Genomic DNA, 57671 nt, shown 5'->3' on the forward strand with positions numbered 1-57671 from the left:
CGATCCACCATGGTGGTGGTGTGGGGATGGGTCGTTCGATCCATGCGGGTCAGGTGTCGGTCGCGGACGGGACGAAGTTGGCGGGGGAGAAGATCTGTCGGGTGCTGACCAACGACCCGGGCATGGGCGTCATCCGCCACGTCGACGCCGGCTACGACCTCGCCGCCGACGTCGCCGACGAACGCCAGGTCCGCATCCCGATGCGCGAAGGCGACGCCTGATGGCGAACAGCCTTGCTGTGGCCGTCGACGTGGCCCCGACCCTGTGGTCGGGCCGCGACGACGGCACCGGCGCCGAACACCTTCGGTGGCACCACGTGGTCTCCCTCGACCACGCCGAGGCTGCTCCCGGTGATGCGGCCTTTGTCGGCTTCCGCAGCGACGAGGGCGTGCGGCGCAACAAGGGGCGGCAGGGCGCGGCCGACGGTCCCCGCACGCTGCGGGCTGCGCTCGCGTCGATGGCGCTGCCGTCGCGTCAGCAGGCCGTGGACGTCGGTGACGTGGAGGTCGCCGACGACGATCTGGAGGCCGGCCACCGGCGCCTCGGCAGCGCGGTCGCCGAGCTGCTCGACCAGGGCCTGCGGGTCACCGTCCTCGGCGGCGGCCACGAGGTCGCCTACGGCAGCTACCTCGGGATCACCGGCAGTGGGCTGCTCCGCGACGGCGCCCGGCTGGGCGTGTTCAACCTCGACGCGCACTTCGACCTGCGCGACGAGCCCCGGCCCAGCTCCGGGACGCCGTTCCTGCAGATGGCGCAGGACGAGGAGGCAGCGGGCCGTCGGCTCAACTACTGGGTGCTCGGCATCAGTCAGCCCAGCAACACGGAGACGCTGTTCCGCACCGCGGAACGGCTCGGCGTCCGCTACCTCACCGACACCGAGTGCGGCGCGCTGGACCGGGAGCGGGTCGACGCCTTCGTCGAGGAGTTCCTGGACAGCTGCGACGTGGTGCACCTGACGATCGACCTCGACGTCCTCCCGGCCGGTGCGGCCCCGGGCGTCAGCGCACCGGCCGCCTACGGCGTGCCGATCGAGATCGTCGAGCACGTCTGCACCAAGGTCGTGGCGAGCGGCAAGCCGGTCCTCGTCGACGTCGCGGAGCTCAACCCGGACCTCGACGTCGACACCCGCACCGCCCGCGCCGCCGCGCGCCTGGTCCACCGGATCCTGGTGACCTCGGCGCCGGACGCCTCGGTGCAGGACAGGGGCTGAGGCCCCTTCCCCCGGACCGGTCGCCAGGCTGCGTGACCATGGGACAGCCGTAGCCTGGCGGCCACCAACCTCCCCGGGACCGACCGGCGTCCCGTCCGTGCCTGCTGGCAGGATGGGGCGCCGATCGGTCCTGTACGGGGGTCGGGCCGGTGAGGAGGCCGAGGTGGGTCAGGGCAGCGCCCGCAGGGCCGTGTACGGGCACGGGCAGCGCATGGCGGAGGCGGCGCGGCAGGTGCTCGCCGAGCACCGCGGTGCCGTGGACCGCGTACGCGGATGCGCTCTGCAGCTGCGGGAGCGGCAGACGGCGGACGCGCTCGCGGAGATCCCCGTCACCCGGCTGAACGACGTCACCGAAGGTCGGCTCCGGGTCGGGATCCTGGAGTCCGCCGGCTTCCGGACCGTGGGCGAGGTCCACCGCGCGGAGACCTACGACCTGGTCCGCGTGCCCGGCATCGGACGCGCCACCGCCGCGCAGGCCAAGGCCGCCGCCGACGCGCTGGCGCGCGCCGCGCTCGACGCCACCGCCGTGCGGCTCGATCCCGACGACCGGACCGAGATCGCGACCGAACTGGTCACTGCCCTGTACCCGTTCGTCCAGGCCGGCCCCGGACTGCCCGTCGCCTGCGAGCGGGCCGAGTCACTGGCGGCCCGACTGGAGCCGCTGCTCACCGCCGCCGCTCCCGCACGCGGCCGGACGTCCTGGTGGTTCACCGGCTCCGGGCGTCGGGACGCGGCACGCGAAGCACTCACCTCGCTGGAGTCGGCCCTCGCCACGGCGCATACCGACGGCGTGCACGCCGACGACGCCGCGGCGACGCTGGCGCAGGCCGTCACCGACCTGCTGCGCCGCCCTGGATCGGTGGACGAGGCATGGTGGGAGTTCGAGACCAGGCCGGTCGAGTTCTACACCGTGCTTGGGCAGTTGGCGGAGTCCGGTCCCGTCGACGCGGCTGCGGTCGAGGGACACCTGCCGGACGAGCTGGCCGCGCAGGTCCGTGAACAGCCGCTGGACGTCACCGGGTTGACGGTTTCGCTGCGTGGTTACCAGGCATTCGGGGCCCGTTACGCGCTGGCGCGGCGCAAGGTGGTGCTCGGCGACGAGATGGGTCTGGGCAAGACGGTCCAGGCGATCGCGACGCTGGCGCATCTCTCCGCCGCCGGGGAGCGGCACTTCCTGGTGGTCTGCCCGGCCGGGGTGCTGGTCAACTGGCTGCGCGAGATCGAGGCGCGCTCCACGCTCACCGCCTTCCGGCTGTACGGCCCGGAACGTGAACTCGCCCACCAGTCCTGGCGGGAGCGCGGCGGCGTCGCGGTGACCACCTTCGAGACCCTGAAGCACTTCGGGAGCCTGGAGCACTTCGGGATTCCGGCTGCTGCCGAAGCGAGATTGACGGACCGTCAGATGTCGATGGTCGTCGTCGACGAGGCGCACTACGTGAAGAACCCGACCGCCCAACGCGCCCGCCACGTCGCGACATTGGTCGACCGCAGCGCGCGGGCGCTGTTCCTGACCGGCACGCCGATGGAGAACCGCGTCGGGGAGTTCCGCAACCTGCTCGCTTACCTCCAGCCGGAGTTGGCCGCAGAGCTCCACGACGGCGACCACCTCGCCGGCGCGGCGGCGTTCCGACGCGCGGTCGCCCCGGCGTACCTGCGCCGCAACCAGCAGGACGTGCTCACTGAGCTGCCGGAGACCGTGCACACCGACGAGTGGGCCGAGTTCAGCGCGGCGGACACCGACGCCTACCGCGACGCCGTGCTGGCCGGGAACTTCCAGGCGATGCGGCGTGCCGCCTACGCCGTGCCCGACACCTCCGCCAAGCTCGCCCGCCTCGCCGAGATCGTGCGGGAGGCGGTGGGGGCGGGGGAGAAGGTTCTGGTCTTCTCCTACTACCGGGACGTCCTCGCCGCAGTCCACGGCAGGTTGGCCACGGAGGAGGACCGCGCCGATGGTCCGACGCTGTTCGGTCCGCTGTCCGGCGGCAGTGGCGCCGCCGCCCGCCAGGACCTGGTGGACGCCTTCACTGCGCATCGCGGAGCGGCCGTGCTGCTCTCGCAGATCCAGGCGGGCGGGGTGGGGTTGAACCTCCAGGCGGCCAGCGTGGTGGTGCTCTGCGAGCCGCAGATCAAGCCCGCGCTGGAGCAGCAGGCGGTGGCCCGAGCCCACCGGATGGGCCAGACCCGCCGCGTGCGTGTGCACCGCCTGCTGACGCCGGACAGTGTCGACCAGCGCATGCTGAAGCTGCTCGGGCGCAAGCAGCGCCTCTTCGACGCCTACGCCCGCCGCAGCGAGGCCGCCGACGCCAACCTGGAAGCGCTCGACGTCGCCGACGCGGGGTTGGCCCGGCAGATCATCGAGGAGGAGCAGCAGCGGCTCGCGTCGGTCGCGGCAGCTACGACGGTCACGCCGCCGGAATGACGAGCCCGGCGTCGACGCCCGGGGCGAGGGGGAAGAACCCGAAGAAGACCACGTCGCTCTCGCCGACCGGCTCGAAGGTCGCGATGCGGACGTCCTGCGGTTCGTAGAAGACGTCGCCGGGGCCGAGCGTGACCGGGGCCTCGCCCTCGATCTGGTAGAGCGCGCAGCCGGACTCGATGGTGCCGAAGACCGGTCCGTTGTGGATGTGCAGGCCGGTCGTGTGCCCGGCGGCGATGGTGATGCGGCGGATCTCGACGCGCTCGACGGTCAGCGGCTCCGGCAGTTTCTGGTTCATGACGATCACTCGGCTGAGCGGCGGCGCGGACTGGTCGGCATCGGTGGCCATGCTGGCGATGTCCTTCCTGGACGCGGTCAGTGCGGTGCGGAGGCGCGGAGCAGGGCGAGGATGCCCGCGACGGCCTGGTCGAAGGGCTGGGCGCTGTCGGCCGCGCGGGCGAGGACGTAGCCGCCCTGGAGCGTGGCGACGACGGACGACGCCGTGGCCGCCGGATCGAGCGCGGGGCTCAACTCCCCAGTGGCGATGCCTCCGGCGACGACCTGTGCCAGGCGCGCGCGCAGCCAGGAGAGGGTCCGGTCGACCGGCTCCCGGAGGGCGGGCGAGGCCATGACCTCCGCGTCCTGGGTGAGCCCGCCGATCGGGCACCCGCGCAGGACCTCGCGTTCGCGGAGCAGGTAGGCGGAGATACGCTCCAGCGCCGTGCCCGGACCGGAGAGCTGGGCGTCGACGGCCGCGCGCATCTCCTCGGCGGTGCGGTCGATGGCGGCGCGCGCCAGCTCCTCCTTGCCAGAGAAGTGGTGGTACATGCTGCCCTGCCCGGCCCTGGCCGCGTGCTGGATTGCCTTGGGGCTCGTGCCGACGTAGCCGCGCTCCCACAGCAGTTCGCGCGTGCTCTCGATGAGGCGGTCCTTCGTGCTCATGGAGCCATCTTACATACTAGTAGGTACAGACTGCGCGCGAACGAGCGAAGAAGTCCCGGAGCGGGACGACACCGCAACCGGACTTCACCGCAACGGGACGTCAATGCATCTGGCGGCGGGCCAGCTGGTGGAACAAGCCCTCGGTGTCGGCGAGGAGTTCGGCGGGTGCGCCCTGCTGGACGATGCGGCCGTCCGCCATGACCACCACGCGGTCCGCGTCCAGCACGGTGGAGAGGCGGTGGGCGATCACGACGCGGGTGGCCCGCAGTTCGCGGGTGCTCTCGATGACGATGCGCTGGGTCTCGTTGTCCAGGGCGCTGGTGGCCTCGTCGAGGAAGAGGAGGCGCGGGCGGCGGATCAACGCCTGGGCCAGCATCAGGCGTTGGCGCTGGCCGCCGGAGACGGTGCCGCCGCCGTCGGTCAGCACGGTGTGCATGCCCATGGGCAGCCGCTTGATGTCCTCGGCCAGGCCGGCCATCGCCGCCGCCTCCCACGCCTCCTCGACGGTGAAGGACTCGGTGCCGCGGATGCAGTCGAGGATGGAGCCGGTCAGCGGCTGCGCGTTCTGCAGCACCACGCCGCACTGGCGGCGCACCGCCGTCCGGTCCAGGGCGGTCAGATCCTGGCCGTCGTAGCGGACGCTGCCGGACACCGGCTTCTCGAAGCCGATCAACAGCCGCAGCAGGGTCGACTTGCCGCTGCCGCTCGCGCCCACCACGGCGACGAACTCGCCCGGCAGCACCCGGAGCGACACGTCGTCCAGCACCGACGGCCCGTCGCCGTACCGGAAGCTGAGGTGCTCCACCTCGATCGCGCCGGTCAGCCGTCCAGGGTCGGCGTCGCCGTCGGCGACCTCGGGGAGTTCGTCGAGCACCGGCTTGATCTGCTCGAAGAGCGGCAGCACCGCCACCGCCGAGACCAGCGCGCCGGTCAGCTGGGTGATCGACGCGAGCAGTGTGGTGACTGCCGAGGTGAAGGTCAGGAAGCTGCTCGCGTCCAGTGCGCCCTTTGCGGGACCGGCGAGCAGGGCGAACATCACCAGCGTCGTCAGCGGCAGGCAGACCGCGTTGAGCACGGTGGTCAGGTTCTTGATCCGGCCCACCTTGCGCTGCAGCTCCCGGCTGCGGGCGAACTCGTCCGCCCAGGCGGCGTACGCGAAGCTCTCGGCCGCCGCCACGCGCAGCTTGGGCAGCCCGCGCAGGGTCTGGAAGGAGCGGTTGCTGAGCTTGTTGGTGAGCTCCACCAGCCGCCGCTGCCACCGGACCTGCCACAGGCCCAGCCCGAGGAACGCGGCTCCGACCAGGATCAGCAGCCCGAGGGTCGCCAGCGCCAGCGGGACGCTGTAGCAGAGCAGCAGCACCAGGTTGACGGTGGCGGCAGCGCCCGCCTGCACGGCCACCGAGCTGATCCCGGACAGCACCTTGCGGACCGCGCTGATGCCCATCGCCGCGCTGGCCAGCTCACCGGTGGAGCGGTCCGCGAAGAAGGATGTCGGCAGCCGCAACAGCCGGTCCCAGACCGCCGGTTGGAGGGAGCCCTCGATACGCCCCTCCAGGCGCAGCAGGGAGACGTTCTGCAGCATCATGAACGCCGCGGACACGACCGAGGCCACCACCAGCGCCGACGAGACCTGCACGATCAGGTCGTTGCGCGCGTCGGGCACCAGGACGCCCAGCACCTGACCGGTCGCGATCGGGACCAGCGCGCCGAGCAGGACGGCGACCAGGCCGCCGATCGTCAGGTCGCGCAGGTCCGCCCGGCTGCCGCGGACGCCGAAGGCGAGCAACCGCCAGGCGGTGAGCGGGCGTTCCGGGAGCGGCCGGTAGAGCATGACGGCGCGCGGGGCGAACGACTCGGCGTTGCCCGCGTTCACCGTGGTGCGGCGACCCGAGCTGGGGCTGACCGTCCGGTACGCGCCACGCTGCCAGAGCAGCGCCACTGGCGTGCCGCTGGCCGCGCGGTAGCCCACCAGCGGGCCTGCGTTCTCCTTCCACCACGCGCCGCTGAGCCGGATCGTGCGGATCCGGACGCGTGAGCTGTCGGCGATCCGCTCGATCGGATCCGCACGGTCGTCCGCTCCGGTAGCGACCCCGGCACCGACCCCGGCACCGGCGTGCGGCGCGACGACGGTGATCCCGGCGACGGCGGCGACCTGGCGGAAGGCGGTCAGCGCGGCGTCGTAGGACTCTGCGGCGGAGAGCGGGTCGGACTTCTGGTGGGCGGCGTCGGCGGTCCTTCTGCGGCCCTCGATGGAGGTCAGCAGGGTCCGGTCGGCCTCCGCTCGGATCGCCTCGCCGGCCCGGAGACCGGCCGACGCGCGGTCCTCGTGGGCGCGTTCGGTCTCCTCGATCCAGCGGTCCATCGCGTGGAGCAGCCTGGTCTGCTGGTTCACCAGGTCCTGCCAGAGCGAGGGGTCGATCAGCAGGTCGATGGGCAGTCCGGGCACTGGCACGGTGCCGTACTGGAGTTGGCCCGCCGCGACCGGGACGTCCAGCACCTCGTCCAGACCGTGACCCGACGTCATGTCACGGGTGCCGAAGAGGATGCTCAGCCCGCGACCGAAGCCGAGCGAGAAGGCCTGCTCCAGCGGGCCGGGTGCGGCGTCCGTGGGCCACTGCTGGTACCCCTGGCCTGCCTGGCCGTAGTCCTGCGGGTACCCCTGCTGGTACCCCTGTGCATAGCCCTGCGGGTAGGTCTGCGGGTGCGTCTGCTGGTAGCCCATGGTGTTGAGCTGCCGCAGCGGGACGCGGTGCAGCACGCAGCCGGGGACGGGCCTGCCGACGAGGGTGTGCTGCGGGCCGGGGACCGCGCCCAGCAGCAGCGTTCCGGTCTCGAGGCGGCCGAGGAAGTGCCAGCGGCCCTCGTGGGCGGCGTCGACGGCGAAGAGGTCCATGGCGCCGTCCATGACCAGCCAGAGCGCCTCCGGCCCGGCCAGCGGGAGGGCGCGCACTCCCGTGCAGTCCACGACGTTGCCGAGGGCGCCGAAGGCGTGGACGACGGGATCGAGCGGCGTCTGCGGTGCGATCGGTGCGGCCGTCGGTGCCGTGGCGGCCTGTGCGGTGGCCTGTGCGGCGGCCCCGGGCTGGGCCCATATCTGGCCCGTTGCCAGCTGACCCGTCGTCGCAGGGTCGGTCCAGATCTCACCGGTGGACGCAGGGTCGGTCCAGATCTCGCCCGTGGACGACGGATCGCCCCAGGTCCCGTCCGCAGCCGTGTGGTCCGTGGAGGACATCTCAGCGCTCCCTGACCAGTTGTGCGTACGGGCCGCCGACGGCGACCAGCTGTTCGTGACGGCCGCGCTCGACCACGCGGCCGTGGTCGAGGACCAGGATCTCGTCGCTGTCGCGGACGGTGCTGAGGCGGTGCGCGATGACCACGCAGGCGCAGCCGCGTCGCCGCAGGTTGTCGATGATCTGCTGCTCGGTCTCCGCGTCCAGGGCGCTGGTCACCTCGTCGAGGACCAGGATGCTGGGGTCGCGGACCAGGGCCCGCGCCAGCTCCAGCCGTTGCCGCTGGCCGCCGGAGAAGTTGCGCCCGTCCTGCTCCACCCGGCTGCGGATGCCGCCGGGACGGCGGGAGACCACGTCCAGCACGGCGGCGTCGCGCAGTGCGGCGGTGACCGCCTCGTCGGAGATCGACGGGTCCCACAGCGCGACGTTGTCGCGGACGGTGCCCTCGAAGAGGAAGACGTCCTGGTCGACGAAGGAGACCGAGGCCGACAGCGAACCGCGCGGGATCTCGGTGAGGCGGCGGCCGTCGATGCGGATCTCGCCCTCCCACGGCTCGTAGAGCCCGGCGATCAGCCGCGACACGGTCGACTTGCCGCTGCCCGACCCGCCGACCAGGGCGACCTGGCGGCCCGGCCCGACGGTCAGCGAGAAGTCGGTGAGCAGCGCGTCGTCCAGCGGGCTGTAGCCGAAGGTGACGTCGGAGAGGGTGAGGTGGCCGCTGAGGCGGCGGCTGTCCGGCGCCGCCTCCCGGCGCGAGAAGACCGGGTCGACCGGGTAGTTCTCGACGTCCTTGAGCCGGGCGACGTCGGCCGCGAAGTCCTGGACGCGTCCGGCCACACCGTTGAGCCGGGTGACGGGCGCGGTGAAGCTGGTGATCAGCGCCTGGAAGGCGACCAGCAGACCGATGGAGATCTGCCCGTCCACCGCGCGCAGCCCGCCGAGCAGCAGGATCAGCGCGCTGTTGACCGCCGCGAGGGTCGGCGCGACGACGGCCAGCACCGCGCTCGGCATGCCGAGCCGCTGCTGCCCGTCCAGGGTGGTCGCGTGCTGCCCGGCCCAGCGCCGGAACCAGCCGTTCTCGCCGCCGGTGGCCTTCATCGTCTCGATCAGCTGGATACCGCTGAACGAGGTGGTGGTCAGCCGCGCGCTGTCGACCCGCAGCTTCTGCACGCCGCTGGCCCTGACCCGGACCACCACGCGCAGCGCCACCACGTTGAGCAGCGCGATCAGCACGCCCAGCAGGGTGAGTTGGGGATCGTAGCTCCACAGCAGGATCGCGTAGACCACGACCACGACCGCGTCCACGCCAGCTCCGGCGAGGTCCCGGGCGAGGGTCTCGGCGACGCTGTCGTTGGACTGCAGGCGTTGCACCAGGTCGGCCGGGCTGCGCTGGGCGAAGAAGCCGACCGGTAGTCGGAGCAGATGGCGTAGGAACCGGGCGCTGCTCAGCGTGGAGGAGATCATGCGGGCGCGCAGCAGGTTGGCCTGTTGCAGCGAGGTCAGCACGAGCGTCAGCACCAGCGCCGCGCCCATCGAGGCGAGCAGGATCGGCAGCAACGAGTCCTGACGGCCGATCAGGAACGCGTCGATGAACGTCCGGCTGAGCGCGGGCGTCACCACGCCGACGACGACCAGCAGGAAGCTGGTCAGCAGCGCCGCGAACATCGGCCCGGACAGCCCGCGCAGGCGCAGCGGCACCGCACTGCCGAACCCCGGCTTCCGACCGCCGCGCCGGAAGTCGGGTCCGGGCTCCATGGTCAGCACCACGCCGGTGAAGCTGGTGTCGAAGTCCTCCATGGAGACGAACCGTCGGCCCCGGGCGGGGTCGTTGATACGCACCCCGGGACGGCCGAAGTGCCGTCCCATGCCGTCGTAGACGACGAAGTGGTTGAACTCCCAGAAGAGCACGGCCGGGGCCGGCAGCAGTGCCAGCGCGGCCGGCTCCATCTGCATGCCCTTGGCGGTCAGGCCGTAACCACGGGCCGCCTTCAGCACGTTGCTCGCACGCGAACCGTCGCGGGAGACGCCGCAGGCGACCCGCAGTTCCTCGAGCGGCACATGGCGGCCGAAATGACCGAGCACCATGGCGAGCGAGGCCGCCCCGCACTCCACGGCCTCCATCTGCAGCACGCTGGGGCTGCGGACGGGCCGGGGCTTGCGCTGGCGCGGCTGCTTGGGAGCCTTCCGCGAGGGGCGGGCGGTGGGCTGCTGCGCGGCGCGTCGTGCCCCGCTCATGACGGGACCTCCGCGCTCCGCTCGCCGCTCACGGCAGGATCCAGCTGATCGGATGCTGAGCTGTCAGGTGCACGGTCCCGCTCACGATGGTGGTGTCGGTGATGGCGTAGGGCGGGCCCGGCGGGCGGGACCAGGTGTAGCCGGAGGAGGTTCCCGGCGAGCGTTCGAGCTTGATCACCACGGCCAGCGGTTGGCCCTGCGCCGTGAACTGGGAGGCGAGTTGGGCGTCGCCGAGGAAGTCCGCGATCTGCTGCTGGGTCTGCGGGACCGTGCCGGCGGCGAGGACCTGGCCCTCCAGCACGCCGTACCGGTCCGAGGGGACCGACTGCACCGTCAGATCGACCGTGGCTCCCACCGGGATCGTCGGAGCGCTGCCGCTTTGCGGGTAGAGGACCGCCACCAGTGGGTCGTTGGGGCTGTTCACCTTTTCCAGGGTGGCCAGATTCGCGCCGACGGTGACCACCGCGCCGATGTTGGCGCCCAGTTCGGTCACCCGGCCGGCGGCGACGGCCCGCACGGTCTCGTCGGTGCCGCGGTCGGTGCGGACCGTCAGCAGCGGGGCGTTCGCGGCCACCAGGTCGCCGGGGTTGACCAGGAGCGTGGTGACCTGACCGGCCACCGGGCTTTGCAGCGTGTAGCTGCCCTCGCCGTAGGTGAGGATTCCCGAGGCGGTGAGAACCGGGGAGACGGAACCCTGGAATGCCCAGAAAATGGCAGCGGCCATCACCACCACGGTGACGGCGAGAACCATTCGTCCCTGCGGTCGCGCCAAATGCACCGGAAGATCGAGATCATCCGGTGACTGCAGCTTGGAAAGCGCCTTCTGTCGAAACTGCACTTCCCTGTTCCTTCAACCGCATTACATGTTCGTGAATTCTTGCAGAACCGCCGGCGCAGGCGCGGACGGACACGACTCCGCCGCCCCGGAGCACGAGTGCGTCCGGGGCAGCGGAGTGAGGTATCACAGACCGGCGAGACCGGTGACCTGCGACGGGATCAGCGCGCCGGCGCCGGCGACGAGGCCGCCGACCGGGAGGACCGACTCGACAGCGCCGAGGACGGGGGTGACAACACCAGTGGCGTCCAGGCCCAGCAGGCCGATACCACCGGAGACGTTGTCCAGCTCGTTGTCGGAGATCTCACGGGTCTCGACCTGGGGGGTGACGTTGCGCACGTGCGTTTCCCTTCGTTGCTTTGGTGCACTGCACTTGGTTTCGCCGAATCGCTTCGGCGGTAATCGACGGAGTAGCAGGGCGCGGGCGGTCAGGCTCGGCCGGATTCCTGAGAATTCCGATCGCTCCCTTGCGGTTCCGTGATTGGAATGATCCAAGCACGGCAGCCCGAACCGCGTCGAGTTGGGGTGCCGGATATTCCGTGAAAGTTTTCGACCGAAAAGTGGGGGTGGCGGCCACGGCTTGTGTGTGGCGTCGACACGTTCTTCACACTTCGGTGCGGATGCCCGGCAGGTGCGGATAAATCGTGCATGTCGTACGCAGTGGATCTGTACTAAATCGAACGGCCTTGTCCGATTTGGGTGGTGCGGCGGGTGAGGAGAGATGTTTGTTCAACTGTCCGCACAGGTAAGAGGTCAGATGGGCAGTCATGCCAGCCGGTCGAGGTGGGCCAGGACGCCGATCGTGCCGTCCTCGGCGCGGATGAGGGCGCCCAACTGGCGTGCCCGGTCCCGGTGAAGGCCTGTGCGCGTGGCCCGGCGCAGGGCGACGGCCAGTGCGTCCACGGTGAGGCGGCGCAGCGGGACGGCGTCCGGGGCGACGCCGAGCGTGGTCAGACGACGTGCCCAGAACGCCGCGTCGAACTGGACCGGTAGCGGTACGGAGGGAACGCCGGCACGGAGCACCGCGGCCGTGGTGCCCGCACCGGCGTGGTGGACCACGGCCGCGGTGTGCGGGAAGACGCGGGAATGCGGCAGTTCGTCGACGGTGAGCATGTCGTCGCCCTCGGCGTGCAGCCCGGCCCAGCCGCGTTGGACCAGCCCGCGCAGGCCCGCCGCGCGCAGTGCGGCGACGATCAGGGCGCTGGTGCGGTCGGGGTCGGGGACGGTGGCGCTGCCCAGGCCGACGAAGACGGGCGGAGGCCCGGAGGCGAGGAAGTCCCGTAGCTCGGTGGGGAGTTCGACATCAGGCCGGTCACCTGGCCGGTCGTGCGGCTGGTCATCCGCCGGGTCGTACGGCCACCAGTAGCCGCAGATCTCCAGGCCGGGCCGCCAGTCCCGGGGGCGGGGGACCACCAGCGGGCTGAAGCCGTGCAGGACCGGCCATCCCTGCTGCTCGCGCGCGCGGCGAGTCGCCCGCACGCCCGCGCGCGGCAGGCCCAGGCGGGTGCGCAGCATCCGGGCGGCCTCGACGAAGATCGCGTCGACGCCCGCGTTGACCAGCCGTCCGCTGACCCGGTTGCCGACCGGCCCCCAGGAGTGCGTGCCCGTCACGGGTGCGACGAACTCGCCTGTGGGAGCCAGTGGTTGGAGATAGACGCCGAGAGTGTGCAGGCCGATCCCCTCGGCCAGGACATGGCCCAGGGGTGCGAGCACGGCGGAGAGCAGCAGCACGTCCGCGTGCTGTGCGGGCTCGACGAGCGCCTCGGCGAGGTCCATCACGCTGCTCCGGGCGAGCGCGACCAGTCGGGCCAGTTTGCCCGCGCCGGTCGCACTGCGGTGCAGTCCGCGTCCGGCCGAGGACTCCAGCACCGCGCGCGGGTCCACGGGGAGGGGGTGGAAACCCAGTCCGGCGGCGCTCGCCAGCGGTGCGAACCGCGCGTGCGTCACCAGGGTCACCTCGTGACCGGCCCGGAGCAGGGCGTGGCCAAGTCCGGTGTAGGGGGCGACATCGCCCCGCGATCCTGCCGTCAGCACTGCCACGCGCATGACGCCACTATCCCGCGTCGGTCGGCCTTCCGGCAGACGGCGCGCCCCGGCCGTGGTGCGGACGTGGTCCGGAAGGGGCGCGTCGACCGGGCCGGCCCGGGTCAGGACGCCGGGCGGCAGTTGCTCAACTGCATGGGCAGGAAGGCGGGCAGCGAGTCGGAGGCGCCGGCGATGTCGTTCGTCTGGACGACCGCGGTCGTGTCCGAGTCGTTGACGTTGCACACGTACTTCTGCGTCTGCGGGTACGACGAGCCCGAGTCGGCCGAGTCGGCCGACGCTGTCGTCGGCGCGGCCGCCAGGCCCGCGAGGGACAGCATCCCGCCTACCAGAAGTGCGGCGATCCGCCGGTTCATGACGTCTCCTCATACTCACGGAACGATGGTGAGAAACCGGTTAAAGTTACCGCTTTTCGCCCATACTGTGGTGAGTACGACACGCCGACGGAGGGTGACCGTTCCGGACAGCATGCCCGGACGCTGGTGCCACGGCGGCGTCCGGTCAGCGGGCCACGATGCGCAGCGTCAGATCGGAGTGCATCGCCTCCGCAAGGCGCGCCAGCATGTCCACGATCGGGTTCAGGCGTCCGGACTCGATCCTCGACACGACGGACTGCGCGGTCCCTGCGGCCTCGGCCAACTGTGCCTGGGACCAGCTGAGTTCCTCACGCCGTCTGCGGATCAGGGCCCCGGGGGTCACGGCCGGTCCGCGTCGTCGTACAGGGGAAGGACGGAGGTGTCGATCCGCAGGTCACCGATCGGAATGACGTCACCGAAGCTGTAGGAGACCTGGTTGTCGTACACCGGGCGGCCGTCCTTGACGACGATGTGCCACAGGTGACGGGCCGTGCCGTTGCGGGGGTCGACGATGAGGTAGTCGGGGATTTCCATCGCCGCGTAGTCGGCGACCTTCCTCACGTAGTCGTTGTCGGGGTTCGACCGCGAGACGATCTCCACCGCGAGGGCGATCTCGCGCGGATCCAGAGGGTTGGCCGTGTTCATGACTTCCTCTGCCACCACCACGATGTCCGGGATCCGCAGCTTGCCCAGATGCTCGTCGTCGGTATCGGTGTTCCTGAACGCCGCCAGCGGCACCGGCAGCTGGGCGTCGAGCTGGCGGACGATGCGCTTGGCCGCCAGGCCGTGCTGCGGCACCGGGCTCATCATCATGACGACCTCGCCGTCGCTGATCTCGCCGAAGCGGCCCGTCTCGGCGGCAAGGTGATCGCGAAGCTCACGCAGATGCCGGTAGATCTGCTCCCTCGTCTCCATCACCCCACTATGTATGACCTATCAGTCATGGAACGGCCGCCGGCACGCCGGAAGCACGCCGAAGATGAACCCGACCAGGTGACGGACACGCGCTGACCTCAGATGGTGACCGGTCCGTGCGCGGTGTCGAACTCGACGGCGACCAGGCCCGGATCCTCGTCCTCGACCCAGGTGACGTCGACCTGGTCGAGCGGATGGTCGGCGGGCTCGCCGAGGAACTCCGCGATCGCGGCCGCGTCCCCGGCGATGGAGAGGCCCTTGATGGTCGACGCGGTCCGCGGGTCGGCCGAGGGACGCTCCGCCGGGTCCACCAACCACTGCAGGAAGTAGGGGAGTTGCGGGTCATCCAGCAGCTCCAGCAGGCCGATCTGCTTCCAGCGCAGGTCGAAGCCGTCCGGTCGGACCCGGTGGCCCTCGGCCGCCTGGCGGCCCAGGCGGGCCTCGACCGGAGCGATGTCGTCGACCGAGACCACCCAGCCGAGCCAGCCGCCGCCCTCCTCCGCGCGCCGGGCCACCGCGCGTCCGAACGGCGCGCGGTCGGCGGCCGGGTGGTCGAGCGTGGTCACCACCTCGACGTAGGTGCCGGAGGCGAGGGGGAGCACGAAGTTCCGGGTGCCGAAGCGCGGATGCACACCCCCGTCGACGAAGCCCGCGCCGAGCGCCGAGCCGAGTCGCTGGACGGTCGAGACGAAGCTGTCGCGGGCCACTGCGTAGGACACATGATCAAGTCGCACCCGGCCATCATCAGCCACGCGTTCGCCCGAGCGGCCCCGCCGCGCCCACGGTTAGCGCGTCTGGCGGAGCCGACGGTCTACTGACCGCCGGGCGTTCAGTGCCCGGGGCGGACCAGGCCGGACTCGTAGGCGAAGACGGCGGCCTGGGTGCGGTCGCGCAGACCGAGCTTGACCAGGATCCGGCTGACATGGGTCTTCACCGTCTGCTCGGCGACGACCAGGTTGGCGGCGATCTCCGCGTTGGAGAGGCCCTGCGCGATCAGCGACAGCACCTCGGTCTCACGCTCCGTCAGCTCGCCGATCCGCTCGCGTGTCGGCTGACGCGGAGTGCCGGGCATCCGGGTGAACTCGGAGATCAGCCGCTTGGTGATGTTCGGCGCCAGCAGCGCGTCGCCTGCGGCCACGACCCGGACCGCCTGGGCGAGTTCGCTCGCCGAGGCCTCCTTGAGCAGGAAGCCGGACGCGCCCGCGCGCAGCGCCTCGTAGACGTACTCGTCCAGGTCGAAGGTGGTCAGGATCAGCACCTTGACGGTGTTGTCCGTCGCGGGTCCGACGATGCGCCGGGTGGCCTCGATCCCGCCGAGGCCGGGCATCCGGATGTCCATCAGCACCACGTCCGGTCTGAGCTCGGCGACCTTGGCGATGGCCTCGTTGCCGTCCACGGCCTGGCCGACGACCTCGATGTCCGGCTCCAGGTTGAGCAGCACGGTGAATCCCTGGCGGACCATCATCTGGTCGTCGGCGATCATCACGCGGATCGTCATGAGCGGTCCTCCGAGAGTGGACGCAACGCTGTGGCGGCCGGTGCGGCCGGTGCAGCCAGGGGAAGCAGGGCCGTGACCTGGTAGCCGCCCTGCGGGGTGGGTCCGGCCGTGAGCTCGCCGCCGAGCATCGCCGCGCGTTCGCGCATCCCGAGCAGCCCGTGCCTCGCGCCGGGCGAGGGCGGCGCGGGGCTCCGCGGCGGCTCGTTGGCGACGGTGACGCCGAGCGCGGCGGGTCGGTAGTCGAGGGTGATCGCGACGGCCGCGTCCGGCGCATGCCGCATCGCGTTGCTCACCGCCTCCTGGATGATCCGGTACGCGGAGAGTTCGACGCCCGGTGCGAGCGGACGCTCTTCGCCGGTCACCGTGACGTCGACGGTCAGTCCGGCGCCGCGCACGTTCTCCAGCAGGTCGGGCAGCCGGGCCAGGGTGGGCTGCGGGGCCTCGTCCACGCCGTCGGCGAGCGGGTCCTCGGCGCGCAGCACGCCCAGGACGCGGCGTAGTTCGGTCAGTGCCTCGACGGCGTTCTGCCGGATGCCGTCGAGCGTCTCGCGCAGCTCCTGCGGCGGGTCCTCGACCAGGTGCGGGGCGACCTGCGCCTGGATGGAGATCACCGACATGTGGTGGGCGACCACATCGTGCAGCTCCCGGGCGATCCGGCTGCGCTCCTCCAGCACGGTGCGCCGCGCGCGCTCCTCGGCGGTCAGCTCCTCCTGGGCCACCAGCTCGGTGCGGGCGGCCCGCAACCCGCGCAGGGAGGAGCCGACCAGCACGGCGACGGAGAAGGTCAGCACGGCTGCCCCGATCGACGAGCTCTCGTCGGGCGAGCGGTAGAGCCCGGCCAGCAGCCCGGCGAAGAGCGAGAGGCCGAGCGCCTCCATCGCGACGCGCGGGCGCAACCGCAGGGCCAGGAGCAGCAGGACGCCGGACTGGAGCAGGATGGTGACGGCAGTCCAGCCGGGCTCCCCGAGGCTCACGAGGCCGGCGGTCACATCGCCGTGGAGGGCCGTTGCGGTCAACGCCCCGGCGAGCATGGTGGCCGTCGACAGCCACCAGGCCGGGACCGGCTCCCACAACGCCCAGACCAGGGCGAAGGACTGACCGGCGGCCAGCACGATGCCGACCGGCAGCCCGAGGTGGAAGGCGAAGGCGTACTGGTTGCCGTTGAGGATCAGCGCGGCGGCGCCGAGCAGGACGAGCAGGGTGACGACCGACTTCCGGACCCGCCACGGCGGTTCCCGCATGTCCGCGGTCGGTGCGGAGCGGTTGAGGACGGGCCGCACCAGGTCCTGCCGGACATTCCGGCCGAGCAGCCGGGCCAGCCCCCTGAGTTGTTCCGCGCGTTCCGCCCACGCCGTCCCGTTCGGCCCGTTCGGCCCGTTCACGCCACCCTCCTGGTGCCCGTTCACGTCGCCACCTTATGGCCATCGGTCGAACGGGCGTCGGAGTTCGCGTGTCGCGAGGACCGGACGATGTGGCTGCGCCTGCGGGCGCTGCGCGGCCTGCGCGGCTGCTCGTAGTGCCGGAAGGCGGCCCAGCATCCGGCCAGCACGGTCGCGAAGGCGGGCAGCCAGAGCAACCGGGCCAGCACCCAGGCGCCGGTGTCGGGCGCGGTGTGCAGACCGACGACCGGGCCGCCGGCGACGAGCAGGCCGAGCGCGGTGGTCGCGATCATCGCCGTCTGGTGCCACAGGAAGATCGTCATCGCGGACAGGTTGACCAGCGCCACCAGCGCCCACGCGCCCGGCCGCGCGAGCCACCGGCGCAGCGGGCCGAGCAGCAGCAGAGCCGCGCCGCACTGGGCCAGGCCGAAGGTGACCGAGGCCAGCGTCGGCGGGTTGAGGTTGGAGATCCGCCCGCCGGGCACGCCCACCATCGAGGCGGGGTAGCCGGCGTAACGCACCAGCAGGACCGTGGCCGCCGCGCCGCCGAGCAGCAGCACCCAGCCGGTGCGGCGGCTCGACATCCCCTCCCTGGCCCAGGCCGCGCCCAGGCAGTACGGGACCAGCCATCCGGCGGGCAGGTTGAACCAGCCCAGCCAGCCCGGCTGGTGGAAGCCGAACCGTGCGAGGTCGACATAGAGGACGACGGCCAGCGGCCAGAGCGGGTGCAGCCTGCGGACCAGCGGGGTGGCCGCCGTCAGCGCGGCGAAGACGAGCAGGAACCAGAGCGGGGAGAGGACCAGCTTCACCAGCATCACCACGGTCCCGGTGTTGACGCCGCTGACCAGCAGCGCTCCCGCGACCACGGCCCAGACCACCAGCACGGCCGCGACCGGCCTGGTCAGCCGGGCGAACCGCGCGGCCAGCCAGCTCCCGTACCCGGTGCCGCGGGCCTGCGCGGCGGCGTAGCTGCGCGCCGCGACATGGCCGCCGACCAGGAAGAAGACCGCGAGGGTCTGGAACAGCCAGGAGACCCAGTCGAGTTGCGGCAGGTGCTGGAGCGGGCTGCTGTCCTTGAGCGTGCCGGAGTCGAGGACGAGCGCGGTGACCAGCCAGTGGCCGAGCACCACCCCGAGGATGGCGAAGGCGCGCAGCGCGTCGATGGCCCGGTCGCGCTGCGGCGGCGTGGCAGCGTCGATCCGCGCGGCGACGGAGCGGTAGGTGGCGCGGTAGGGGGAGAGCGGACTGGTCACAACGCACCCCCCTTGCCCTTCGCCGAGCCGTCCGCCGTGCCGTTCGCCGTGCCGTCAGCCGTGCCGGAGACGATGGCGGCGATGCTGCGCAGAGCGGGCGAGCCGGGGCTGAGGTACTGGCTGTGCGTGCCGCTCCCGGCGGCGAAGATCCGTGCGCCGAAGCCGGGCGCGACCGGGTCGGTGCCGAGACCGAGCGTGGTGAAGCCGAGCGGGACGCGGACGTGCGGCACGTCGGCGATCCAGTCACCGCTGCTGCGCCCGGCCCAGACCGTGGCGGTGGTGTGCAGACCGGCCACGGTCGAGGCGTCGCTGCCGACGCCGGGGCTGCCGTAAAGGACCAGGTCCGCGACGTGGAGCCCGCTCGCCGCGCGGGCACAGACGACGGAGCCGTAGGAGTGGCACGCGAGCGTGGTCCGGGCGTCCGGTTCGAGCCGTTGCAACTGCCGTACGAAGGACACCAGTTGCGGGGCGGCCTGGTTCGCGCGGCCCACGGTGAGGACCGCCGGCGAGACGGTCTCGGGCGTCTGGTAGCCGAGCCAGGCGACCACGGCGGTGTGCGTCGCGTCGCCGCCCGCGGCCTGTTCCAGTGCGGCGGCGTCGGCGTGGAAGCGCTCGTAGGTGTCGAGGTTGGTGTCGGAGCCCGGCACCAGCACGGCGATGCGCCGGGCGTGGGGGAGGTCGCCGAGCACCTCGACGGTGCGACCGCCGTCGCGTCCGTCGAAGGAGAGGAAGTGGCGCGACGGCCCGGCGAGGACGCGGAGTTCGGCCGCGCGGGTGGGATCGCCCGCGGCGTCGGCGAAGCGCTCGGCGGCCTGGATGTCGGTGCGGGACGCGGCGTAGCGGGCGCCGAGGGCGGCCACGCCGCCGTTGGCGAGCGGCGGTTGGACGCCGGGCGCGGGCGCGGGGACGTCCGACGCCTGCGCTGCGCCCGACAGCGGTACCACGACCGCCGCCGCGAGGAGCGCGCCGGCCAGCGTCCGGCGCGCTCGTGGGCCGAGGAAATGCTGTGCCATGACCGGTCCCCCTTGTTCCTGCTTCGGTTCTTGCTGCGGACGCGTTGGTGCGTCGCTCTCGAAGCTAGGAATCGGGGCCCCTGGTCGGCGTCACGCTGCGGAGCGCTCCTGCGGCGTAGTCCGGAAGTACTACGGGGATGCAGGGCAGGGGAGTTCGGGGTTCGCGGTTCGCGGTCTGCTGTCGGACGGTCAGATCAACGCTGCTGGCGGCCCGCCGCTGCCATCGTCGGCCGGTGGGGTCGTCCCGTGGTCAGCCGAGCGACTCCTGCAGCGCTCCGGCGAGGATCGCGCTGCCGGTCATGTCGAGCGCGGGCTCGCTGGACTGCCAGGAGCGGACGTCGTCGACGTACTCGCCGCCATGGCCGGTGAAGGCGGTGAAGCCGTCCCGCTCACAGGACTTCATGCCGGATTGGAGCGATCCGAGGCCGCCGCTGAAGTTGTCCGTCCCGTTGGGGCCGTTGACGACGGCGCCGCTGTCGATCGGGTTGCGGCCGTCGGCGGAGCCGGACAGGTTGGGTATCTGTGAGCCCATGCAGTCGGGGAAGGTCGTGCCCTCGCCGACCATGAAGCTGGTGCCCCAGGCGTTGCCGCCGAGCAGCCAGTCGCGCTGCTCGCCCGCGAAGGCGGCGAACTCGGTGTCCCCGCTGGCGTGCTGGTAGAGCGCCTCGCTGGAGATGAAGCCGAAGGTGTGCGAGTCGACGTCGAAGTTGGTGTAGTCGCCGCCCTCGCGGAAGATGTCGGCCGCGGAGGTCTTGGCCGCCGAGGCGACCTGGGACTTCAGATTGGCGATCAGCGCCGCCTTGGTGACGGCCAGTCCGGACGGACTCCCGGTGCTGGTGATCGCCGCGGCGAGGTCGGCATGGGCGAGGGCGCTGACGTCGTAGAGGTTGAGTGTGTCCTTGCCCGAGTCGTGGGCGATGTAGTCGGATGCCCAGGTCGCCGCCTGCTTCAGATAGGGCAGCGAGGTGGAGCCCGGGTCGCCGAGGGCCTGCTGGGCACGGGCGATCTCCGTTGCGCCCAGCTCCATGGCGTCGTGCCAGATCGTCTCGGGGTAGTAGGCCGAGGGCAGCGCGGACTCCAGAGTGCCCGAGGGGCTGGTGTTCGCCATCGCGTAGAGCGAGGTGGCGTCGGCCAGTTCGGTCCTGGCGCCCGAGGTGTTCCCGGCAGCGGCGTCGGACCGGGCGGCCAGGGCGAACGCGGCGGCGACGCGGCCGACCACGTCCGGGTCGATCCTCCCGCCCGGAGCGGCGGCCTCGAAGACCGGGCGGTGCGCGGCGGCGTAGTAGTCCGTCTTGGCCGTGTCCGAGTCGTCCGCCTGCGGCAGTCGCCACAGGTCGTGGTCGCCGTAGTACGTCGTCTCGTTGCCCGCGCCGATGCCGACCTGGAGGTAGAGCGTCTTCGTCGACGGGTTCCACATGCGATTCAGCCACGACGAGCCGTACGCGGCCTCGGCGGTGAGCGAGGCGGGAGCGGTGTGGCCGAGCGCGAGGGCGGAGGAGTAGAGCAGGTCGTCGGCGTAGGCGGCGGTGAAGGTGAACTTGAGGTAGTCGCCCGCGTCGAACCAGCCGCCCTCGACGTCGATCCTGGGTGCGCCCGCGATCGGCACCAGGTTGCCGCTGATCTGGTCCCCGGTGCCGCCGTCGCTGTTGGGGATGAAGGCCGGGGTCCGGTAGACCGTCGCACTCGCGTCGTTCAGGTGCGACGGCTTCCGGTTGAGGGCGCCGGAGATCACGTCCTTGCCGTCGCGGTGGTTCTGATAGAACGTCACCCCGTCGGTCACCAGGGAGCCGTAGAGCGCGGCGGCGCTCTCCACCCGGAAGGTGTCGGACGAGGCGCCCACCGCGCCGCTGACGACCACGCGGTAGCTGCCGTCCGCGGTCACCTTGGAGAAGTCGATCGGATAGACGTCCCGGTAGGCCGAGTTCCACGAACCGCGGCTGGTGGTGGTCACCGTGCCGCCGGCCACCGTCGAGCCCGCGGCATCGACCACCTTCCAGTGCTCGCCGGAGACCGTGGCGCCCGTCATCAGGTACGCGATCTTCGTGTCCGTCGGCAGATAGCCGACCTGGTCGATGCGCAGTTGCGCGGCGGTGCTGGCGTGGGCGGCCGTGGTGGGCGCGACCAGTGCCAGGAGGAGGCCGGCGCCGGCGGTTGAAGCGGTCAGGGGACCGCGTCCCGGTCGAATTCCCATGGGGGCTCCTGAGGACGGTCAGTTAAGTAGTAAAGGTTCCTAACTGAATCGCGGGAACCGTATCGACCACCTCACTGACCGTCAAGAGCCGTGGCGGCTCACTGAGTCAGGGCGTAGGCCCCGGCAGCGATGTCCTCGAAGAGCGTCGGGCCGGTGGGCGTCCAGTCGAGCAACTCCCGGGTGTGGGCGCTGGATGCGACGATGTCCATCCCGAAGAACCGCCCGATCCAGCCGAAGTGGGCGTCTGCCTCCTCCGGGGCGACCGAGACCGTGGGCACGCCGAGCTGGTCGCCGATCGCGGCGGCGATCTCGCGGGAGGGCAGGCCGCTCTCCGCCACGGCGTGCAGTCGCGCCCCGGCCGGGGCCTTCTCCAGCCCGAGCCGGACCATGCGGGCCGCGTCCGAGCGGTGGACCGCCGCCCAGTGCGTCGAGCCGTCGCCTATGTAGCCGGCGGCCCCGCGCTCCCTGGCGATCTTCGTCAGCTGCGCGGTGAAGCCGTGGTCGCGCATGCCGTGGACGGTCGGCGCGAAGCGCAGCGCCACCGGGCGGACGCCGCGCTCGGCGTAGGAGAGCGCGAGGTTCTCGCTGCCGCCGCGCATGGAGTCGGCGCCGTGGAACGGCGATGCGTCCTCCTCCGTCACGGCACGCCCGGTGACGCCGGTGGCGAGGCCGGAGGCCACCAGGAACGGCCGGTCGCTGCCCTCCAGGACGTCGAGCATCCGCAGGACGGCGGCGTGCTCGCTGCGGCCCGCCCCGACGTAGTCGGAGAAGTCGTGCTTGAAGGCCAGGTGGATGACCCCGTCGGCCGCCTCGGCCGCGGCGGCGAGGCTGTCGAGGTCGTCGAGGCTGCCGCGGTGGGCGACGGCGCCCTTGGCGTCGAGGGCGGCCGCGGCCTCGTCCGAGCGGGCCAGGCCGACGACCTTGTGGCCCTGGGAGAGGAGTTCGTCGGTGACGGCGGAGCCGATCCAGCCGGAGGCACCGGTGACGAAGACGCGCATGGCGGACTTCCTTCCACTGGAATGCCACTGCGATGTCAGTGACTGTCGTCAACGGTAGCACCGATGTCAGCGACTGTCATGCGATTCGCCGGGCCGCTAGACTTCCCGCATGGGGAGATGGCAACCGGACGCGCGGGGACGGATGATCGGCGCCGCGATGGAACTCTTCGCCGAGCGTGGTTTCGAGCAGACCACCGCCGGTGACATCGCCGAGCGCGCCGGGGTCACCGAGCGCACGTTCTTCCGGCACTTCGCGGACAAACGCGAGGTCCTGTTCGACGGATCGCCGATCATGGTGCAGACCGCGCGCGACGCGATCCTCGACGCGCCGGAGAGGTTCACTCCGCTGGAGGCGGCGCTCGCTGGCATGGTCGCGGGCGGCGGCCTGCTGGAGGACCGGCGCGAGCACGCCGTCCGCCGCAGCGGGATCATCGCGGCCAACCCCGGGCTCCAGGAGCGCGAACTGCTCAAGCTCGCGACCCTGACCGAGACGGCCACCGACGCCCTGCACGAACGCGGTGTGGCCGAGCCGGTCGCGAGCCTCGCCGCCCACAGCGCGGTGACGGTCTTCCACGTCGCCTTCGCCCACTGGGTCGCGGCCGACGAGCCGCCGACCTTCGCCGCCTGTGTCGACGAGGCCGCGGCGGCGCTGCGCTCCCTGACCTGATCCGCCGGGCTTGCCCCGCTCTGACCCGCTCTGACCCGCTCCGCCCCGGTGGTCAGCCGGTGACGGCCAGAGCCGGACGGCGACCGGCCCAGGGGAGCGCGGCCTCCAGCGTCCCGGACACCTGGAGCAGCAGGTCCTCGCGCCAGGGTGCGCCCACGAGTTGGACGCCGACGGGGAGCCCCGTGGCGTCGTCGTGGTGGAGCGGCAGCGAGATGGCCGGCTGTCCGGTCACGTTGAACACCGAGGTGAACACCCCCATCGGGTAGCTGTTGTGCAGCGCCCGGAGCGGGTCGTCGTCGGTACCGGCCCGCCAGGCGCCGATGCGCGGCGGCAGGCAGGCCATGGTCGGCGTGACCAGGAGATCGAACCCGGCCAGGAACCCCTCGACGATGCGCCGGGACAGCTGTTGGGTCGTCAACACCGCTTCCGCGTAGGTCCACGAGTCGATCGACCGGGCCGCCTCCCGCAGCGCGCGGTTGTGCGGCTCGATGCGGTCCGGATCGGCGAGCGGGACGCCCGCGGCGCCGCAGTTCCAGAGGGTCGTGAACGCCCCGAGCAACTCCTCGGTCGGCGGCAGCGGGAGTCGGGCGTCGACGACGTGGTGACCGAGGGATTCGAGGGCGCGGAGCGTCGCGTGGACGGCCGCCGCGCACGCCGGATCCACGGGGACTCCCTCGACCGGGGAGTCGGTGAGCGCACCGATCCGCAGCCCGGTCGGCGGCCCCTGCCGCACCGTGGCGGTGTACGGCGTCCGCCGTTCCGGTCGTGACCACCAGGCGCCCGGGTCGTGGCAGGCCAGCACGTCGAGGAGGGCGGCGCTGTCCTTCACCGTGCGGGTGACCACGCCGCTGACCGCCAGGCCCTCGCCGACCACGGTGGTCCGGGGCACCAGCCCGCGGGTGGCCTTCAGCCCGACCAGGCCGGTGCAGGACGCGGGGATGCGGATCGACCCGCCGCCGTCCTCGGCGTGGGCGAGGGGCGCCATCCCGGCGGCGACGGCCACGCCCGCTCCGCTCGACGAGCCGCCCGGCGACCGGTCCGGGACCCAGGGGTTGCGCGTGACGCCCAGGGCCTCGCTCTCGGTGAAGGGCACGGCGCCGAACTCGGAGGTGGTGGTCTTGCCGAGCAGGACGAAGCCGGCGTCCACGAACCGCCGCACCACCAGGTCGGACGCCGTGGCCGGGCGCCGGTGCGCCCCGGCCGATCCGTAGCTGGTGGGCCAACCCGCCACGTCGAGAAGGTCCTTGATCGGCAGCGGCACGCCGAAGAACGGCGGGAGGTCTTCGGCGGAGTCCGCCCGCGCCACGGTGTCAGCCGCCGCTGCAGCCGCCTTGCGGACGTCGTCGTCGGCGCGGTGGCAGAAGGCGTTCAGCCCGGGGTCGAGCGCGTCGATCCGGTCGAGGTAGCAGTCGGCCACCTCGACCGGGCTCACCTCCTTGCGGCGGATGGCCTCGGCGAGTTCTACGGCGGGTGTGAACGGGTCGATCGACGGGTGGGTCATGAGTGCTGGTCCTCTCCCGAACGGAGCGGTGCGTGCCCGGTCTTGAACACAGTCCTGGGCACGGTCCTGAGCTCAGTGTCGTCGGGTTCCGGGTCCGGGTCTTGGACGAATGTCCGCTCGTGGGTACACGCGTCCGGCAGTCCCGTGGCGCGTAGCCTGTTCGGTATGCGAGCCGTCGAGTCGGCGCAGGACGCCGTGGACGTGTGGGACATCGCAACGCCGTCGCGGCCAGGCCGGTTGCGCGGGGTCGGCATGGCCGGGTTCCGGGCGCGGACCGCGGATCGCGTCGACCTGGCCGTGGTCCCTTACCCGGCCGTCACGCTGGCCTTCGACGTCGGTGCCGGGACGCTCGCCGTCGTCGACTCCGGGGGGCGCGAGCAGCACGACAGCGCCGTCATCGGCATGGCCGCCGACGGCGTGCGGGGCCTCGGGCGCGATGTCGCCTGCCTCCAACTGCGGCTGTCGCCCCTGCTGGCCCACGCGGTGCTGGGTGGCGCCTCGGCGGAGTCGGGCGGGAGCGTGGTGTCCCTCGACGACCTCTGGGGGCGGGAGGCCGCACGCCTGCGGGAGCGACTGTGCGCCGCAGGCACCTGGGAGGAGCGGTTCGGGATCGCGGAGGCCGCGCTCGCACAGCGGTGCGGGGAGGGCCGCATCGTCGATCCGGAAGTCGCCCACTGCTGGCGGCAGATCGTGAGGCACCAAGGAGCGGTACGCGTCGACCGGCTGGCGGACGAGGTCGGCTGGAGTCGCAAGCGTCTCTGGTCCCGGTTCCGGTCGCAGCTCGGCGTCAATCCCAAGCGGGCCGCGCAGTTGGTGCGTTTCGACCACGCCGCGCACCACCTGGCCGCCGGGCACGCCGCGGCACGGGTCGCGGCGGAGATCGGTTACGTCGACCAGTCGCACCTCCACCGCGACGTCATGGCCTTCGCCGGGGCGACGCCCAGGGCGGTCGCGGTCGCCCCCTGGCTCGCGGTCGACGACATCGCCTGGGCTGCTCCCGGCTACCTGCGCGGTTGCTGACGGATCATCAACGATGCCCGGCTGGCAGGTGGGAGGAACATTTCTCCAAGACGGCCGACCGCCGGGCCGGTGACACTGCGGGCATGTCCGAGAACGAGACTGTGCCCGAGAACGAAAAGCTGAACGACCCGCCACTGCCGCGCCTCGACCGGCCACGCTACGGCGTCGACGCGCCCGCCTTCCCCGCCGCGATCGCCGCCCTCGGCACCGCGTCCCTCCTGGCCGCCACGCGGTGGCGCAAGGGACGCGCCGCGACGGCTGCCACCGGCGCGGTGCTGCTCGCCAGCACCGGCGTCTACCTGCACACCACGCTGCGCGGCAAACTGCGCGTCTGGGAAAGCGAACTGGACCGGATCGGGCTGAAGGGCCACGAGCAGCTGCTGGACCTCGGCTGCGGCCGTGGCGCGGTGCTGATCGCCGCGGCCCGGCGGCTGCCCGAGGGGCGCGCCGTCGGCGCGGACCTGTGGCTGGGCAAGGACCAGAGCGGCAACACCCCCGACGCCACCCGTGCCAACGCGTCCGCGGCCGGGGTCCTGGACCGGGTCGAGGTGCACACCGCCGACATCACCGCCCTGCCTTTCGCGGACGCCTCCTTCGACGTCGTGACGAGCGCGCTGGTGATTCACAACATCCCGGCGGACGAAGACCGGTACCGCGCGCTCGACGAGGCCGTGCGCGTGCTCCGTCCCGGCGGTCGGCTGCTGGTCGCGGACTTCTGGCCGATGGCCAGGAAGTACGCCGAGCACCTGCGGCACGCGCACCTGGCGCAGGCGACGCTGCGCCCGCTCGGTCCGGCCTACTGGTACGGCGGCCCGTGGTTGGGGATCACGCTGCTCGATGTGATCAAGTGACGGGCGGCCTCGGCAGCTTCAGTGCAACTGCGCAGGTGACAGGGTGTCCATGCGCCCGACGGCAGGGCCGTGATGCTTCGGTGGGCGCCGAAGCATCACGGTTGGGTGAGGTTCACCTGCGCCCGTAGCGGCGCTCGAAGCGCTCGACGCGACCGGCGGTGTCCATCACGCGGGCGTTGCCGGTGTAGAAGGGGTGGCTCGCCGACGAGATCTCGACGTCGACGACGGGGTAGGTGTTGCCGTCCTCCCACTCGACGGTCTTGGTGCTCGCGATCGTGGAGCGGGTCAGGAACGCGACGTCGCCCGCGCGGTCGCGGAAGACGACGGGGCGGTAGGCGGGGTGGATTCCGGGCTTCATGGGGCTGTGCCTCTCGGTAGCGGGCTGCTGGGTGGTGGCGCGTTGCGGGTTGCCGGGTGGTGACGGGACGTTCCGGCTCGCGCTCAGCGCTCCTCGCGGAACTCGGTGTGGCGGCCGAGGACCGGGTCGTACTTGCGCAGGACCACGCGGTCGGGGTCGTTGCGGCGGTTCTTGCGGGTGACGTAGGTGTAGCCGGTTCCGGCGGTGGAACGGAGCTTGATGATCGGGCGGAGTTCGTTGCGTGCCATGGTCGGCGGTTCTCCAGTCGGGGACGGTGGCCGGTGCCTGTCCGGATCACTCCGGACCGGTCCGGCTCACTCCGGATCTCTCGGTGTCACTCCGGTGGGCTGTCCATCGGAGTGAAATGGAAGTCATTTTCATTTAGTGTACCGTCAGAACGCCCGCCCGCCGTCGCGTATTCCCGCCGTCGACCGGGTGCTCGGTCCTGTCCGCCACGCCAGCTCCGGGGAGACCCACCGTGTCCGCCCACTGCCAGTTGACCGGCCGCAAGCCCGGCTTCGGTCACTCGATCTCGCACTCGCACCGGCGCACCAAGCGCCGTTTCGACCCCAACATCCAGCACAAGCGCTACTGGCTGCCGAGCGAGGGCCGGTTCGTCCGGCTCACGCTGAGCACCAAGGGCATCAAGACCGTCGACAAGATCGGCATCGAGAAGGCCGTCGCCCGCCTTCGCTCCCAGGGGGTGCGCGTCTGATGGCCAAGGCAAGCAAGATCGCCAAGAACGAGCAGCGCCGCGTGATCGTCGCCCGCTACGCCGAGCGCCGGACGGAGCTGAAGAAGATCATCGCCTCCCCGCGCAGCAGCGAGGACGAGCGCGCCGCCGCCCAGCGCGAGTTGGCGCGGCAGCCCCGCGACGCGAGCGCCACGCGCGTCCGCAACCGCGACGCCGTGGACGGCCGCCCGCGCGGCTACCAGGGGGCGTTCGGCCTGTCCCGGATCAACCTGCGCACCATGGCCCACGCGGGCCAGCTGCCGGGCCTGCGGAAGTCCAGCTGGTGACGGGGGACTCGACGGCGCGAGCGCCCAGGGACGGCGGTGCCCTGCTCCCGGTCGTGGTGGTGGCCGGGCTGCACGCCGAGGTGCGGCGCTGGTCCCCATGGAGGAGCGCGGCCCCTGGCTGGCGGCTCTCGACGACGACCAATGGGAGCTGTATCCGCCGCAGCGCCGCGCGACAGCCGCGCTGGAGTGGCATCCCACGTACGGGGACCGGATCCAGCAGCTGGTCTTCACAGCCGCCGGGCTCGACGCCGAGGGCATTGTCGAGCTGCTCGACTCCTGCCTGCTCACCGACGAGGAGTTGGGCGCCGGCGAGTCCGGCTGGAAGGCGCTGCCCGACGCCTTCGAGGACCTCCTCGACCCGTCACCTGACCCGCTACCTGACGATCTGTCACCACTCTTCCAATGAACGAAGGAACGACCAGATGGCCGTGCCCAAGCGCAAGATGTCCCGTAGCAACACCCGGCACCGCCGGGCCCAGTGGAAGGCGACCGTCCCGCAGCTCGTCCCGATCACCGTGGACGGCCAGGAGCACCTGGTGCCGCAGCACCTCGTCAAGGCCTACCAGCGTGGGCTGTTGAAGCCCTGAGAAGGAGGTCCGTGTGTCCGTGAGCTACCTGCGGGTCCGAGCCCGTCACCACCGTGGCCTGTGCAGCAGTCCCTGCCGCCGCAACGCCGCAGCGGAAGCCGCCCGCCCCTGGCCCGGGCCGCCTGACCTCGGCCCCGACCCGACCCGGCCCACCGGCGGCGTCGTCGTCATCGACCCGGGCCGCCGGACGGCCTGGGCCGGGAGCCGGGCGCTGGAGTTGACGCGGCGTGAGTTCGACCTGCTGGCCCACCTGGTGGGCCGTCCCCAGCAGGTCTTCTCGCGGGCGCAGTTGCTCCATGCGGTGTGGCAGCAGCCCGACGTCGGCGGCGGCCGGACCATAGACGTCCACATGACCCGCCTGGCGGCACAAGCTCGGCGACGCCCACCGGGAGTTGCTCGTGACCGTGCGCGGCGTCGGCTACACGTACGAACCCGCACCCACCTGAACGAACGGAGCAGTCCACCACGTCCAAGCGCATCACTCCGCCGTTCGGCGGAGGAGGCGGGGACAGGTCGGTCGCCGGTTCCTCCGTTCGGCGGTGGGCCTGCCACCGGACGGAGGTACCGCCCCACCGGGCGGATTCGGCAGCATGGAATGCGGAACGCCCGCCCGCGCCCAGTGGGCGGGGGCCGCCCCGGCCGTCGTGCTCGGCCGGGGCTTTTGCGTGCCCACGTTCCTCGGCGTGCTCAGAGCGGCTGGTCCAGCGGGAGTTGGGCGGCGCTCGGGAGGTGGCGGTCCAACTCGCCGGGCTCGAACCGGCTCATGCCGATCACCTGCCAGAACTCGCCCGCCGTGGACCCCTGATGCTTGTAGCGTCCCGACGGGGTGAACATGGCCCAGCCCTCGGCCGCGCCGATCAGCGTGGCCTGCGGCACCGGTGCCGTCGTCGCGTCCGGCTCGACGGACCACAGCCGGATCGTGCCGTCCTCGCCGCCCGCCGCCAACTGACCGCCGTCGGGGCGGAAGGAGAGCGTCAGCACGCGTCCCACCGGGCCGGTGAGGGTATGGAGCAGTGTGCCCGTGCGGACGTCCCAGAGGCGGACCACCCCGTCGTCGCCGGCCGTGGCCAGCAGCGGGAGACTCGGGTGCGCGGCGGCGGTCCAGATCGCCCCGGCGTGGCCTCGCAGCCGGTGCACCGGCTCGCCGTCGCGCCAGACGACGGCGGTGCCGTCCCAGGAGGCGCTGGCCATCCAGTGGCCAGCCGAGACCTCGCCCGAGGGTCCGCCGCCGTCGCGGCCGTCGTCGCTGCCGAAGGTCCCGAAGACCACGGTGTAGACGCGGTCGGTGTGCCCCGCGAGTTCGGCGACGAGTTCGCCCTGGAGGTCCCACACCCGGACCAGCCGGTCGTCCGCGCCGGTGACGACGTGGCGGCCGTCGGGGCTGAACGCGATGGACCGGACCCGGCCCTGGTGCTGGGCGAGCGACGTCACCCGCGCGCCCGTGGTCCGGTACCAGAGCTGGACCGAGTCGTCGTCGTTGGCCGTGGCCAGGATGTCGCCGGTCGCGTCGAAGGCCTCGGCCCAAGTGTGGTCGGTCTCGGCGTCGATCTCGCGCTGGAACTCGCCGGTGACCGCGTTCCACAGGTAGACGTCGCCGTCGTTGCTTGCCGTGGCCAGCAGCGCGTCGATGGGGCCGAAGACGGCGGAGACCAGCTGGTCGTTGTTGCCCCGCAGCGTCGAGGTGAGCACACCGGTCGCCGTGTTCCACACCCGGATCCGGCCGTCGTTGCCCGCGACGGCGAGCAGGGAGCCGTCGGGGCTGTAGGTGAGTGAGAAGACCTTGCGGCCGTGGCCGTTGAGGATCCGGCGGCTGCGGCTGGTCGCGGTGTCCCAGAGCCGCACCGCCCCGTCGTTGGCGAGCGTGACCAGGACCGGTCCGGCTCCGGCGGGTTCGCCCTCGGTCGGCGGACGGAACCGGCAGACCCAGACCGAGCCGCGGTGCTGCGGCGGCTGGTGCGGGAGCGGGCTGAGCGGCAGGTCGGGGGGCAGGTCCGGGTCTCGCTCGGAGCGCGGGCTGACGGAGGTGACACCGGGGCCGACGGGCTCCGGGGACTGCCAGGTCCGCACCAGGCCGGTGCTGTCGCCCGCCGCGAGCAGGCCGCCGTCCGGCGAGAAGCTGACCTGGTAGACGGAGCCGACGCAGCCGACCCCCACCCCCGCCGGTCGGCCGGAGACCAGGTCCCACACCCGGACGCTGCCCGCCGTGTCGCCGCTGGCCAGCAGCGTGCCGGAGGGGTGGAAGTCGAGGGTGTAGACGCGGCCGGGGTGGCCGGTGAAGTGGTGCAGCAGGCTCCAGTCCTCCGTGGACCAGACCCGGACGTTGCCGTTCCGTCCGCGTCCGCTGCGTGGGGAGACGCCGATGCCCTGGTCGCCGGTGGCCAGCAGGCGGCCGTCTGGGCTGAACCTGGCCCGGTAGACCGTGCCGTCGTGGTCTTCCAGGCTCGCCAGCCGTCGTCCGTCGGTGGTGTCCCACACCGTCAGCCTGGAGCTGGCGTCGCCGAGCGCCAACAGCCGTCCGTCCGCGCTGAACTGGGCGGTCAGGGTCAGCTTGCCGTGGCCGGGCAGCTTGAGCCGGACGGTGCCGGTGGCCACGTCCCACAGCGTCACCGCGCCGGTCGGGTCGCCGGTGGCGAGCAGGGTGCCCGACTGGTCCAGGGTGACCGGCCAGACGCCGTCGGGGTGCACGTCGAGCCGGTGCAGGCAGGCGCCGGTGACCGGGTCCCAGAGCCGGACGGTGCCGTCGGAGGCGCCCGTCGCCAGCACCGTGGGGCGGAACTTGACCGAGTAGACCCGGCCGGTGTGCCCGGACAGCGTGCGCAGCGCGGCACCGGTCCCCGCGTCGCAGACCAGCACACTGCCGTCCTCGTTGCCGATCGCCAGCAACTCGCCGTCGGGCGCGTAGGTGAGCGGCTCGGGCAGGCGGGCGACGTTCGAGCCGAAGCCGTAGGGGACGCCGACCTTGGCGGGCCGCAGCCCGACCTCGACCGGCATGCCCGGGCTGATCGCGGCCGTGGCCAGCTCCGGCAGTTCGGTCAGCGGGCGGTCGGCCCGGCAGTCGATCAGCGACGCGCGGTTCCAGCGGCTGCCGGTCAGCTGGGCGCCGCTCAGATCGCTGCGGCCGAGGCGGGAGCGGCGCAGGTCGGCGCCGGTGAGGTCGGCGTCGGTGAGCCGGGTGCCGTCCATGGTGGTGCCGACCAGCCGGGCGTCGCGCAGCCGGGCGCCCTTGAAGTTGGCGCCGTCCAGCCGGGCGTCGGACAGGTCGGCCCCGGTCAGGTCGACGCCGGTGAAGTCGCGGTGCGACAGGTCCTCGCCGACGAGCCGCGCGCCGCGCAGATCGGTGTGGGCGGGTATGCGCAGGCGGCTGATCACCCTGGCGGCGTTGGCCCGGGCGACGGCGGAGCGTTCGCCGGGGTCGGCAGCGTCGGCTGCGGCAGTCGCCGTAGCGGGCCGCTCGTCCGTCCCGGTGTCCCGCAACACCGACTGGGCCCAGGTCAGGCAGTCCTGACGATCCGCCAGATCGCAGAGGAACTCCACCGTCAGCTGGCTGAGCACCCGGTGCTCCAGCAACTCGTGGTCGCCGCCCGCCAGTCGCGCCGCCGCCTCCCTGGCGACCAGCCAGTCGGCCACCGAGCGGTGGATGAAGTGGAAGGTTCCCTCGGGCGAGCGGATCAGCAGGGTGCCGGAGCCCATCGCATGCGCCGCGTGCGGGACCGAGAGGCGGTGCTCGGTGAGTGTGCTCAGTATCTCGGCGATGTCGGTGAGTTCGTCCATCCGCAGCGAGGTCCGGCCGGTCTCCCACAGTCGCACCGCCAGCGCCGAAGCGGCGTGCCAGAGCTGATCGATCGTCAGTCCTGGTGGCGCGCCCGGGACGCTGACGCGCTCGCGCTCGTACTGCAGCCAGGCGTCGAAGACCTCCTGGTAGAGGCCGGCGGCGCTCAGCGCCCGGCCCGCCCCGGCCACGGCGCGCAGCCGCTCCTCGTCCAGCTGGGAGACGAAGCTGAGCAGGCGCGGGTTGCCGCACAGGGCCAGCAGGTCCGGGATGCCGTGCAGCAGCCGCATCCGGTCGTCGGCCGCCTGGGCGTCGCCGTAGCGGTTCTCCAGATAGCGGCGGATCTGCTGCTCGTTGAAGGACTCCAACTGCATCACGCGTCGCTGCGGCAGCAGTCCGACCCGCTCGCCGAGCGCGGTCAGCACCTGAGCCTGGGACTTGAAGTGCTGGGTGCGGCTGCTGACGACGATCTTGGCGTTGTCGGTGGCCGCGTCGAGCAGGATCTGCAGGTGGTCCGCGGCGCGGTCGTAGCTGATCTGGTTGACCAACTCGTCGAAGCCGTCGAAGAGCAGGATGATCCGGCCCTGCCGCAGCATGTAGCGGAAGGCGCGCAGCTCGATGGTGTCGACGCCGTGGGCGGCCAGATGGGCGGCGACCAGCCCGTCCAGGGTGTAGGCCTTGTCGAGGGTGCCGAGGTCGATCAGCAGCGGGGTGATGTGCGGGAGCTCCTCCGGCAGCCGCCGGGCCAGCTCGTGCAGAGCAAAGGTCTTTCCGTGCCCGAAGTCGCCCAGCAGCAGCAGGAACCGGCCGTGGTCGGTGTCGAGCAGCCGGATCAGGTCGCCGATCAGGTCCGGGTACTCCACGCCTCCGGCGGGCGCGGTCTCCCGGTAGCGCTGCGGCAGGTAGAGGTGGGGCGGGTACCGGAGGTCGCGCAGCAGCCGCTCGGTCTGCGCACGGGTGTACTCGCGCAGGTCCAACAGCCCCTGGAACTCGGTGAAACTGCGGATCCGGACACCCAACCGCCGGGCCCGGTCCCGCAGTTCGGGCGCGGGGGGCGGGCCGAGATGGACCAGCTCGGCGTCCGGCTCCGTGCCCGAGGCGCGGACCTGGTCAGCGAAGGCCTCGACCAGGTCCGGACCCGGGGTGCCGACGACGGCGGCGATGCGCTCCTGGCGGACGAAGCCGGACTCCTGCCAGGTGGCCAGCAGTTGCGGCGGTGTGCCGCGCAGCCGACGCAGCGTCACCGAGTCGTGGCGGGTGCGGCAGACCTCGGCGATCCGGTCCAGCAGTTCGTCCACCGGCGCGGCCACGGTCCGCGGCTCCCGCGCCGCACCCTGGCCGCCGAAACCCTGGCCGCCGAACGGCCCGGACGACGCGGTCGGCCCGGCCTCCGTCGCGGGCGTGTCGTCCGCAGCCTCGGCGCCGTCGGCGCTGTCGCCGTCGTCCGTGCCCGCCGCGCTGTCGGTGCCGTGCCCGGCGGGCGGGAAGGCCGTCTCCGCGCGGCTCCAGCGGGCCGACAGGTCGACGGTGTCCGATCCGGCCTGGCGGCAGCGCAGGCCGTCGGCGCTGAGCTGGATCAGCCGGCGCTCGGCGGGGTTCTTCGCGCCGAGCACCAGCAACTCGCCACCGGTGACCGCGATCCGGTGCGGCGTCCCGGCGTCCGGGGCGGTGTCGGGGCCGTGCAGCAGCAGGTTGAGCCGCGGCGCGGCCAGGCGCAGGAACAGGTCGCTGTCCCGCAGCGCCTCACGACGCGGACGCGGCGCCTGGTCCAGCGGATGCCGGACCGCGCCGATCCGCAGCCAGCCCGCGTCCTGGTAGGGGCGCAGTGCCTGGGCGAACCAGGTGATCTGCTCGTTGCCGAGACTGCCGAACTGCTCCTCGGTCCGATGGCTGTACGCCATCGAGGAGTTGAAGCCCGCCACGACCGTGTGCAGGTCGGGCACGGGGAAGAGCGACCACGGCTGGTCGGCGTCGAAGACCAGGTCGAGGCCCTGGTAGAGCTCCTGGAAGAGCCGGGTGTAGTGGCGCCACTTGGGCCAGTACGGCGCACGCGGATGGATCTCGTCCGCCTCGCAGCTGTGGAAGTACGCCCGGCACGCGGCCTGGCTCACGTCGTGGCCGCCCGGGACGACGGCCAGCCGCTGCGGTTCCAGGGCGAGCCGGGAGCGCAGCTTGGTGAGGAAGTCCAGCGCCTGCTCGCACTCGCGCGGGCTTCCGGAGGCGGTGAGGTCTCCGGTGACGACGACCAGGTCCGGTGCGGGCGCGCCGCTGTCGGTCAGCTCGACCAGGTCGCTCCAGATCGCGGCCCGCAGCGTGTCCGGCTCCTGACCCCGCCCGAAGGCGGGACCGGCCAGATGCAGCACGGTCAGCGTCTCGCCCTCACGTGCGGTGTGCGGCGCGGCCGGATAGCGCGGCGCGACGGTGGGACGCCGGCGGCCTCCCCAGCCCAGCCCGCCGAAGGGGCTGCGCTGCGAGGGTCCGCGCTGCGACGGTATGGACGCCGTGCGCGGGCCGGAGAGACCGGAGACGCCGGAGACGTCGGGCAGGCCCGGCAGACCGGGCCCGGCCGGGTCGCCGGGGAACTGCGGTCGCTCCTCGGGCCGGGACCGGCCGGTCACGGTGCTCTCGATCCGGGTGAGCAGCAGGTCCTTGGCCGCGGCGGCGTCCTGCACGCCGACCAGGTCGATGTAGGTGATGGTGGCGAGCAGTCCTTCGACTGTGGTGTCGGCCACACGCACGGTGAGTAGTCGCGGGTTGGGCGGCTGCGGTGAGGAGCGCAGCGCGGCCTGCCACTCCATCCGCCCGTACGTCGAGTTCTTGTAGTGGTCCGACAGCACGGCGATCACGGCCGTCGACTCGGTGACCCCGCGGTCCATGAAGTCGATGAAGTCGGTGCCGGGGACGAAGTCCCAGGCCTGGAGCAGCGTGCGGTGACCGGCCTCCTCCAAGGTCCAGGCGATCCAGGCCGCCCACCGTTCGTCGGCGGGCGAGTAGCTGATGAAGAAGTCGAACGGGGCCGAATCACTGTTCGCCATGGGAGAATGGTAGATCCGGCCGCCGTCCGCGGTGGCGGATCGTGAGCGATTGGTGACGTAATCTCTGTTGACGTGGATGCGGAAGTGACGGATTCTCGGGGCGTGGGGACGCCAGGCCCGGGTGATGTCGAGGACCGGAAGCCCGACCCGTCCTCCGGCCGTTCCGTCCCGACCCCTCGGGGCCGGCTGCATCCGCTGGACTGGCTGGCGCTCGGCCTGCTCGCGGGCGGCCTGGTGGCCGTCGTCACCGGCCTGCTGCCGCACGCGTCCGCCTGGGACGCGATGCAGCGCATCGCACCACTGCTCGGCTTCCTCGCCTCGGTCATCCTGCTGGCCGAACTGACCTCCAAGGCCGAGGTCTTCGACGTCCTCGCCACCCGCGTCGCGCGGTGGGGCGGGGGCAGCTACGTACGGCTCTTCGTGCTCTGCGTGCTGTTCGCCTCGGCGACCACGGTGGCGCTCAACCTCGACACCACCGCCGTGCTGCTGACGCCGGTCATGCTGGCCCTGGCCACCCGGGTCCGGATCCCGCCGGTGCCGCTGGCGATGACCACGGTCTGGCTGGCCAACACCGCCAGCCTGCTGCTGCCCGCGTCCAACCTGACCAACCTGCTGGCCGCCAACCGGGTCGCGCTCTCCCCGCTGGGCCTGGTCTGGGTGATGTGGCTGCCCGAACTGGCCTCGGTCGCGGTGACCATGGCGCTGCTGTGGTGGTTCTTCTGGCGCCGCCGCCGACGAGGCGCGGACGCCGGGAGCTACACCCCGCCGCCGGACCACCGGCCAGGAGACCCTCTCCTGTTCCGGATCTGCGCCGTGGCCACGGCGGGATTCCTCGTCACCGTGCTGACCGGCGCGGTGTCGCTGTGGATGGCTTCCACCGCTGCCGCGCTGCTGGTCGTGGCGGCTTTCGCGGTGCGCCGGCGGCAGGAGCTGCGGCTCTCGCTGATCCCCTGGCGGCTGCTGATCATGGTGCCGGGCATGTTCCTGGTCGTCGAGACGCTCGACGCGCACGGCCTGCACCAGGTGCTCGCCGCGGCGATCGGTTCCGACGGCGGCACCGGCGGGGTCCTGCGCGCCTCGGCCGTCGGCGGCGGGCTGTCGAACGTGCTGAACAACCTGCCGGTCTACCTGGCGGGAGAGTCGGTGGTGCCCACGGCCAACCACCTCCAGCTGCTGGGCCTGCTGATCGGCACCAACGTCGGCCCCGTGATCACCCCGTGGGCCTCCCTGGCGATCCTCCTCTGGTTCGAACGCTGCCGCGCCTTCGGCGTCCGGATCCCCCTGCGGACCTTCATGCTCACCGGCACAGCGCTGGCGATCGGCACGGTCGCCGCCGCGACGCTGGCGCTTACAGCCGTGGGCTGAGCAGACAGTTGCACTACTCAGGGCGCGGGCCTCTGCTTGATCAACTGCGCGCGCGAACAACCACCCTGTGCGGATGGCCCTGACGGTTCGGCCTGCCACCTGCGTGGGTGGCTTGTCGCGCAGTTCCCCGCGCCCCTGGGAGTTGCCACCACCTGCGGGATCGAAGACCTCACCCCTGCGCAGCGACCAACGCCAGCAGCTCGTCCACCACTTCCCGCCGCCCGGCGACAAAGCTGAGCTCCGCGCCCGGCCCCAGGCGGTCCGCGAACGGCGTGCCGTCGAAGCCGCGCACGTCCACGCCCGCCTCCAGGGCGAGCAGCAGCCCCGCCGGTAGGTCGACGTACTCGCTGCGGTAGCCCACGAAGCCGTCGATGGTGCCGCCGGCGAGCAGCGCCCATGCGGACAGCGGTGCCCACAGCTGGAGCAGGCGGCGTGCCCGCAGCTCCAGCGCCCCCTTGAGCGCGCTCGCGCGCTCCTCGCCCCGGCCGACGGCGTAGCCCTGCGTCCACGCGAGCAGCGGTCCGGCGGCAGCTCGCACGGACGGACGCGGGGGAGGGCCGGTCATGGGTCCGTCCGGCCCCTGGGCTCCGCCGCCCAGCCGCGCGCTCCAGGTGCGGCCCAGGACCGGATCGTGGACGACACCCACCACCGGTCTGTCCGCCACGCACAGGGCGATGCCGACGCTCCACACCGGCAGTCCGATCGCGACGTTGTTGGTGCCGTCCAGCGGATCGACCAGCCAGGTCCTTCGGGCGTCCGTTCCGGCGTTCTCGAGGACGCCCGCCTCCTCGGAGACGATCCGGTCGGCCGGGTACCGGGCCTGGAGTCGGGCGACGATCAGCTCCTCCGCCGCCAGGTCCAGATCGGTGACCACGTCGCCGCGGTCGCCCTTGGGATGGACGGCACAGGCGCCTAAGCCGCTGCCGAGCCGTCGGCGCAGCAGTCTGCCCGCCGCCCGCGCCGCCGCGACCGCGGTGTGCTGCTCATCCGCATAGGCCGGGAGGAGTGCCGGGATCGGCTCCGGTACCGGAGCGTGGGCCGCGCTCGGGACGGCCCGGTCTGGGCCGAGGACGGGGAGCGGGTCGTGCCGTGGGGCGTGATGCGGACTCATCCATCCTCCTGAGAACCCCTCGAGCGATGTCAGCCGACCGGGCCGGAGCCAGTCTTCGGCGCTCCACCCGGTGCGGCAGACCGTGCAGTGGCCCGAGGGCCAGATCCACGGCATCCTCGACGGACCGGCCGAGCACGACGGTGGCACTGGCCCCGTCGGACTCCCCGGAGACGCCCACAGTGCTGTGGAACTCGCCCGCGGCCATGGTGAAGATCTGTTCGGGGCCGTGCTCCCGCACCGGCTCGGCGCTGAAGCGCACCAGACGTGCCGTCGGCCGCAGGTCGTCGACCCCGTCGGGCGTGCTGGCCACGGCGAAGATCCGGTGGGTCGGCCGGCGCTCCTCGTCGACCACCCGTACCGGTACGTTCCCTATCGCGCCGAAGAGTACGCAGCTGATCAGGTCCCAGCTGTGCGCGTGGATCGCCGAGGTCGTCAGCGCGCCGGTCCCGGGTCGGCCGCCACCCCCCGACGACCCGCCGCCTCCGGACGAGCCGCCGCCCGCCGACGACCCGCCGTGCAGGTGGACGCAGACGCCGTCCCCGCCCTCGCGCAGTACCGGGAGGCAGACGAAGCCCAGCGGGTGTACCACCGCCCGGAGTCGGGTGCGGCCCTGGACCACCGCTTCGAGGGCCGCGCGGGCGTAGCCCAGGAGGCAGGCGGTCTCGCCGCGCTGCGCCGCCCGTTCCAGGGTCGGGTAGTCCGAGCCGCTGTCCATCATCCATCGCTCCGGTGGCGTTGACTGATCGGCCGTCAGGTGCGCAGCTGTCAGGAGTACGGGTTCTCCGGGTGCAGGGCCCTGTCGACGATCTCGCGCACCTCCGCGTCCGACCAGGACATCGGCAGGGGCAGGTCGACGGCGCGGAAGAACTGCTGGACCTCGGACACGGTCGGCTCCTGGGACAGCTGCTCGGGCGCTTTCAGATCGAGCCGCCGGGCCTGGTCGCAGGAGAGCCGGAGCTCGGTGACGTAGTAGTCGTAGAGCGCACGGTCCCGGTCCACGCGGAGGCTGATGCGCCGCGGGTCGTCCTGGGTGATCACCAGGCAGGAATCGGAGAGGTCGAAGCGGAGCGAGGGCGCCACCGACGACAGGTAGACGTCGATCTCCATCTCGTTGGTCCACTGCCGGTACCAGCAGGCGGCCAGCACCGTCGCACAGGCCTCCTTGCGGGCCCGGTCCTCGGTCCACTCCCGCTCGGTGCCGATGTCGCGCGGATCCGCGTGCGTCCTGCGGAAGTGCGCATAGGTCCGGCAGGCCGCCTCGTCGGAGGGGTCGATGATGTTCACCTTCACCTCGAGTGGGCGCCGCGTCCGCTGCGCCTCGCGCACGCACTCAGGCAGTGTCACGGCCCGCAGGTAGGTGCCGGTGCCACCGCGGAACCACCAGCGTTTGGTGTCGGCGCGCGCACGGCGCAGCGCCTCCTCGACGTCGGGGCCGGACAACGACCGCACCATCGCCGTGTCGCTGATGGCCAGCCGGGTCTCGGTCAGGGCCCGCCGCATGTCCACGGTGCGCCGCTTGCGCTCCGCGAGCGAGGCGTACACCAGCGAGGCCAGGACCAGCAGGATCGAGCCCGAGGTGACCGAGCTGCTCAGGTTGTTGGAGAAGATGTCGAGCAGGCCGACGACGACCGCGACGCCCAACCCGACCAGGCCGTCGAGGTTGTGCAGCGCCCACATCACGGCGCGCTCGACCCGACTGCGCTCCTCCAGGCTCTGCTGTTCCACCCGCTGCTGTTCGGCGCTGTGTTGCTCGGTTGCCATCGTCCCCCTCAGGTGCCCGGCACTGCTTCCGGTCGGACCCAGTCGTACCCAGTCGTACCCAGTCGTGCCCAATTCGCCCGGCAGCGGGTCGAGTTCGCGCAGATGGTTCGTCCCGACACTGCTTGGCATGAGCATCCCGCAGGGGACCGATCACGCGCAACGCTCGGGATGTGCGCGTGCTGTGCGCGACAGCTCGTCGAAAATATGACTTGAAGCTTCAAGTTGAACGGTCTAGGGTCGAACTTGAAGGTTCAAGTCGTAGGAGTCGCAGGAGTCCGTCCCGTTCAGCCGAATCACCGAAGGGAGCGTTCGACATGAGCACGCTCAAGATCGCCGTGATCCTTGGTTCCACCCGCCCCGGCCGCAACGGGAAGGCCGTCGCCGACTGGATCGTCGACCGGGCGGGCGCGCGCACCGGCGCGGAGTACGAGCTGGTCGACCTGGCCGACTGGCCGCTGCCCTACATGGACGAGCCCATGCCGCCCTCGATGGGGCAGTACCAGGGCGAGCACACCAAGTCCTGGGCCGCCAAGATCGCCGAGTACGACGGGTACGTCTTCGTGACGCCCGAGTACAACCACTCCATCCCCGGCGTACTCAAGAACGCGATCGACTTCGCCTACGCGGAGTGGAACAACAAGGCCGCCGCCTTCGTCTCCTACGGGACGGTCGGCGGCGTGCGCGCGGTCGAGCACCTGCGCGGTGTCGCCACCGCGGTCCAACTCGCACACGTCAACGCCCAGTTGTGCGCTCGCTGTTCACGGACTTCGAGAACCTCCAGCTCTTCAAGCCCGGCGGGCACCACGACGCCGTCACGGTCAGGCTGTTCGACCAGCTCGAGGCCTGGTCGACGGCGATGCGAACGCTGCGCGAGGGGTCCCGATGAGCTCCCCCGAGGCCGGAGCCGCCGCTGCCGCACAGCGAATGGACGCCGCAGGGTCGTTCGGGATCGGTCCGTGGCAGGTGCGCCGGATCGGCTACGGCGCGATGCAGCTCGCGGGCGACAACGTCTTCGGGCCGCCGCGCGACCGCGACGAGGCACTGCGGGTGCTGCGCGCCGCCGTCGCGGGTGGCGTCAACCACATCGACACCGCGCAGTACTACGGGCCCGGCGTCGTCAACGAGCTGATCCGCGAGGCGCTGCACCCCTACCCGGCCGACTTGGCCCTGGTCAGCAAGGTCGCGGCCCGCCGCGACGAGAACGGCGCGATCCTGCCCTTCGACGAGCCGGACCAGCTCCGCCTGGGCATCGAGGAGAACCTCGCCACCCTGGGTGTCGACCGCCTGGCCGCGGTCAACCTGCGCATGGTCGACCGGTCCGCCGCGCCCGGCAGCAGGTTCGACGCCCAGGTGGAGGCGATGGTCCGGGCCCGCGACGAGGGCCTGATCGACGGGATCGGCCTCAGCAACATCTCGCGGGCGCACCTGCTCCGCGCGGTGGACCGGACGGAGATCGTCTGCGTCCAGAACCTCTTCAACCTGGCGGACCAGGGCTCGCGCGACGTGCTGCAGGAGTGCACGGACCGCGGCATCGCGTTCGTGCCGTTCTGCCCGCTGGGCTGGCCGCGCGGCGAACAGCACGGGCTGCTGGCCGACCCGGTGCTCACGGCGGTGGCCGAACGGCTGCGGGCCACCCCGGTGCAGACCGCCCTCGCCTGGCTGCTCGACCTGGCGCCGAACATCCTGCTGATCGCCGGCACCCGTTCACGCGGTCATCTCGCCGAGAACCTCGCCACCGCCCAGGTCGCGCTGGACACCGAGGCCCGGGCGGCGCTGTCCCGTCGCTTCCCGGGCGGGCAGCCGTGACTTTCCGGGCGCAGGAGCGTTTCCCTAGTGCCTGGAATGCGTGGGAGTCGGCAGACGACAGGGCGTCCGTGGTGGGTATGGTGCACGACGCTTACGTGAGCGACGTGTAACAGTCCGTCCACAATACGGGCCCGGGCTCAGATCGTTGCGACAGGTCCCATACGATCTCCACGCTCCACTTCGTCCATCCGCCGCGCGGCAGGCCGGGCTCGTCCGAGTTCCGGGCCGAGGGCCGCGTCCAGCTCCCGGGGAGATCATGCAGCGCGATCCCGACATGCCCATGTGGCCGGGTCAGGAGGCCCCTGGTTCCCGGCGGCGGAGCAGCAGGAAATGGGTCATCGGCGCGGTGGCCGGTGTGGCCCTGGTCGGTGCGGGCGGCGTGGCCGCCGCGTTCGCGCTGCAGAGCCCCGCGAAGAAGCCCTCCGACAACCTCTCCGCGGACCAGGCCCGGGCGGCCGTGACCGTCACCACGCCCACCGCCGCGCAGGCGGCGGCGACCACCCAGCAGTTCCTCGCCTCCTGGGCGGGAGCGCAGACCACCGCCGCCGCGCAGGCCACCGACCAGCCCGGCGCGGCACAGTCCGCCCTCCAGGGCTACGCCACCGGCCTGCACGCCACGAAGGTCGCCTTCACCGGGGTGACCGCGGGCGCCGCCGATCCGGGGGTCGCGCACGCGGTGCGCACGACGTTCCACGCGACGGCCACAATCGACGGCGGCAACGCCCTCAGCTACGCGGGCTCCGCCGACGTGGTCGTCGTCAACGGCAAGCCGGAGATCCACTGGCAGCCGAGCGTGCTCTACCCCGGGCTCCAGGCCGGGCAGACGCTCACCTACGGCAAGATCTCGGCCACCTCCGCCACGGTGGTGGACCGCCACGGTGCGACGCTGACCGTCAAGGCGTACCCGTCGCTGGTCGGTGTCATCAGCGCGCTCCAGGCCGAGGACGCGGGCAAGGTGACGCAGACGCCGGGCGAGGGCATCGCGATCACCGGGGCGGACGGGAAGACCGTCAAGGTGCTCAAGACCATCCGCGCCGCGGTGCCGGGGACGATCAAGACCACGCTGGACGCGGGGATCCAGGCCGCGGCCGAGCGGGCCGTGAACGACACCAACATCGGCAAGATGCCCGCCGACGTGGTGGCGATCGACTACACCACGGGCGAGATCCGCGCGGCGGCCTTCCGGGGCGGCGACGCCGCGCTGAACGGTGCGGCGGCGCCCGGGTCGACGATGAAGATGATCACCTCGGCCACGCTCTTCGACAAGGCGGGCGCGCTCCCGAGCGACAAGGCCCCCTGCGTCAAGAGCACCGTGATCAACGGGCAGACGTTCCACAACTTCCAGAACGAGATGGACCCGACCGCGGACCTCACCAAGGACTTCGCGATCTCCTGTAACACCGGGTTCATCGACGAGGCCACCGGCAAACTGCACTCCGGCGACCTGCGCGAGGAGGCCCAGGACGTCTTCGGCATCGGCGACTGGCACATCGGCGTGCCGACCACCGACGGCAACGTGCCGGACGAGAACGGCAGCACCAACCTGATCGCCGCCCAGTCCATCGGGCAGGGCCAGGTGACCATGAACACGCTCGCCATGGCCTCGGTGGTCGCGACCATCGCGGACACCGGCTTCCACCAGCCGATCATCGTCCCCGGCCTGCCCCAGCAGACCGCCAAGCGTCCGATCTCCGCCACGACCGCGGCCGAGATCCGGCAGATGATGGTCGTCACGGCCACCGCCTCCTACGGCACCGCCGAGCCGCGCATGCAGGGCATCAACGGTGGCGCCAAGACCGGCACCGCGGAGACGGCGACCGGCACCAACGGCTGGTTCGCGGCGTACGACACCAGCAACCACCTCGCCGTCGACGCGCTCGTCATCGGCGGCAAGGAGGGTGTGCTCACGGCCGGTTACGTCGCGCGCGACGTGCTGCTCGCCGGCTGAGCCCGCGTCAGAAACCGCCTCTCGGCTCACGACCTGGTACGGCCGCCGCTCCCTCACCGGAGGGCGGCCGTTGCCGTCAGGGCGTTGCCCTCGGACGGCCTATGCATCAGGGCGCGTGCACGTCCGCGCGTTCGATTGGGAAGCCTCAAGCCGAGCTGTTCCGTCGTGGCCACCGAAAGGCGTACGTCATGGGCTTCGGGATGCAGGATTTTGCTGTTCGGGTACACAGACCGGTCTTCCGCCCCGCGGAGTGCACCGCGACCGTCGACGAGGTGGTCGAACTTGCGGCCCTCGCCTTCGACCGGGGCGTGCTGCCCGAACGCGTCGAGCGGATGATGCGGGCGACCGGCGTCGAGACGCGGGGCTTCGTCCGTCCGGCGAAGGCGATCTTCACCACCGGTTCCGGGCCGGCCTTCTGGGACGAGACGGCCGACCTGCTGACCCGGATGGCCCGGGAGGCCGCCGAACGCGCCCTGGCAGTGGCCGCTTTGGCGCCGGACCAGATCGACGCGCTCGTGCTGACGAGCGTCTCGGGCTGGTCCATGCCGGGCGTCGACGCCCGGCTGATCCGCAGTCTCGGGCTGCGCCCCACCGTCCGCCGACTGCCGGTTTCGGTGATCGGCTGCGCCGGTGGCGTCTACGGACTGATCCGGGCGCGGGAGCAGGTGGCCGCCCACCCGGACGCCAGGGTGCTGGTCGTGGCCACCGAGGCGTTCAGCATCGGCTTCCAGCCCGGGAACACCAGCACGCCCTCGATGATCTACAAGGCGCTCGGCGGGGACGGCGCGGCGGCTGCCGTCGTCACGTCCGTCGGCGACGTCCGTCCCGGTCCGGCGGTCGAACTGCGGGACCCCTTCGAGCTCCTGGTGCCCGACACCGAGGACGACTACCGGATGACCGTCGATCCCGGAGCGGGGCATCTCGGCTTCACCTCCACCGCCGAGGCCCCGCAGGCGATCCTGAAGGCAGAGGACCACCTCGCCGCCTGGCGCGGCCGATCGGGAGCCGTCGAACCGACGTTCATCGTGGCGCACCACGGCGGCCCGGCGATCCTCGAACGCACGGCGCAGGTCTTCGGCTGCGACCGCCAGCAGTTGCGGCATTCGTGGGAGTCGCTGCGCTGCCACGGCAACATGACGTCCGTCTCCGTGCTCGACATCCTCGCCCGCACTCTCGACGACGCCGACGGACCGCGTCCGGGGGAGGAGGGCCTGATGCTCGGCATCGGCCCGGGGGTGACCATCGCCGCTGCCCGGCTGCGCCGCGTCCCGGCGGTCTGACGCGCCGACAGACGCAGCGGGGCCCGGTGATCGGATCGGATCACCGGGCCCGCCGGGTGTGCTCGGGTGTTCTTCGGCGTGCTTGGGCGTGTCCTGCTGGGTGACCGGGTCAGCCGTGCCAGAGCAGCAGGCTGTGGCTGGAGGCGACGGTCGTGGCGAGCACGACCAGGTCGGCGACGCCGAGGGCGATGCCGAGGCCGGCCCGGAACGGGCGGTTGGTGCGGCGGACCAGGGCGAGCGTGGCCAACACGATCGCGCACGGGCCGAGCACCAGGTTGAAGACGATCAGGCCCGGCAGGCCGAGGATGAACGACGCGACGGCCATCTGGTCGGCGTCGAAGGCGCGTTGACGTTCGGTGAAGGTGTCCACGGGACGGCTCCGAAAGGTGGTCACTGCTGGTGCTTCCGGCGGGCGAGGCCTTCGCGGACACCGAAGACGAGCAGCCAGGCGGAGATCGCCGTGGCGGCGATGAGGAAGGTGGACAAGCTGCTGTGGACGGCCGCGCCCGCCAGCAGGCTGAGGGCGACGAGAGCGATCAGGAGACTCATCGAGAGGCTCTTCTCTCTTGGAGAGTGCAGACGACGGCTGAAATCTCGGCGAACACTTGTGATGACAACTGTTCGCTGACTTCTTCACTCTACGCCGAGTGGCGCATTTCGGCAAACAGTTGTTTACTCAATGGCGTGAGTCACACGCCAGGGGTCCGGGAGGCCCAGAAGCAGCAGTCCCGCCGGGCACTGATGGACGCGGCGCTGCAGTTGCTGGAGCACCAGAGCTTCTCCGGTCTGGGCATGCGCGAGGTGACCCGCGAGGCGGGCATGTCACCGGCGGGCTTCTACCGGCACTTCCGCGACCTGTCCGACCTGGGCGTCGCACTGGTCGAGGAGGCCCTCGCCAACCTGCACGGGATGGTCCGCGCGGCCTTCGCCGAGCAGGGCGACACCGACGAACTGATCGACCACGCCGTCGATGTGATCGCCGACCACGTCCGGAAGCACCCGGCGCACATCCGGTTCATCGCGCGCGAGCGGTTCGGGGGAGTGCGACCGGTCCGCGAGGCGATAGCCGCCGAGTTGGAGAGCTTCACCGACGAGGTCGCCCAGGAGCTGGGCTCGCAGTCCAACTGTTCGGGTTGGAGCCCGGAGGACGTCCGGATGGTCGCCCGGCTCTACGTCGACCACATGGTCCTGACGGCGGCGGCGCTGCAGGAGGCCGACGCGGAGACGGCGGAGCTGATCATCGCGACCGCCCGTCGCCAGTTGCGACTCGTCAGTCTCGGTCGGCGGCACTGGACTTCGGGCTGATCGTCCGGTGGGGCTTGTCATCCGGCTGTGACAGAGGACGGACATGACCGTCGATCTTGGTCCGATATAAATGTTGGTGCCAGAACAGTCAGTAAGCCTTCCTGGCACCACTTCTATCGGGGAACTCTCATGCGCACTGCTTCACGTCTGTCCGCCGCCGCCGTCGTGCTCGCCGCAGGTCTCGCTCTGACCGCCTGCGGCTCCAGCGGGTCCGGCTCGTCCAGCAACGCGGGCGGCACCTCGTCCCCGGTCGCCTCGACCTCGACCTCGACCTCGGCGTCCGCGTCGGCCTCGACCGGGACGTCGGGCAGCACGGGGAGCACCGGCACCACGGGCAGCACCGGCGGGTCGGGGAGCGGCTCGGCCAGCAGCGCGAAGTGCACGGTGCAGGACGTGAAGATGACCGTCACCGGCCCCGACGGACACGCCAACGACCAGCAGGCGGCCCGAGCCACCCTGCACGTGGTCAACAACTCCGCGCACAGCTGCACCCTCACCGGCTTCCCGGGCATCGAGCTCGCCGACGACCAGGGCAAGTCCTCGCCGATCAACGCCGACCGCCACACCGGGATGCAGGTCCAGACGGTGAACCTGGTGCCGGGTCAGTCCGCCCAGGCCGACCTGACGTTCAGCGACGTCAACACCCAGGGCACCTCCTCCGCTCGCTACGTCTGCGCGGTCCAGGGCTCCAAGGTCCAGGTGATCCTGCCGGACACCACCACCCCGAAGTCGGTGCCGGTCTCGGGCGGCATCGACAACGGCGTGCTCAGCGTCTGCGGCTCCCTGACCGTCGACCCGTTCTCCGGTCTGGCGGACTGATACCGCTTGCAACCGCATGTATCAGCTGGCTCTGACAGACCTCTGACGGTCCGTCAGAGCTGGCTGCGGCAGTCGTAGAGGGTCTCGACGCCCTGGTAGGGCATTCCGTAGGCCGCGGGCGAGACCACCGCGCAGTGCGAGGTGACCCACTCGCTCGCCGCCGTCTTCGGTCGGATCGAGGTCGTGATGACGAACCGGAGCCGGCCCTGCTGCACCAGCGTCGCCATCTGCTGCGCGGACGGGAACGGCGTGTTCCCGGTGAAGCCGCCGGTGACCAGGATCGGGTCGGATGTCGCGCGCAGCAGTGGCTCCGCGGGCTCCGCGCTCTGGGTGGCGACCAGGTAGTAGGTGGTGCCGCGGTTCTGCTGGAGGTAGGTCAGCAGCTTGCCGTAGATACCGGCCGGGGCGCCGAAGTTGATCGGGTTGCCGGGCCCGTGGTGCAGCATCTGCGTGTAGCCCGACCCGACCGGTCCCGCCAGCGGTGAGGTCGAGACCCCCGCGTACAGCGGGTTGAGGGCCGTGGAGAAACACCACGCGGCCGGTGCCAGTACCAGTGCCAGCAGGCCCGTCGCCACCGATGCCCAGGTGACCTGGTCGATCCGGGGCCGGGGCTGCGTGCCGCCGCGGGCCAGGCCCGCCGCCGCGCCGAGGGCGAGCAGGCCGACGACGGGCACCAGCCAGACGTCGAAGCTCTTGTACTTCGAACTCACCACCACCGCCCACAGCACGCCGACCAGCAGCGCCGCGAGCAGCGCCCGGGACCGGTCGCCACCCTCCCGGTAGGCGGACCAGGCCGTGGTCAGACCGGCGGCGGCCAGCGCGGCCAGGGCCGGGGCCAGCACCACCAGGTAGTAGTCGTGGATGCCCGAGGACGCCCCGAAGGCGAGGGTGTTGATGACCAGCCAGCCGCCCCAGAGCAGGTAGCCCGCGCGTCCCTGGTCGGTGCGCGGCTCCGCCCGCCGCCAGGCCAGGCCGAGACCGAGGCCCAGCAGTGCGATGGGCAGGAACCAGCTGATCTGCGGCGCGGCGGTGTGGTTGAGCAGCACCGTCCAGCCGGAGCCGCCCACGGGACGGCTCGCCGCGGTTCCCGCGACGCTGCCGAACCCGGGGTTGCTGCTCGTCGCGCTGCTGCCGAAGCGGGACAGGCCGTTGTAGCCGAAGGCCAGCGCGAACGGGTTGTTGCCGGTCGTCCCGTCCAGGTACGGGCGCTGCGACGCGGGCATGATCCAGACCCAGAGCATCCACGAGCAGGAGACGAACAACGCCGTCACGCCCGCGACGACCACATTCCTGAGCCGGCGCCAGAAGTCCCCGGGGGCGGCGAACACGACGACCAGGGCGAAGACCGGGAGGACCACCCAGGCTTGGAGCATCTTCGCCTGGAAGGCGAGCCCGGTCCACACCGCGCAGGCCAGCAGTGGACGCAGACCACCGGTCCGCACCGCGTTCATGGCGCTCCCGGCCGCCAGCACCAGCAGCAGGGTGAGCAGCGTGTCGGCGATGTCGCCCCGGTCCAGGGCGGTGGCGATGGGGGTCACCGCCAGCATCAGCGCGGCCAGCAGCCCCGCCACCGCGCCCGCCCACCGGCTGACGACGCGGTAGAGCACCAGCACCGTGGCGACGCCCTCGACCGCCTGAGGCAGCGCCACCGCCCAGACGTGCAGCCCGAAGATCCGCACCGACAGCGCCTGCGGCCACAGGTAGCCGGGGAGCTTGTCGACGGTGATGCTGCCGCTGGAGTCGAGCCCGCCGTACCAGAAGGCGTGCCAACTCGTCGCCATGGAGCGCACGGCAGCGGTGTAGTACGGGTGCACGGACGTGCCGCCGAGACCCCACCCGTAGAGGTACGCGGCCAGCAGGCCGACCAGCGCCAGTCCGACGGGGACCCAGACCGGCGTCCGTTCGGCGGCGCGGCGCGCCGCACGGGTCCGGCTGCTGCCCGCCTCGGCCGACGACGGGCCGAGATCGGTCGTGGTCATGGGGTGGCACCTCTGCGGCTGTGACGAGGAAAAGGAAGTGGTGCAACCGGAGTGTAAAGGCACTCCCGTCCGCCGAGGCCCACGGCCTTGAATAAAACCCCCGAGGAACGGCGAAACCGGACAGGCCCTTTGGGGAGTCTTCCACAGCGCGGACACAGCCTCGAACGCGATGACGAAATTCTGGTAGGAAAGGAGTCCCTGTTGTGACGTTTTTGTGCCCCCGGGCCCGATAGCGTGCGGTTGACTGTAGGCCCCCACCGGTCGCCACGTGCCTTTCTCTCCTCCGAGAGGTGAATACCCTGTCCACGCCCGCCGTGACGCCGGGGCCGTCGCAGTACGGTCCTGGTCGGCCTCGTCGGCACCGCACCCGGCTCCGGGCCGACATGCCGCTGCTGGGCGGCGTCCGTCCTCCCCTCGCCGCGCTGCTGTGCCTGCTCCTCGCCGTCGTCGCCCTCGCCATGCTGGCGCTGGGACAGACCGTGGCCGAGGACGTGGCGCCCGCCGTGCTCAACTCGTCGCAGCACATCGCCTCCGACACCGCCTCCGACATCCGCGCCGCCGTCAACCAGGACGTGGCGGCGGTCCGTGAGGACGCCACCGCGATCGAAGGCGACCCGGCGACCACCGACGCCGCCTACCTGAAGACCCTCACCGCGCTCGGCACGTCCTGGCGCGGCGCCGCCCTGGTCGACCCGACCACCGGTCAGGAGCTGGCCACGACGGGTGAGGCGTTCCCGGCGAGCGCGGTCTCCTCGGTGGCGGCGAACGAGTCGATCCCGCCGAAGCTGGTCACCCTGAGCAACGGTCAGACCCGGCTGCTGGTCTTCGCCTCGGTCGACCTGCCCGGCCAGGGCACCCGGCTGCTGGTCGGCTCGGACGTGCTGACCGCCCCGGCGCCGGGCGGCGACCTCACCCGCACCGTCGAGGTGGCTGACCGGCACGGCAAGGTCGTCGCCGCCTCCGGCCCGGCGCTGACGACCACGCAGGACCGGCGAATACCCGCTGACGCGTCCTCCGCCGCGGCGCAGCAGGGCGACATCGCCAACAGCTCGACCCGGCCGTCCGGTTACCTGCTGGGCAGCCTGGTGGGTGGCCGCCGGACCGTCGCCGGCTGGGCGGACGTCGCCACCGTCTCCGACGGCGGCGCGGACGCCCTGCACCTGGTCGCCGTCGTGGCCGTCTCCACCCCGCAGACCTCCGCCGTCACCGGCAACTCGCTGGTCGCCCTGGTCGCCGCCGCCTCCCTGCTGGGCGCCGCCCTGCTGATCACCGCGCTGCTGATGCTCGGGTTGCAGCGCCCGCTGCTGCGGCTGCACCTCGCGGGCGCCCGGATCGCCCGCGGCGACGTCTCCCGGCCCGCACCGCAGCCGCGCCTGGGCGAGGCCGCGCGAATAGGCCGCGCGCTGGAGGGGCTGCGCCGCCAGCAGGTCGGCTCGTCCCCCAAGGTGTTCCAGCCGCTCAAGCGGACCTTCGGCGCCCGTGCCCTGGTGCTGCTGTGCGGGTTCGTCCTGGTGGCCTGGTCCGTCCCGCTGCTGTTCGTGCTGGACCGGCCCGCCGGGCCCGAGCAGGTCCCGGTGCAGCTGATCAGCGATCAGCAACTGCGCACCGTCGCCGCCGCGAACCGGGTGGAGAGCAGCCTGGCCACCGGCTACACGGACGCCGCCTCGGTCGCGGCCTCGCTCTCCGCGTCGAGCACGACCGGGCGGATGCAGCAGCTGCTCGGCAGCACGCTCAAGGAGCACAGCCGCTACCGCGCGCTCTACGTGCTGGCCCAGGACGGCTCGGTCCTCGCCTCGGTCGGCCTGCCCCCGCGCCAGCAGCTGCACCACGTCCCGCCGGGCGGCGGTGTGCTGCAGCTCAACACCGGCGGCAAGGTGCCGTCGACGGCCGTCTACGCGGTCGTGCCCAAGCCCGCGCCCGTTGCCGGGAAGCAGCCCGCCGTCACCGGGCCGGGGACGCCGGTCGCCGTGGTCGGCGAGTTCGACACCAGCTACCTGAACAGCGTCCTCAACCACGCCGGCATGGGCCATGTCTGGCTGGTGGACGCCGAGCACAAGGTGATCGGCTCCGACGGCGGCTTCCGCGCCTTCCAGAGCCTGCCCGACTCCTCGCTGACCGGGCTCGCGGTCGACAACCCGGTCCAGCCCGCGAACGCGGTCGTGCCCACCTCCGACGGCACCGCGATCGCCGCTGCCGCGCCGGTCGACGTCATCGCGAACGTGTCGCGTCAGCCCAGCTGGCAGGTGGTCAGCTCGCAGCCCGAGTCCTGGCTGGACCTGAGCGCCAACCGCACGGAGCGGCTGACCATGCTGGTCGGACTGCTCGGCCTGACCGTCTCGGTGATCTGCCTCGGCTGGCTCTTCGTCGTTGTGGTCCGGCCCCTGCGCGACCTGGCCGAGGTCGCCGAGCGCCTGGCCTCGGGTGACCGCCGCACCGTGCTGTACCCGGTCCATCACGACGAGGTCGGCTCCATCACCCGGAGCCTGGAGATCATCCGCCAGCGGCTGGGCGGTGGGAGCCGCGCGTCTGCGTCTTCCAAGGCGACCAAGGCGGGCAAGGCCGGCAACGCCACCGCGCCCCGGAACTGACAGACCATAAGGCCCTAAGGAACGATTCGGTGCTCTTCCTCTACTGCGTGCTGGTGATCTGCTGCGCCGGGCTGCTCCTGGCCGGCATCGTCGAGCAACGACGCCACTACATCTCGCTGGAGCAGATACCGGTGCGGGTGCTGGTCAACGGCATCCGCGGCAAGAGCTCCATCACCCGGCTGTGCGCGGGCGCGCTGCGCGGCGGCAACCTGGTCACGGTCGCCAAGACCACCGGTACCGCCGCTCGGTTCATCCACCCCGACGCCACCGAGGAGCCGGTCTACCGCAAGTTCGGCCTGGCCAACGTGGTCGAGCAGATCGGCATCGTGCGTCGTGCCGCCGTCTACCGGCCCGACGCGCTGGTCATCGAGTGCATGGCCGTCATGCCGGCGCTGCAGGAGATCAACCAGCAGAAGCTGATCCGCTCCACCATCGGCGTCCTGTGCAACGTGCGCGAGGACCACCTTGCCGAGATGGGCCCCACCCTGGACGACGTGGCCCGGTCGCTGTCGCGCTCCATGCCGGAGGGCGGCATCTGCGTGACCGCTGAGCGCGACCGGCTGGCGATCCTCCAGCAGGAGGCCGACAAGCGGAACTGCCGCCTGATCGCGGTGGATCCGGAGACCGTCAGCGACGAGGAGCTCCGCGGCTTCAGCTGGTTCACCTTCAAGGAGAACGTCGCCATCGCCCTGGCCGTCGCCGACCTCCTCGGCGTCGACCGGGAGACCGCCCTGCACGGCATGTGGGAGGCCCCGCCGGACCCCGGCGTGCTGTCGGTGGAGCGCTACCGCACCGACGACGACAAGCGGCTCCGCTTCGCCAACGTCTTCGCCGCCAACGACCCCGAGTCGACGCTGATGAACGTGCGGCAGCTGCTCGACCTCGGCGCGATCCGCCGCCCGCTCAACGTCGTGATCAACTGCCGTCCCGACCGGGTGGAGCGCAACGGCCAGATGGGCGCGATCGTCCCCGACCTGGCCCCCGACACGGTCTTCCTGATCGGCCATCCGACCAAGAGCGCCCGGGACGGCATCCCCGACCACTGGCAGGGCCGGATCGTCGACCTGGGCGGCGACCGGCGCGACCCGGAGGAGCTCACCCGGGACCTGCTCGCCGAACTGCCGGAGGACTCCTCGCTGGTGGCCGTCGGCAACATCCACGGCCAGGGCGAGCTCTTCCTGGACTGCCTGGCCGAGCTGCCGGCGGACGAGGAGGAGGACGACGCCTTCACGCCGCCCGCCCCGGAGGGCCGGTACGCCGAGCTCCCCGAGGGCGTCGAGGATCCCTGGGCCGTGCCTTTCGGCCTGTCCGCGGACTCGCCGACGCTGACGCTGCGCGTCCCGTTCCAGCGACGGCGCTAGCGGCCCTGTTGTGAGCATCAGCCCCACCAGTCGACCCACCGTCGGATCCCACCACGAGGAAGCCCTGTGATCCCCGCCAACGTCACCCCCCAGACCGCCGCGCTGGGTATCGCGCTCGGCCTCGTGTTCTCGCTCATCTGCTACCTCACCACCAACCTCTCGCCCGGCGGCATGATCACCCCGGGCTGGCTGGCGCTGACCCTGGTCACCGACGTCGGCCGGTTCTGGCTGGTCCTGGGCGTCACCGCGGTGACCTTCCTGGTGACGGTGGGTCTGCAACGGGTCGTGATCCTCTACGGCAAGCGGCTTTTCGCCGCGGTGGTGTTGACAGCCGTCGTGCTGCAGATGAGTGTCATGCTGGCTCTGCAACAGGAGTTCCCGCTGCTCTACACCGCACAGACGCTGGGCTTCATCGTGCCCGGCCTGATCGCCTACCAGCTCGTCCGACAGCCCAAGGCCGCCACCGTCATCTCCACCACGGCGGTGACCCTGGCCGCCTACGTCGTGCTGGCGGCGGGTCTGCTGCTGGGCGCCCTGCCCACGGCCTGACCCACGCCGGTAGCCGGCTTCCCCGATCTATGGAGTTCCACCGATGTCCCCGTCGTCCCCGTCCTCTTCGTCCCCCTCCCGTCGCACCCTGCTCGCCGGTGCCGCCGGTCTCGTCCTGGCCGGAACGGCGGGGGCGCTGGGATACGAACTTCACAACCGGGGTGGCACGGGGAGCACGTCCCCCGGCGGCGGGGACGCGGCGTCGGCGGGAGACTCGGGCCCGGTGACGCAGTCCGGTGGCTACCGCTTCCAGCGCCAGAGCTCGCCGGGCCGCACCGTCGCCCTGGACGCCTCGGGCAACCAGCTCGCCGTCTTCACCGACGGCGCCCGCACCGTCGTGCTGCGCGGCCCGAGCCGGACCTTCAGCGAGCCGCGCACCACCGATGCCACGGTCACCACCGAGGCGTGGGTCCGGCTGCTGCCGAGCGAGTGGAAGCAGGGCGAGGAGAAGAGCGCCTGGTTCGCGCAGTGGTTCCCCAGGACGCTGAACGACACCAGTCCGGACGTTTTCGCCGTCGCCTTCGAGTACAGCAGCGCCGGAGCGAAGGACCAGTACAACGCACAGGGTGTCCGTTTTGCGGGAACTGCGCATTTTGGTCCGCGTAATCCGAAAGTCAGCGGACCGCTGGATTTTGCCTACCATGCGGAGCAATCGGACTTCTACGACTATCTCGGAATTCCCTGGACTTTTCCGGATGGAACGCAAGTCCAGCCCGAAAAGGCACGCTACGGCGACGTGGACTGTTCTGGATTCCAGCGGCTGCTCTGGGGCTACCGGATGGGCATGCCGATGCACAACACCGACACCACGGGCGTCGGTCTGCCCCGCCGCGCCTTCGCCATCGCCGCCTACGGCCCCGGCGTGCTGCTGATCCCCAACACCGGCACGCAGGCCACCGCCCTCAGCGTGCTGCAGCCGGGTGACCTCGTCTTCTTCGGCATCCTCAAGGGCCAGCCGGACGTGATCGACCACTGCGGGTTCTACATGGGCCCGGACAGCAACGGCCGTCCGCGCTTCTACTCCAGCCGCTCGGCGGCCAACGGCCCGACCATGGGCGACCTGGCCGGGCACGCGCTGCTGGACGGCACCGACTTCTACGCCCGGGGTTTCCGCGGGGCGCGAAGACTCTAGGCCTTCAGCTCCCACCACGCCGACAGGGCCCCTCGGCGGACCCTTCGGCACGGATGCCGTCGAGCTGCCAAGAGGCCCTGCCGTCCCGCCCGTTACGGGGTCGGGCTGTCCGATCGAGACCCCCGTTCAGGATCGGAACCCCTGCGCTCCGGGGCGGTCGCAGTCGCTACCGGAGCACAGGACGTGCTGCGACGCGCTGAGGACGTGCTGTCAGTGCATCCCGTGTTGCCCGTGCCGTCAGTGCAGGGTGGCGTGGGAGAGGTCGCACTCGTTGGTGTCGTTGGACCAGGTGGCCTGCTCGGCGAAGCTGCCGGTGCCCATGGAGACCATGCCCGCGCCGCCCGCGGTGCCGGGGGAGAGCCAGGCGCACTCGTCCGCGTTCTCCTGGCCGTTGTAGCTGCTGCCGGACTGCTGGTTGGTCCAACCGCCCGCCGGGTACTGGTCGGACATCATCTCCTGCCACTCGTGGCCGAGGGTCATCGTGTACCCGTCCAGCGTTCCGGGCGAGTTGATGAAGCCCACGCCGCAGCCCTGGCCGGAGTCCATGTTGTAGGGCTGGTTGGAGAAGGCCAGGTCGCCGTAGGGCGAGTTGACCGCACCGCCGGTCAGCGAGGAGTCGCCGGTGTAGTCGTGCCAGGCGCAGTACTGGCCCTGGTAGTTGTCCGGGTTGGTGCCCGTCGGCGAGAGGATGACGTAGTAGGCGTCACGGTTGGCGTCGGCGGTGGTGTTGCCGAAGTGCGTCGCCGCGTTGACGGCCTCCTGGCCGAGCTGGTTGCCGGACGCCGCGCTCGGCGAGGCCGCCGAGTTGTCGTACCAGACGCCCGACAGCACGCCACCGGTCTGGTAGGGGATGAAGCTGGCGTTGCTCGGGCAACTGGTCGCCCCGGCGCTGACGTTGGGGCCGTCGCACCACTGCGTCAGCACGGACGACCACTGCTCGCCGCCGGTGCCGATGCCCTTGAACATCTCCTGGGCGGCCGACGCCGCGCCGTCCGCGTCGCCGGAGAAGCTGGCGTCACCGTTGGAGTCGGTGGACTGGGTGCCCCACTGGTTGCCGTAGAAAACCAGGTACACCTTGGCGTGGCCGTCCAGCACGCCGACGCCGTTGATGCCGCCGCCGTAGGACAGCGTCTCCGGTCCGGTCGCGGCCTGCGGGCTCTTGTGGGCCTTGGCCCACGAGCTCATCCTGGCGGCGGTGGTGCGGTTGGGTATGACGCCGTGCCGGTAGGCGTGACCGGTCTGCGGGTCGAACGGGTTCGCGGCCACGCCCGCCGCAGCGGCGGCCGGGGCGTGCGACGGCACGGGCACGGCCGACGCGGAGGGCGCGGTCGCGGCGAGGGTCACGGCGGTGAGCAGGGAGAGGGAGGCCAGGCCGGAGACGGCGAGGCGGCGGGCACGAGGACGTGACGTAACGCCCATGGTGGGGCTCCTTCCGCTGTCGGTCCAGGATCCGGGCCACTGGTGGCGGCACGGCTGGAAGCGACTCGAACGAGGGGTTTCCGCGGATGCCCGATGGCAGACGAGAAGTCAGTGGTCCTGAACCGACTGCCCGTCACCACTGGGCGTGGTGGAGTCAACTGGTGATGACTGGGCACCGTCAATAGAAGGAACGCAGAGGTGCAGAATCCCCACAGCTCCCGCACAAGAATCGACGGTGGCCTCCGCATGGGCCGCGGGGTCGATGGCGTGGGCGGGGAGCCTGTCGGCACAGCCGTCGGTTGTCGGAGCGTCCTGCCGGTTGTTGGCCGTGGCCTGCCGCCCGGGGATCCACTGGTGCCCCACCCGTCCGCCCACTCGTCCGCCCACCCGTCCGCCCGCGCGTCGGAGCGCGGGCGGACCACCGGAACCTGGAGAGCCCTTACCCGATGACGACGTTCGTCGACACCCCCGGCCTGCTGTCCCACTTCGTCGCAGGCAACCGCTCGCGGGCGGCAGGCGCCGGAGTGGACCCCTTCGAGTACGAGCGGGTGACCGCCACGGTCGCATCGCTGCGGGAGTGGCCCGCAGCGTTCGAGCGCACCGGCCGCGCCCACCTTGAGGCGGGGGAGCGGGCGGAGGCGGCCGGACACTCCGTCACGGCGGCGGTGGCCTACCGCACCGCCGCGGCCTGGCTCCACTGCGCGACCCTCCTGCCGCACCCCGACCGCGAGGCGCTCGTCCGCGCCGAGACCGCCGCTGACGAGGCGATGCGCAGCTCGCTCGCCCTGGCGGAGCCGGACGCGGCGCGGATCGAGGGGCTCGGGTTCGTGGGCTGGCTCCGCCGTCCCGCCGGGGTGGACCGGCCGCCGGTGGTGGTGATCGTCCCCGGTCTGGACTCCAGCAAGGAGGAGTTCCACGATGTCGCCGACGCCCTGCTCGCACGGGGCCTGGCGGTCGCGGCCGTCGACGGCCCGGGGCAGGGTCTGCTCGCGGTGAGCTCGGCGCCCGAGCCTCGGTACGAGAAGGTGGTCGGCGCGGTCCTGGACCACCTTGCTGCCCGTCACAGCGGGTTGGACCACGAGCGGATCGGTGTGATCGGACTGAGCCTGGGCGGCTTCTACGCTGCCGTGGCTGGCGCCCGTGAACCGAGGGTGCGTGCGACCGCCACGGTCAGCGGTCCCACGGTCCTGCACTGGCCCGAACTGCCCGCCTTCGTCACGGAGACACTCGCCCAGCGCTGCGGATCCCTGGACGGTGCACGGGAGTTCGCGGGGCAGATAAACCTGCTGCCGCTCGCCGACGCCATCGGCGGGCCGTTGCTGGTCGTGGACGGAGGCCAGGACCGGATCCCGGGCGTGACCAACGGCGCTTCATTGGCGACTGCTGCTGCGCAGAGCGAGTACCTGCTCGTGCCGGACGGGGACCACCTGCTCGGCAACGCAAGGGCGCAGTGGCTTCCACACACTGCGGACTGGCTTGTGGCACATGTCGGTCAGGACGCCATCGCGTCGGACTCGGCCTGAGGGCACACGGGCATGACCACGTCGGCGGTCGCTTTGAGGGCCGGCTCGAAGCCGAATGCCGACGGGAAGTTGACGGACCGTCAACTGTGGTTATCGGCCTGCCCGTCGGCCCGGCGTCGCGTGGTCAGAACCAGTGCAGGCAGTGCGGGGCACGCTCGGCGCGGAAGAGGGCGTCGGCGAGGGCCGCCGCGCCGGGGCGGTGGGCGTGGATGTGTCCGGCGCGCACCAGCGTGCTCGGTGCGGTGCCGCCGAGGTAGAGCGAGGCGAGGTCACTGACGTCCAGGGACAGGTCCGGCTCCCGGTCGGTGGGAACGCAGTCGGCCTTCCCGTCCCGGACCGTCAGCAGGTAGCGGGCACGCTCGCCGAGGAACGGGTCGTCGACGTCCAGGACCAGCTCTCCGTC

At 71.8% G+C, this 57671-nt stretch carries 51 protein-coding genes and 2 pseudogenes (1 of these 53 running past the window's edge); 23 read left to right on the top strand and 30 right to left on the bottom strand.

Annotated features, from left to right (window positions below; all coding sequences use genetic code 11):
- From ABH928_RS29410 to ABH928_RS29420, 3 genes and pseudogenes are all read left to right on the top strand, one after another.
- Positions 1-221, top strand: a pseudogene (locus tag ABH928_RS29410) (urocanate hydratase); the annotation flags it as partial.
- On the top strand, positions 221-1210 hold the full coding sequence (gene hutG, locus ABH928_RS29415) for a formimidoylglutamase (RefSeq protein ID WP_370071669.1): 990 nt from the start codon (positions 221-223) through the stop codon (positions 1208-1210). The pseudogene ABH928_RS29410 and the gene hutG, both read left to right, overlap by 1 nt.
- Positions 1211-1373: 163 nt before the next feature.
- Positions 1374-3629, top strand: a complete 2256-nt coding sequence (locus ABH928_RS29420) for a DEAD/DEAH box helicase (protein ID WP_370071670.1) — start codon at positions 1374-1376, stop codon at positions 3627-3629.
- Here the strand turns inward: ABH928_RS29420 and ABH928_RS29425 are convergent.
- From ABH928_RS29425 to ABH928_RS29505, 17 genes are all read right to left on the bottom strand, one after another.
- Positions 3613-3975: a cupin domain-containing protein gene (locus tag ABH928_RS29425; protein WP_370071671.1), complete on the bottom strand. Its 363-nt coding sequence runs from the start codon at positions 3973-3975 to the stop codon at positions 3613-3615. The genes ABH928_RS29420 and ABH928_RS29425 overlap by 17 nt on opposite strands.
- Before the next feature lie 26 nt (positions 3976-4001).
- Positions 4002-4568: a TetR/AcrR family transcriptional regulator gene (locus ABH928_RS29430; protein WP_370071672.1), complete on the bottom strand. Its 567-nt coding sequence runs from the start codon at positions 4566-4568 to the stop codon at positions 4002-4004.
- 100 nt (positions 4569-4668) lie between these two features.
- Positions 4669-7800 (bottom strand): NHLP bacteriocin export ABC transporter permease/ATPase subunit, encoded by a 3132-nt coding sequence (locus ABH928_RS29435; protein ID WP_370071673.1) that lies wholly within the window; start codon positions 7798-7800, stop codon positions 4669-4671.
- Between the two features lies 1 nt (position 7801).
- The gene (locus tag ABH928_RS29440) at positions 7802-10033 is read right to left on the bottom strand and encodes an NHLP family bacteriocin export ABC transporter peptidase/permease/ATPase subunit (RefSeq protein WP_370071674.1); all 2232 of its coding nucleotides are present in this window, start codon (positions 10031-10033) and stop codon (positions 7802-7804) included.
- Between the two features lie 28 nt (positions 10034-10061).
- A complete protein-coding gene (locus ABH928_RS29445) occupies positions 10062-10871 on the bottom strand; it encodes an HlyD family efflux transporter periplasmic adaptor subunit (RefSeq protein ID WP_370071675.1) in 810 nt (269 codons plus the stop codon).
- 123 nt (positions 10872-10994) lie between these two features.
- A complete protein-coding gene (locus tag ABH928_RS29450) occupies positions 10995-11207 on the bottom strand; it encodes a bacteriocin (protein ID WP_370071676.1) in 213 nt (70 codons plus the stop codon).
- 426 nt (positions 11208-11633) lie between these two features.
- A complete protein-coding gene (locus tag ABH928_RS29455; protein ID WP_370071677.1) occupies positions 11634-12914 on the bottom strand; it encodes a glycosyltransferase in 1281 nt (426 codons plus the stop codon).
- A gap of 101 nt (positions 12915-13015) precedes the next feature.
- Entirely contained in the window at positions 13016-13267 is a 252-nt protein-coding gene (locus ABH928_RS29460; RefSeq protein ID WP_370071678.1) for a hypothetical protein, read from the bottom strand.
- A gap of 145 nt (positions 13268-13412) precedes the next feature.
- On the bottom strand, positions 13413-13610 hold the full coding sequence (locus ABH928_RS29465) for a multiprotein-bridging factor 1 family protein (RefSeq protein ID WP_370071679.1): 198 nt from the start codon (positions 13608-13610) through the stop codon (positions 13413-13415).
- Complete coding sequence (locus ABH928_RS29470) at positions 13607-14182, bottom strand: Uma2 family endonuclease (protein WP_370071680.1); 576 nt, start codon at positions 14180-14182, stop codon at positions 13607-13609. Before ABH928_RS29470 ends, ABH928_RS29465 begins: the two co-directional genes overlap by 4 nt.
- A gap of 98 nt (positions 14183-14280) precedes the next feature.
- Positions 14281-14916 carry a VOC family protein gene (locus ABH928_RS29475; RefSeq protein WP_370071681.1) on the bottom strand — a complete coding sequence of 212 codons (636 nt, stop codon included), beginning with the start codon at positions 14914-14916 and terminating at the stop codon, positions 14281-14283.
- A 95-nt stretch (positions 14917-15011) separates the two neighbouring features.
- Positions 15012-15680, bottom strand: coding sequence for a response regulator (locus ABH928_RS29480; protein ID WP_370071682.1), 669 nt, complete (start codon positions 15678-15680; stop codon positions 15012-15014).
- Positions 15677-17062, bottom strand: coding sequence for a sensor histidine kinase (locus ABH928_RS29485; protein WP_370071683.1), 1386 nt, complete (start codon positions 17060-17062; stop codon positions 15677-15679). Before ABH928_RS29485 ends, ABH928_RS29480 begins: the two co-directional genes overlap by 4 nt.
- A gap of 20 nt (positions 17063-17082) precedes the next feature.
- A complete protein-coding gene (locus ABH928_RS29490; RefSeq protein ID WP_370071684.1) occupies positions 17083-18312 on the bottom strand; it encodes an acyltransferase in 1230 nt (409 codons plus the stop codon).
- Entirely contained in the window at positions 18309-19325 is a 1017-nt protein-coding gene (locus ABH928_RS29495; protein ID WP_370071685.1) for an alpha/beta hydrolase, read from the bottom strand. The genes ABH928_RS29490 and ABH928_RS29495 overlap by 4 nt, the downstream gene beginning before the upstream one ends.
- Before the next feature lie 250 nt (positions 19326-19575).
- On the bottom strand, positions 19576-21516 hold the full coding sequence (locus tag ABH928_RS29500) for a glycoside hydrolase family 9 protein (protein WP_370071686.1): 1941 nt from the start codon (positions 21514-21516) through the stop codon (positions 19576-19578).
- A 98-nt stretch (positions 21517-21614) separates the two neighbouring features.
- Positions 21615-22514 (bottom strand): SDR family oxidoreductase, encoded by a 900-nt coding sequence (locus tag ABH928_RS29505; RefSeq protein WP_370071687.1) that lies wholly within the window; start codon positions 22512-22514, stop codon positions 21615-21617.
- Between the two features lie 109 nt (positions 22515-22623).
- On the opposite strand from ABH928_RS29505, the gene ABH928_RS29510 reads away from it, so the two are divergent.
- Entirely contained in the window at positions 22624-23181 is a 558-nt protein-coding gene (locus ABH928_RS29510) for a TetR family transcriptional regulator (RefSeq protein ID WP_370071688.1), read from the top strand.
- Between the two features lie 52 nt (positions 23182-23233).
- Here ABH928_RS29510 and ABH928_RS29515 read toward each other — a convergent pair whose 3' ends face one another.
- On the bottom strand, positions 23234-24682 hold the full coding sequence (locus ABH928_RS29515; RefSeq protein WP_370071689.1) for an amidase: 1449 nt from the start codon (positions 24680-24682) through the stop codon (positions 23234-23236).
- A gap of 165 nt (positions 24683-24847) precedes the next feature.
- Between ABH928_RS29515 and ABH928_RS29520 the strand changes: the two genes are divergently transcribed.
- A complete protein-coding gene (locus ABH928_RS29520; protein ID WP_370071690.1) occupies positions 24848-25702 on the top strand; it encodes a helix-turn-helix domain-containing protein in 855 nt (284 codons plus the stop codon).
- An 83-nt stretch (positions 25703-25785) separates the two neighbouring features.
- Complete coding sequence (locus ABH928_RS29525) at positions 25786-26553, top strand: class I SAM-dependent methyltransferase (protein ID WP_370071691.1); 768 nt, start codon at positions 25786-25788, stop codon at positions 26551-26553.
- A gap of 112 nt (positions 26554-26665) precedes the next feature.
- Here ABH928_RS29525 and ABH928_RS29530 read toward each other — a convergent pair whose 3' ends face one another.
- Entirely contained in the window at positions 26666-26911 is a 246-nt protein-coding gene (locus ABH928_RS29530) for a type B 50S ribosomal protein L31 (protein WP_370071692.1), read from the bottom strand.
- A gap of 83 nt (positions 26912-26994) precedes the next feature.
- Positions 26995-27159, bottom strand: coding sequence for a 50S ribosomal protein L33 (rpmG, locus tag ABH928_RS29535; RefSeq protein ID WP_370071693.1), 165 nt, complete (start codon positions 27157-27159; stop codon positions 26995-26997).
- A gap of 230 nt (positions 27160-27389) precedes the next feature.
- On the opposite strand from rpmG, the gene rpmB reads away from it, so the two are divergent.
- From rpmB to ABH928_RS29560, 5 genes are all read left to right on the top strand, one after another.
- Positions 27390-27626, top strand: a complete 237-nt coding sequence (rpmB, locus tag ABH928_RS29540; protein WP_370071694.1) for a 50S ribosomal protein L28 — start codon at positions 27390-27392, stop codon at positions 27624-27626.
- Positions 27626-27931 carry a 30S ribosomal protein S14 gene (gene rpsN, locus ABH928_RS29545; RefSeq protein WP_370071695.1) on the top strand — a complete coding sequence of 102 codons (306 nt, stop codon included), beginning with the start codon at positions 27626-27628 and terminating at the stop codon, positions 27929-27931. Before rpmB ends, rpsN begins: the two co-directional genes overlap by 1 nt.
- 97 nt (positions 27932-28028) lie before the next feature.
- Positions 28029-28337, top strand: a complete 309-nt coding sequence (locus ABH928_RS29550) for a GTP-binding protein (protein ID WP_370071696.1) — start codon at positions 28029-28031, stop codon at positions 28335-28337.
- A gap of 16 nt (positions 28338-28353) precedes the next feature.
- Entirely contained in the window at positions 28354-28518 is a 165-nt protein-coding gene (gene rpmF, locus ABH928_RS29555; RefSeq protein ID WP_370071697.1) for a 50S ribosomal protein L32, read from the top strand.
- Positions 28519-28771: 253 nt separating this feature from the next.
- Positions 28772-29323, top strand: coding sequence for a winged helix-turn-helix domain-containing protein (locus tag ABH928_RS29560; protein ID WP_370071754.1), 552 nt, complete (start codon positions 28772-28774; stop codon positions 29321-29323).
- Here the strand turns inward: ABH928_RS29560 and ABH928_RS29565 are convergent.
- A complete protein-coding gene (locus ABH928_RS29565) occupies positions 29206-35322 on the bottom strand; it encodes a TIR domain-containing protein (protein ID WP_370071698.1) in 6117 nt (2038 codons plus the stop codon). The two genes, ABH928_RS29560 and ABH928_RS29565, sit on opposite strands and share 118 nt — an antisense overlap.
- Positions 35323-35517: 195 nt before the next feature.
- Between ABH928_RS29565 and ABH928_RS29570 the strand changes: the two genes are divergently transcribed.
- Entirely contained in the window at positions 35518-36687 is a 1170-nt protein-coding gene (locus ABH928_RS29570) for an SLC13 family permease (protein ID WP_370071755.1), read from the top strand.
- A 169-nt stretch (positions 36688-36856) separates the two neighbouring features.
- Here ABH928_RS29570 and ABH928_RS29575 read toward each other — a convergent pair whose 3' ends face one another.
- Genes ABH928_RS29575 through ABH928_RS29585 form a run of 3 tightly spaced genes read right to left on the bottom strand, consistent with a single transcriptional unit; the run spans position 36857 to position 39559 of the window.
- The gene (locus ABH928_RS29575) at positions 36857-37702 is read right to left on the bottom strand and encodes an inositol monophosphatase (protein ID WP_370071756.1); all 846 of its coding nucleotides are present in this window, start codon (positions 37700-37702) and stop codon (positions 36857-36859) included.
- Positions 37671-38516 carry a hypothetical protein gene (locus ABH928_RS29580; RefSeq protein ID WP_370071699.1) on the bottom strand — a complete coding sequence of 282 codons (846 nt, stop codon included), beginning with the start codon at positions 38514-38516 and terminating at the stop codon, positions 37671-37673. Before ABH928_RS29580 ends, ABH928_RS29575 begins: the two co-directional genes overlap by 32 nt.
- 47 nt (positions 38517-38563) lie before the next feature.
- Positions 38564-39559 (bottom strand): hypothetical protein, encoded by a 996-nt coding sequence (locus ABH928_RS29585; RefSeq protein ID WP_370071700.1) that lies wholly within the window; start codon positions 39557-39559, stop codon positions 38564-38566.
- A gap of 314 nt (positions 39560-39873) precedes the next feature.
- Between ABH928_RS29585 and ABH928_RS29590 the strand changes: the two are divergent.
- The 4 genes and pseudogenes from ABH928_RS29590 to ABH928_RS29605 all read left to right on the top strand — a co-directional run bounded on the left by ABH928_RS29590 (position 39874) and on the right by ABH928_RS29605 (position 44593).
- Positions 39874-40445, top strand: a pseudogene (locus ABH928_RS29590) (NADPH-dependent FMN reductase).
- Positions 40442-41365 (top strand): oxidoreductase, encoded by a 924-nt coding sequence (locus ABH928_RS29595; RefSeq protein ID WP_370071701.1) that lies wholly within the window; start codon positions 40442-40444, stop codon positions 41363-41365. Before ABH928_RS29590 ends, ABH928_RS29595 begins: the two are co-directional and overlap by 4 nt.
- A gap of 256 nt (positions 41366-41621) precedes the next feature.
- Positions 41622-43313, top strand: coding sequence for a penicillin-binding transpeptidase domain-containing protein (locus ABH928_RS29600; RefSeq protein WP_370071702.1), 1692 nt, complete (start codon positions 41622-41624; stop codon positions 43311-43313).
- Positions 43314-43585: 272 nt separating this feature from the next.
- Positions 43586-44593, top strand: a complete 1008-nt coding sequence (locus ABH928_RS29605) for a PhlD (RefSeq protein WP_370071703.1) — start codon at positions 43586-43588, stop codon at positions 44591-44593.
- Positions 44594-44702: 109 nt separating this feature from the next.
- Here the strand turns inward: ABH928_RS29605 and ABH928_RS29610 are convergent, their stop codons facing one another.
- Both ABH928_RS29610 and ABH928_RS29615 read right to left on the bottom strand, forming a co-directional pair.
- Positions 44703-44987, bottom strand: coding sequence for a DUF4190 domain-containing protein (locus tag ABH928_RS29610; protein ID WP_370071704.1), 285 nt, complete (start codon positions 44985-44987; stop codon positions 44703-44705).
- Positions 44984-45142 carry a hypothetical protein gene (locus tag ABH928_RS29615; RefSeq protein ID WP_370071705.1) on the bottom strand — a complete coding sequence of 53 codons (159 nt, stop codon included), beginning with the start codon at positions 45140-45142 and terminating at the stop codon, positions 44984-44986. The genes ABH928_RS29610 and ABH928_RS29615 overlap by 4 nt, the downstream gene beginning before the upstream one ends.
- A gap of 135 nt (positions 45143-45277) precedes the next feature.
- Between ABH928_RS29615 and ABH928_RS29620 the strand changes: the two genes are divergently transcribed.
- Positions 45278-45898 carry a TetR family transcriptional regulator gene (locus ABH928_RS29620; protein ID WP_370071706.1) on the top strand — a complete coding sequence of 207 codons (621 nt, stop codon included), beginning with the start codon at positions 45278-45280 and terminating at the stop codon, positions 45896-45898.
- A 113-nt stretch (positions 45899-46011) separates the two neighbouring features.
- On the opposite strand, the gene ABH928_RS29625 is transcribed toward ABH928_RS29620, so the two are convergent.
- Positions 46012-46308, bottom strand: a complete 297-nt coding sequence (locus ABH928_RS29625) for a hypothetical protein (RefSeq protein ID WP_370071707.1) — start codon at positions 46306-46308, stop codon at positions 46012-46014.
- On the opposite strand from ABH928_RS29625, the gene ABH928_RS29630 reads away from it, so the two are divergent.
- Positions 46298-46717, top strand: coding sequence for a DUF4232 domain-containing protein (locus ABH928_RS29630; RefSeq protein ID WP_370071708.1), 420 nt, complete (start codon positions 46298-46300; stop codon positions 46715-46717). The two genes, ABH928_RS29625 and ABH928_RS29630, sit on opposite strands and share 11 nt — an antisense overlap.
- A 53-nt stretch (positions 46718-46770) precedes the next feature.
- Here ABH928_RS29630 and ABH928_RS29635 read toward each other — a convergent pair whose 3' ends face one another.
- Positions 46771-48696, bottom strand: coding sequence for an ArnT family glycosyltransferase (locus tag ABH928_RS29635; protein WP_370071709.1), 1926 nt, complete (start codon positions 48694-48696; stop codon positions 46771-46773).
- A 290-nt stretch (positions 48697-48986) separates the two neighbouring features.
- Here ABH928_RS29635 and ABH928_RS29640 point away from each other — a divergent pair, with 290 nt between their 5' ends.
- From ABH928_RS29640 to ABH928_RS29655, 4 genes are all read left to right on the top strand, one after another.
- Positions 48987-51284 (top strand): HAMP domain-containing protein, encoded by a 2298-nt coding sequence (locus ABH928_RS29640; RefSeq protein WP_370071710.1) that lies wholly within the window; start codon positions 48987-48989, stop codon positions 51282-51284.
- Between the two features lie 29 nt (positions 51285-51313).
- The gene (gene pgsB / locus ABH928_RS29645; RefSeq protein ID WP_370071711.1) at positions 51314-52645 is read left to right on the top strand and encodes a poly-gamma-glutamate synthase PgsB; all 1332 of its coding nucleotides are present in this window, start codon (positions 51314-51316) and stop codon (positions 52643-52645) included.
- A gap of 66 nt (positions 52646-52711) precedes the next feature.
- Positions 52712-53194 carry a poly-gamma-glutamate biosynthesis protein PgsC/CapC gene (locus ABH928_RS29650; RefSeq protein WP_370071712.1) on the top strand — a complete coding sequence of 161 codons (483 nt, stop codon included), beginning with the start codon at positions 52712-52714 and terminating at the stop codon, positions 53192-53194.
- Positions 53195-53237: 43 nt separating this feature from the next.
- Entirely contained in the window at positions 53238-54326 is a 1089-nt protein-coding gene (locus ABH928_RS29655; protein WP_370071713.1) for a hypothetical protein, read from the top strand.
- 237 nt (positions 54327-54563) lie between these two features.
- On the opposite strand, the gene ABH928_RS29660 is transcribed toward ABH928_RS29655, so the two are convergent.
- Complete coding sequence (locus ABH928_RS29660) at positions 54564-55745, bottom strand: hypothetical protein (RefSeq protein WP_370071714.1); 1182 nt, start codon at positions 55743-55745, stop codon at positions 54564-54566.
- 446 nt (positions 55746-56191) lie between these two features.
- On the opposite strand from ABH928_RS29660, the gene ABH928_RS29665 reads away from it, so the two are divergent.
- Complete coding sequence (locus tag ABH928_RS29665) at positions 56192-57268, top strand: alpha/beta hydrolase family protein (protein ID WP_370071715.1); 1077 nt, start codon at positions 56192-56194, stop codon at positions 57266-57268.
- Positions 57269-57392: 124 nt separating this feature from the next.
- Here ABH928_RS29665 and ABH928_RS29670 read toward each other — a convergent pair whose 3' ends face one another.
- Positions 57393-57671 carry the end of a GNAT family N-acetyltransferase gene (locus tag ABH928_RS29670; RefSeq protein ID WP_370071716.1) on the bottom strand. Its footprint extends 942 nt past the window's final position, so the window shows 279 of its 1221 coding nt (coding positions 943-1221); the start codon falls outside the window, past its right edge; the stop codon is at positions 57393-57395.

This window comes from Streptacidiphilus sp. MAP5-3 (assembly GCF_041262505.1).
In the GTDB taxonomy this organism is placed as follows: domain Bacteria; phylum Actinomycetota; class Actinomycetes; order Streptomycetales; family Streptomycetaceae; genus Streptacidiphilus.

Bases quoted from the DNA above. Each gene is read 5' to 3' on its own strand.
- ABH928_RS29455 (WP_370071677.1), bottom strand. From the start codon at position 12,914: ATGCGCGTGGCAGTGCTGACGGCAGGATCGCGGGGCGATGTCGCCCCC.
- ABH928_RS29630 (WP_370071708.1), top strand. From the start codon at position 46,298: ATGACCGTCACCGGCCCCGACGGACACGCCAACGACCAGCAGGCGGCC.
- ABH928_RS29480 (WP_370071682.1), bottom strand. From the start codon at position 15,680: ATGACGATCCGCGTGATGATCGCCGACGACCAGATGATGGTCCGCCAG.
- ABH928_RS29495 (WP_370071685.1), bottom strand. From the start codon at position 19,325: ATGGCACAGCATTTCCTCGGCCCACGAGCGCGCCGGACGCTGGCCGGC.
- ABH928_RS29580 (WP_370071699.1), bottom strand. From the start codon at position 38,516: ATGATGGACAGCGGCTCGGACTACCCGACCCTGGAACGGGCGGCGCAG.
- rpmF (WP_370071697.1), top strand. From the start codon at position 28,354: ATGGCCGTGCCCAAGCGCAAGATGTCCCGTAGCAACACCCGGCACCGC.
- ABH928_RS29595 (WP_370071701.1), top strand. From the start codon at position 40,442: ATGAGCTCCCCCGAGGCCGGAGCCGCCGCTGCCGCACAGCGAATGGAC.
- ABH928_RS29550 (WP_370071696.1), top strand. From the start codon at position 28,029: ATGGAGGAGCGCGGCCCCTGGCTGGCGGCTCTCGACGACGACCAATGG.
- ABH928_RS29585 (WP_370071700.1), bottom strand. From the start codon at position 39,559: ATGGCAACCGAGCAACACAGCGCCGAACAGCAGCGGGTGGAACAGCAG.
- ABH928_RS29515 (WP_370071689.1), bottom strand. From the start codon at position 24,682: ATGACCCACCCGTCGATCGACCCGTTCACACCCGCCGTAGAACTCGCC.
- hutG (WP_370071669.1), top strand. From the start codon at position 221: ATGGCGAACAGCCTTGCTGTGGCCGTCGACGTGGCCCCGACCCTGTGG.
- ABH928_RS29525 (WP_370071691.1), top strand. From the start codon at position 25,786: ATGTCCGAGAACGAGACTGTGCCCGAGAACGAAAAGCTGAACGACCCG.
- ABH928_RS29655 (WP_370071713.1), top strand. From the start codon at position 53,238: ATGTCCCCGTCGTCCCCGTCCTCTTCGTCCCCCTCCCGTCGCACCCTG.
- ABH928_RS29460 (WP_370071678.1), bottom strand. From the start codon at position 13,267: ATGAACCGGCGGATCGCCGCACTTCTGGTAGGCGGGATGCTGTCCCTC.
- ABH928_RS29430 (WP_370071672.1), bottom strand. From the start codon at position 4,568: ATGAGCACGAAGGACCGCCTCATCGAGAGCACGCGCGAACTGCTGTGG.
- ABH928_RS29505 (WP_370071687.1), bottom strand. From the start codon at position 22,514: ATGCGCGTCTTCGTCACCGGTGCCTCCGGCTGGATCGGCTCCGCCGTC.
- ABH928_RS29520 (WP_370071690.1), top strand. From the start codon at position 24,848: ATGCGAGCCGTCGAGTCGGCGCAGGACGCCGTGGACGTGTGGGACATC.
- rpmG (WP_370071693.1), bottom strand. From the start codon at position 27,159: ATGGCACGCAACGAACTCCGCCCGATCATCAAGCTCCGTTCCACCGCC.
- ABH928_RS29660 (WP_370071714.1), bottom strand. From the start codon at position 55,745: ATGGGCGTTACGTCACGTCCTCGTGCCCGCCGCCTCGCCGTCTCCGGC.
- ABH928_RS29665 (WP_370071715.1), top strand. From the start codon at position 56,192: ATGACGACGTTCGTCGACACCCCCGGCCTGCTGTCCCACTTCGTCGCA.
- ABH928_RS29440 (WP_370071674.1), bottom strand. From the start codon at position 10,033: ATGAGCGGGGCACGACGCGCCGCGCAGCAGCCCACCGCCCGCCCCTCG.
- ABH928_RS29470 (WP_370071680.1), bottom strand. From the start codon at position 14,182: ATGGAGACGAGGGAGCAGATCTACCGGCATCTGCGTGAGCTTCGCGAT.
- ABH928_RS29425 (WP_370071671.1), bottom strand. From the start codon at position 3,975: ATGGCCACCGATGCCGACCAGTCCGCGCCGCCGCTCAGCCGAGTGATC.
- ABH928_RS29600 (WP_370071702.1), top strand. From the start codon at position 41,622: ATGCAGCGCGATCCCGACATGCCCATGTGGCCGGGTCAGGAGGCCCCT.
- ABH928_RS29635 (WP_370071709.1), bottom strand. From the start codon at position 48,696: ATGACCACGACCGATCTCGGCCCGTCGTCGGCCGAGGCGGGCAGCAGC.
- ABH928_RS29615 (WP_370071705.1), bottom strand. From the start codon at position 45,142: ATGAGTCTCCTGATCGCTCTCGTCGCCCTCAGCCTGCTGGCGGGCGCG.
- rpsN (WP_370071695.1), top strand. From the start codon at position 27,626: ATGGCCAAGGCAAGCAAGATCGCCAAGAACGAGCAGCGCCGCGTGATC.
- ABH928_RS29435 (WP_370071673.1), bottom strand. From the start codon at position 7,800: ATGTCCTCCACGGACCACACGGCTGCGGACGGGACCTGGGGCGATCCG.
- ABH928_RS29510 (WP_370071688.1), top strand. From the start codon at position 22,624: ATGGGGAGATGGCAACCGGACGCGCGGGGACGGATGATCGGCGCCGCG.
- ABH928_RS29565 (WP_370071698.1), bottom strand. From the start codon at position 35,322: ATGGCGAACAGTGATTCGGCCCCGTTCGACTTCTTCATCAGCTACTCG.
- ABH928_RS29500 (WP_370071686.1), bottom strand. From the start codon at position 21,516: ATGGGAATTCGACCGGGACGCGGTCCCCTGACCGCTTCAACCGCCGGC.
- ABH928_RS29530 (WP_370071692.1), bottom strand. From the start codon at position 26,911: ATGAAGCCCGGAATCCACCCCGCCTACCGCCCCGTCGTCTTCCGCGAC.